Source organism: Citrobacter freundii complex sp. 2025EL-00176, assembly GCF_053309355.1.
In genome coordinates this window covers 57,173-114,843 of sequence record NZ_JBRYHT010000007.1, presented here as the reverse complement: position 1 = coordinate 114,843, position 57,671 = coordinate 57,173, and the positions used below count along the sequence as shown (strand labels likewise).

Annotated in this window: 51 protein-coding genes (2 of these 51 running past the window's edge); 17 read left to right on the top strand and 34 right to left on the bottom strand. The window is 54.7% G+C overall.

Annotated features, from left to right (window positions below):
- Positions 1 to 1,673: the 5' portion of a magnesium-translocating P-type ATPase gene (gene mgtA / locus ACVXHP_RS15070; protein WP_447571742.1), read on the bottom strand. It extends 1,036 nt beyond the left edge of the window; 1,673 of the gene's 2,709 nt are visible here — the first part of the coding sequence; its start codon is at positions 1,671 to 1,673; its stop codon lies off the left edge, out of view.
- A gap of 144 nt (positions 1,674 to 1,817) precedes the next feature.
- The gene (mgtL, locus tag ACVXHP_RS15065; RefSeq protein ID WP_137350111.1) at positions 1,818 to 1,871 is read right to left on the bottom strand and encodes a mgtA regulatory leader peptide MgtL; all 54 of its coding nucleotides are present in this window, start codon (positions 1,869 to 1,871) and stop codon (positions 1,818 to 1,820) included.
- A gap of 190 nt (positions 1,872 to 2,061) precedes the next feature.
- Between mgtL and treR the strand changes: the two genes are divergently transcribed.
- From treR to nrdG, 5 genes are all read left to right on the top strand, one after another.
- Entirely contained in the window at positions 2,062 to 3,009 is a 948-nt protein-coding gene (gene treR, locus ACVXHP_RS15060) for a trehalose operon repressor TreR (RefSeq protein ID WP_200008308.1), read from the top strand.
- Positions 3,010 to 3,119: 110 nt separating this feature from the next.
- Entirely contained in the window at positions 3,120 to 4,538 is a 1,419-nt protein-coding gene (gene treB, locus ACVXHP_RS15055) for a PTS trehalose transporter subunit IIBC (protein WP_447571741.1), read from the top strand.
- A gap of 49 nt (positions 4,539 to 4,587) precedes the next feature.
- Entirely contained in the window at positions 4,588 to 6,240 is a 1,653-nt protein-coding gene (treC, locus tag ACVXHP_RS15050) for an alpha,alpha-phosphotrehalase (protein WP_447571740.1), read from the top strand.
- A 409-nt stretch (positions 6,241 to 6,649) separates the two neighbouring features.
- Complete coding sequence (nrdD, locus tag ACVXHP_RS15045) at positions 6,650 to 8,788, top strand: anaerobic ribonucleoside-triphosphate reductase (RefSeq protein WP_304702452.1); 2,139 nt, start codon at positions 6,650 to 6,652, stop codon at positions 8,786 to 8,788.
- Positions 8,789 to 8,909: 121 nt separating this feature from the next.
- Positions 8,910 to 9,374 (top strand): anaerobic ribonucleoside-triphosphate reductase-activating protein, encoded by a 465-nt coding sequence (gene nrdG, locus ACVXHP_RS15040; RefSeq protein WP_447571739.1) that lies wholly within the window; start codon positions 8,910 to 8,912, stop codon positions 9,372 to 9,374.
- Between the two features lie 21 nt (positions 9,375 to 9,395).
- Here nrdG and ACVXHP_RS15035 read toward each other — a convergent pair whose 3' ends face one another.
- The 10 genes from ACVXHP_RS15035 to tssB form a co-directional block, all read right to left on the bottom strand.
- Positions 9,396 to 9,917: a toxin-antitoxin system YwqK family antitoxin gene (locus ACVXHP_RS15035; protein WP_447571738.1), complete on the bottom strand. Its 522-nt coding sequence runs from the start codon at positions 9,915 to 9,917 to the stop codon at positions 9,396 to 9,398.
- Positions 9,917 to 11,881 carry a type VI secretion system Vgr family protein gene (locus ACVXHP_RS15030; protein WP_447571737.1) on the bottom strand — a complete coding sequence of 655 codons (1,965 nt, stop codon included), beginning with the start codon at positions 11,879 to 11,881 and terminating at the stop codon, positions 9,917 to 9,919. Before ACVXHP_RS15030 ends, ACVXHP_RS15035 begins: the two co-directional genes overlap by 1 nt.
- Before the next feature lie 62 nt (positions 11,882 to 11,943).
- Positions 11,944 to 12,456: a hypothetical protein gene (locus ACVXHP_RS15025; RefSeq protein ID WP_447571736.1), complete on the bottom strand. Its 513-nt coding sequence runs from the start codon at positions 12,454 to 12,456 to the stop codon at positions 11,944 to 11,946.
- Between the two features lie 16 nt (positions 12,457 to 12,472).
- A complete protein-coding gene (gene tssH, locus ACVXHP_RS15020) occupies positions 12,473 to 14,995 on the bottom strand; it encodes a type VI secretion system ATPase TssH (RefSeq protein ID WP_447571735.1) in 2,523 nt (840 codons plus the stop codon).
- Positions 14,986 to 15,930 (bottom strand): type VI secretion system baseplate subunit TssG, encoded by a 945-nt coding sequence (locus tag ACVXHP_RS15015; RefSeq protein WP_447571734.1) that lies wholly within the window; start codon positions 15,928 to 15,930, stop codon positions 14,986 to 14,988. Before ACVXHP_RS15015 ends, tssH begins: the two co-directional genes overlap by 10 nt.
- Positions 15,894 to 17,615 (bottom strand): type VI secretion system baseplate subunit TssF, encoded by a 1,722-nt coding sequence (gene tssF / locus ACVXHP_RS15010; protein WP_447571733.1) that lies wholly within the window; start codon positions 17,613 to 17,615, stop codon positions 15,894 to 15,896. The genes ACVXHP_RS15015 and tssF overlap by 37 nt, the downstream gene beginning before the upstream one ends.
- A 19-nt stretch (positions 17,616 to 17,634) precedes the next feature.
- Positions 17,635 to 18,012 carry a type VI secretion system baseplate subunit TssE gene (gene tssE, locus ACVXHP_RS15005; RefSeq protein ID WP_304702459.1) on the bottom strand — a complete coding sequence of 126 codons (378 nt, stop codon included), beginning with the start codon at positions 18,010 to 18,012 and terminating at the stop codon, positions 17,635 to 17,637.
- 9 nt (positions 18,013 to 18,021) lie between these two features.
- Positions 18,022 to 18,504 carry an Hcp family type VI secretion system effector gene (locus ACVXHP_RS15000; protein WP_304702460.1) on the bottom strand — a complete coding sequence of 161 codons (483 nt, stop codon included), beginning with the start codon at positions 18,502 to 18,504 and terminating at the stop codon, positions 18,022 to 18,024.
- Positions 18,505 to 18,522: 18 nt separating this feature from the next.
- Positions 18,523 to 20,004, bottom strand: a complete 1,482-nt coding sequence (gene tssC / locus ACVXHP_RS14995; protein WP_069324762.1) for a type VI secretion system contractile sheath large subunit — start codon at positions 20,002 to 20,004, stop codon at positions 18,523 to 18,525.
- Between the two features lie 18 nt (positions 20,005 to 20,022).
- The gene (tssB, locus tag ACVXHP_RS14990; RefSeq protein ID WP_038636686.1) at positions 20,023 to 20,535 is read right to left on the bottom strand and encodes a type VI secretion system contractile sheath small subunit; all 513 of its coding nucleotides are present in this window, start codon (positions 20,533 to 20,535) and stop codon (positions 20,023 to 20,025) included.
- 463 nt (positions 20,536 to 20,998) lie between these two features.
- On the opposite strand from tssB, the gene ACVXHP_RS14985 reads away from it, so the two are divergent.
- Genes ACVXHP_RS14985 through ACVXHP_RS14960 form a run of 6 tightly spaced genes read left to right on the top strand, consistent with a single transcriptional unit; the run spans position 20,999 to position 28,297 of the window.
- A complete protein-coding gene (locus ACVXHP_RS14985) occupies positions 20,999 to 21,367 on the top strand; it encodes a T6SS protein Cts2N (protein ID WP_249359800.1) in 369 nt (122 codons plus the stop codon).
- Between the two features lie 14 nt (positions 21,368 to 21,381).
- Positions 21,382 to 22,719: a type VI secretion system baseplate subunit TssK gene (gene tssK / locus ACVXHP_RS14980; RefSeq protein ID WP_447571732.1), complete on the top strand. Its 1,338-nt coding sequence runs from the start codon at positions 21,382 to 21,384 to the stop codon at positions 22,717 to 22,719.
- A complete protein-coding gene (locus tag ACVXHP_RS14975; protein ID WP_304702462.1) occupies positions 22,700 to 23,449 on the top strand; it encodes a DotU family type IV/VI secretion system protein in 750 nt (249 codons plus the stop codon). The genes tssK and ACVXHP_RS14975 overlap by 20 nt, the downstream gene beginning before the upstream one ends.
- Positions 23,446 to 26,988 (top strand): type VI secretion system protein, encoded by a 3,543-nt coding sequence (locus ACVXHP_RS14970; protein WP_447571731.1) that lies wholly within the window; start codon positions 23,446 to 23,448, stop codon positions 26,986 to 26,988. The genes ACVXHP_RS14975 and ACVXHP_RS14970 overlap by 4 nt, the downstream gene beginning before the upstream one ends.
- Positions 26,985 to 27,908, top strand: coding sequence for a type VI secretion system protein TssA (locus ACVXHP_RS14965; protein ID WP_447571730.1), 924 nt, complete (start codon positions 26,985 to 26,987; stop codon positions 27,906 to 27,908). The genes ACVXHP_RS14970 and ACVXHP_RS14965 overlap by 4 nt, the downstream gene beginning before the upstream one ends.
- On the top strand, positions 27,905 to 28,297 hold the full coding sequence (locus ACVXHP_RS14960) for a DUF4280 domain-containing protein (protein ID WP_304702465.1): 393 nt from the start codon (positions 27,905 to 27,907) through the stop codon (positions 28,295 to 28,297). Before ACVXHP_RS14965 ends, ACVXHP_RS14960 begins: the two co-directional genes overlap by 4 nt.
- A 65-nt stretch (positions 28,298 to 28,362) precedes the next feature.
- Here ACVXHP_RS14960 and ACVXHP_RS14955 read toward each other — a convergent pair whose 3' ends face one another.
- From ACVXHP_RS14955 to pmbA, 11 genes are all read right to left on the bottom strand, one after another.
- The gene (locus ACVXHP_RS14955; protein ID WP_447571729.1) at positions 28,363 to 30,276 is read right to left on the bottom strand and encodes a BglG family transcription antiterminator; all 1,914 of its coding nucleotides are present in this window, start codon (positions 30,274 to 30,276) and stop codon (positions 28,363 to 28,365) included.
- A gap of 21 nt (positions 30,277 to 30,297) precedes the next feature.
- Positions 30,298 to 31,038, bottom strand: coding sequence for a 2-dehydro-3-deoxy-phosphogluconate aldolase (gene dagF / locus ACVXHP_RS14950; protein ID WP_316128871.1), 741 nt, complete (start codon positions 31,036 to 31,038; stop codon positions 30,298 to 30,300).
- Positions 31,035 to 32,153 (bottom strand): DgaE family pyridoxal phosphate-dependent ammonia lyase, encoded by a 1,119-nt coding sequence (locus ACVXHP_RS14945; protein ID WP_447571728.1) that lies wholly within the window; start codon positions 32,151 to 32,153, stop codon positions 31,035 to 31,037. Before ACVXHP_RS14945 ends, dagF begins: the two co-directional genes overlap by 4 nt.
- The gene (locus ACVXHP_RS14940; protein ID WP_447571727.1) at positions 32,137 to 33,270 is read right to left on the bottom strand and encodes an amidohydrolase/deacetylase family metallohydrolase; all 1,134 of its coding nucleotides are present in this window, start codon (positions 33,268 to 33,270) and stop codon (positions 32,137 to 32,139) included. The genes ACVXHP_RS14945 and ACVXHP_RS14940 overlap by 17 nt, the downstream gene beginning before the upstream one ends.
- Positions 33,271 to 33,328: 58 nt before the next feature.
- Positions 33,329 to 33,973: a DUF4310 family protein gene (locus tag ACVXHP_RS14935; RefSeq protein ID WP_038636652.1), complete on the bottom strand. Its 645-nt coding sequence runs from the start codon at positions 33,971 to 33,973 to the stop codon at positions 33,329 to 33,331.
- An 11-nt stretch (positions 33,974 to 33,984) separates the two neighbouring features.
- A complete protein-coding gene (locus tag ACVXHP_RS14930; protein WP_043018215.1) occupies positions 33,985 to 34,761 on the bottom strand; it encodes a DUF4311 domain-containing protein in 777 nt (258 codons plus the stop codon).
- A 22-nt stretch (positions 34,762 to 34,783) separates the two neighbouring features.
- Positions 34,784 to 35,083, bottom strand: coding sequence for a DUF4312 family protein (locus ACVXHP_RS14925; RefSeq protein WP_038636649.1), 300 nt, complete (start codon positions 35,081 to 35,083; stop codon positions 34,784 to 34,786).
- A 2-nt stretch (positions 35,084 to 35,085) separates the two neighbouring features.
- A complete protein-coding gene (locus tag ACVXHP_RS14920) occupies positions 35,086 to 35,448 on the bottom strand; it encodes an SFCGS family glycine-rich protein (protein ID WP_008786042.1) in 363 nt (120 codons plus the stop codon).
- Positions 35,449 to 35,458: 10 nt separating this feature from the next.
- The gene (locus tag ACVXHP_RS14915; RefSeq protein ID WP_016151467.1) at positions 35,459 to 35,767 is read right to left on the bottom strand and encodes a PRD domain-containing protein; all 309 of its coding nucleotides are present in this window, start codon (positions 35,765 to 35,767) and stop codon (positions 35,459 to 35,461) included.
- Between the two features lie 310 nt (positions 35,768 to 36,077).
- Positions 36,078 to 36,464, bottom strand: coding sequence for a cytochrome b562 (gene cybC, locus ACVXHP_RS14910; protein ID WP_316128876.1), 387 nt, complete (start codon positions 36,462 to 36,464; stop codon positions 36,078 to 36,080).
- A 46-nt stretch (positions 36,465 to 36,510) separates the two neighbouring features.
- Positions 36,511 to 37,863: a metalloprotease PmbA gene (gene pmbA / locus ACVXHP_RS14905; RefSeq protein WP_200008277.1), complete on the bottom strand. Its 1,353-nt coding sequence runs from the start codon at positions 37,861 to 37,863 to the stop codon at positions 36,511 to 36,513.
- 95 nt (positions 37,864 to 37,958) lie between these two features.
- On the opposite strand from pmbA, the gene yjgA reads away from it, so the two are divergent.
- Positions 37,959 to 38,510 carry a ribosome biogenesis factor YjgA gene (yjgA, locus tag ACVXHP_RS14900; RefSeq protein WP_200008275.1) on the top strand — a complete coding sequence of 184 codons (552 nt, stop codon included), beginning with the start codon at positions 37,959 to 37,961 and terminating at the stop codon, positions 38,508 to 38,510.
- 99 nt (positions 38,511 to 38,609) lie between these two features.
- Here the strand turns inward: yjgA and mpl are convergent, their stop codons facing one another.
- On the bottom strand, positions 38,610 to 39,986 hold the full coding sequence (gene mpl, locus ACVXHP_RS14895; RefSeq protein WP_304702471.1) for a UDP-N-acetylmuramate:L-alanyl-gamma-D-glutamyl-meso-diaminopimelate ligase: 1,377 nt from the start codon (positions 39,984 to 39,986) through the stop codon (positions 38,610 to 38,612).
- Positions 39,987 to 40,161: 175 nt separating this feature from the next.
- Between mpl and fbp the strand changes: the two genes are divergently transcribed.
- Positions 40,162 to 41,160, top strand: a complete 999-nt coding sequence (gene fbp / locus ACVXHP_RS14890) for a class 1 fructose-bisphosphatase (RefSeq protein ID WP_016155536.1) — start codon at positions 40,162 to 40,164, stop codon at positions 41,158 to 41,160.
- A gap of 111 nt (positions 41,161 to 41,271) precedes the next feature.
- Here fbp and ACVXHP_RS14885 read toward each other — a convergent pair whose 3' ends face one another.
- The 5 genes from ACVXHP_RS14885 to ytfQ form a co-directional block, all read right to left on the bottom strand.
- Positions 41,272 to 42,384 (bottom strand): methyl-accepting chemotaxis protein, encoded by a 1,113-nt coding sequence (locus ACVXHP_RS14885; protein WP_304702472.1) that lies wholly within the window; start codon positions 42,382 to 42,384, stop codon positions 41,272 to 41,274.
- 103 nt (positions 42,385 to 42,487) lie between these two features.
- Positions 42,488 to 43,489, bottom strand: coding sequence for a galactofuranose ABC transporter, permease protein YjfF (gene yjfF / locus ACVXHP_RS14880; RefSeq protein ID WP_304702473.1), 1,002 nt, complete (start codon positions 43,487 to 43,489; stop codon positions 42,488 to 42,490).
- Positions 43,476 to 44,498: a galactofuranose ABC transporter, ATP-binding protein YtfT gene (ytfT, locus tag ACVXHP_RS14875; protein WP_447571726.1), complete on the bottom strand. Its 1,023-nt coding sequence runs from the start codon at positions 44,496 to 44,498 to the stop codon at positions 43,476 to 43,478. Before ytfT ends, yjfF begins: the two co-directional genes overlap by 14 nt.
- A 13-nt stretch (positions 44,499 to 44,511) precedes the next feature.
- Positions 44,512 to 46,014, bottom strand: coding sequence for a galactofuranose ABC transporter, ATP-binding protein YtfR (gene ytfR, locus ACVXHP_RS14870; protein WP_048212855.1), 1,503 nt, complete (start codon positions 46,012 to 46,014; stop codon positions 44,512 to 44,514).
- A gap of 121 nt (positions 46,015 to 46,135) precedes the next feature.
- Positions 46,136 to 47,092: a galactofuranose ABC transporter substrate-binding protein YtfQ gene (gene ytfQ, locus ACVXHP_RS14865; protein ID WP_447571725.1), complete on the bottom strand. Its 957-nt coding sequence runs from the start codon at positions 47,090 to 47,092 to the stop codon at positions 46,136 to 46,138.
- A 309-nt stretch (positions 47,093 to 47,401) separates the two neighbouring features.
- Here ytfQ and ppa point away from each other — a divergent pair, with 309 nt between their 5' ends.
- Positions 47,402 to 47,929: an inorganic diphosphatase gene (ppa, locus tag ACVXHP_RS14860; RefSeq protein ID WP_003025726.1), complete on the top strand. Its 528-nt coding sequence runs from the start codon at positions 47,402 to 47,404 to the stop codon at positions 47,927 to 47,929.
- A 104-nt stretch (positions 47,930 to 48,033) separates the two neighbouring features.
- Here ppa and ACVXHP_RS14855 read toward each other — a convergent pair whose 3' ends face one another.
- Genes ACVXHP_RS14855 through tamA form a run of 3 tightly spaced genes read right to left on the bottom strand, consistent with a single transcriptional unit; the run spans position 48,034 to position 53,887 of the window.
- The gene (locus tag ACVXHP_RS14855; protein WP_003025723.1) at positions 48,034 to 48,378 is read right to left on the bottom strand and encodes a gamma-glutamylcyclotransferase family protein; all 345 of its coding nucleotides are present in this window, start codon (positions 48,376 to 48,378) and stop codon (positions 48,034 to 48,036) included.
- Positions 48,379 to 48,380: 2 nt separating this feature from the next.
- Complete coding sequence (gene tamB, locus ACVXHP_RS14850; protein ID WP_316128879.1) at positions 48,381 to 52,157, bottom strand: autotransporter assembly complex protein TamB; 3,777 nt, start codon at positions 52,155 to 52,157, stop codon at positions 48,381 to 48,383.
- Positions 52,154 to 53,887: an autotransporter assembly complex protein TamA gene (tamA, locus tag ACVXHP_RS14845; protein WP_042312760.1), complete on the bottom strand. Its 1,734-nt coding sequence runs from the start codon at positions 53,885 to 53,887 to the stop codon at positions 52,154 to 52,156. The genes tamB and tamA overlap by 4 nt, the downstream gene beginning before the upstream one ends.
- Positions 53,888 to 54,099: 212 nt before the next feature.
- Here tamA and msrA point away from each other — a divergent pair, with 212 nt between their 5' ends.
- Both msrA and ACVXHP_RS14835 read left to right on the top strand, forming a co-directional pair.
- Positions 54,100 to 54,738 (top strand): peptide-methionine (S)-S-oxide reductase MsrA, encoded by a 639-nt coding sequence (msrA, locus tag ACVXHP_RS14840; protein ID WP_200008222.1) that lies wholly within the window; start codon positions 54,100 to 54,102, stop codon positions 54,736 to 54,738.
- 273 nt (positions 54,739 to 55,011) lie between these two features.
- Positions 55,012 to 56,352: a hemolysin family protein gene (locus tag ACVXHP_RS14835; RefSeq protein WP_200008220.1), complete on the top strand. Its 1,341-nt coding sequence runs from the start codon at positions 55,012 to 55,014 to the stop codon at positions 56,350 to 56,352.
- A gap of 67 nt (positions 56,353 to 56,419) precedes the next feature.
- On the opposite strand, the gene ACVXHP_RS14830 is transcribed toward ACVXHP_RS14835, so the two are convergent.
- Complete coding sequence (locus ACVXHP_RS14830) at positions 56,420 to 56,626, bottom strand: DUF1107 domain-containing protein (protein WP_003025710.1); 207 nt, start codon at positions 56,624 to 56,626, stop codon at positions 56,420 to 56,422.
- A gap of 327 nt (positions 56,627 to 56,953) precedes the next feature.
- On the opposite strand from ACVXHP_RS14830, the gene ACVXHP_RS14825 reads away from it, so the two are divergent.
- Positions 56,954 to 57,511 carry a YtfJ family protein gene (locus tag ACVXHP_RS14825; RefSeq protein ID WP_048215073.1) on the top strand — a complete coding sequence of 186 codons (558 nt, stop codon included), beginning with the start codon at positions 56,954 to 56,956 and terminating at the stop codon, positions 57,509 to 57,511.
- Here ACVXHP_RS14825 and cysQ read toward each other — a convergent pair.
- Positions 57,501 to 57,671, bottom strand: partial view of a 3'(2'),5'-bisphosphate nucleotidase CysQ gene (cysQ, locus tag ACVXHP_RS14820; protein ID WP_137371450.1) — the 3' portion only. The gene runs 570 nt beyond the window's last position; the window shows 171 of its 741 coding nt (coding positions 571–741); its start codon lies beyond the right edge, outside the window; its stop codon occupies positions 57,501 to 57,503. The genes ACVXHP_RS14825 and cysQ overlap by 11 nt on opposite strands.

The following is a 57,671-nucleotide window of genomic DNA, read 5'->3' as shown; positions in this document are numbered from 1 at the left end:
GCCGGCGCGGTGGTCTCTTTCGGCGGATCGAGGAACGCGATATAGCCTTCGAGGATCAGATCCGATTCATCAATACGCTGGTAATCACCTTCACGCGCGGGCAGGTACTTGGTGGCCACCGCCACTACGCGCAGCCCCTGACGATTCAGCGTATCCGTGACGCGTTTCACCCGACGCAACATGCCCTCATCCAATGGGACAATCTCGCCGTTGTGGCGCACCTGGGTGCAGACGCTGAGGATCTCCTGCAGCGCGCCTTTGCACACCAGCTGATGCACATCAGTTTCTTCCGCAACCACCACCGACATGCGGCGACGTTCAAAATCAAACGGGATCTCATCGATTTTCTGCCAACGGGTAGAGAGCTGGCGGGCAGATTCCTCATCCACACCTTCCAGCACCGCCGTATCCAGCAGATTCTTCAGCCCGGTCTGGTAATGGCTGTTCAGCCATGCAGAATGCAGGACGTGCTCGCTGGGTTTACCAGAGATATCGGTATGATTCTCCAGCACAATTTTATCCTGAGTCAGGGTCCCGGTTTTATCGGTGCACAGGATATCCATCGCGCCAAAGTTCTGGATGGCATCAAGATGCTTGACGATGACCTTTTGTTTAGACAGCTTCACCGCCCCGCGCGCCAGCGTCGAGGTGACGATCATCGGCAGCATTTCCGGGGTCAGCCCCACCGCAACAGACAGCGCAAACAGCGCCGCTTCCCACCAGTCGCCTTTGGTGTAGCCGTTAATGATGAGCACAATGGGCGCCATCACCAGCATAAAACGGATCAACAACATGCTGACGCGGCTAATCCCTTTCTGGAAGGCATTCTGCTCGCTTTCCTGCTCGCTGACGCGGCCCGCCAACTGCCCGAACCAGGTAGTGGCTCCGGTCGAAATCACGATAGCCTGCGCCGTGCCGCTCACCACGTTGGTGCCCATAAAACACAGGGTATCGCACTCCAGCGGGTTGCTTTGCTGCGGGTCGCGGCTGGTTGCGACTTTCTCCACGGGCAGCGATTCACCGGTCAGAGAAGCCTGCGCCACAAACAGATCGCGCGCCTGGACGATACGTAAATCCGCCGGGATCATATCCCCTGCCGCCAGCTTGATAACATCACCGGGTACCAACTGGTCAATCGGCAGCTCAACCCAACCGTTCTCCCCTTTTTCGTTGATAACGCGCAGCACCGTGGCGGTGTTGCTGACCATCGCTTTCAGCGCGTCTGCCGCTTTGGTGGAACGCGCCTCCTGCACAAAATTCAGCAGCGTCGAGATGGCGACCATCAGCGCGATGACGCCAGCAGCGAACAGATCCTCAGTGGCATAGGAAATGGCGCCAAGAATGGTCAGCAGAATATTAAACGGATTGCGGTAGCAGACCCACAGATGCACCCACCACGGCGACGGCTTCTGCGCCGGTAACTGGTTTTCGCCATGGATTTCGCGGGCGTTCTCAACCTCTGCGGCGTTTAATCCTTCCGGGTGCGCGCCAAACGTTTTCCACAGCGCGGCTTCGTCCATCAGCGCCATTTTCAGGCAATGTTCGCTCAGTGAGGGCGGGATCGGCGTGCTGGCAACGGTTTGCGCATTGGGCAACGGATCGCGATGCACCAGACGATGCGGTAAATGGCGGTTAAGCCGGGCAAACAGCTGGCGAGTCATATTTTTGAACATAGGCAGTCCCCCTGCGCCAGTCTTAACGGGCGCAGTAAATCCTTCAGGCGTGGCAAAGCCTTGCCTGATGGCAATTTTCAAATCACAACAGGGACGTCAGAACGTCACTGTCTTACGCATCCGGTAAGACAGTGAAAGACAGGCTTACCGGAAAGTTTTGTTTCTCCGTCTCGGGAGAGGGGTGGGATCGGGATCCATATAGCCTCCGGTAAGTGAAAGATAAGCGCTGCGGATTATACGCAGAAAACCATAAGGTTTGTGGCAATTATGGCGGTATGATAAACCATGGAAACTAAACCAAACGTATACCAGACTTTGCCCATTGCGCTGTGCTTGAGTAAAGTTATTCTCTTTTGGCATAACTTCACACGCGACACGGGAAAACAGGATGCAAAATCGGCTGACCATTAAAGACATCGCCCGCTTAAGCGGCGTGGGGAAATCTACGGTTTCCCGCGTTCTCAACAACGAAAGCGGCGTCAGCGAACGTACCCGTGAACGCGTCGAAGCGGTGATGAATCAGCACGGTTTTTCCCCTTCCCGCTCCGCACGCGCCATGCGTGGGCAAAGCGACAAGGTAGTGGCGATTATCGTTACGCGCCTGGATTCGCTTTCAGAAAATCTCGCCGTGCAGACCATGCTGCCCGCTTTTTATGAGCAGGGTTACGATCCGATCATGATGGAAAGCCAGTTCTCGCCTGAACTGGTCGAAGAACATCTGGGCATGCTCAGGCGCCGCAATATTGACGGTGTGGTGCTGTTTGGTTTTACCGGCATTACCGAAACGATGCTTACCTCCTGGCAGGATTCTCTGGTACTGCTGGCCAGAGATGCCAAAGGCTTTGCCTCCGTCTGCTATGACGATGAGGGTGCGATTCATAACCTGATGCAGCGTTTATACGATCGCGACCACCGCCATATTAGCTTTCTTGGCGTTCCCCATAGCGACGTGACCACCGGTAAACGCCGTCATGAAGCCTACCTGGCATTCTGTAAGAAACACAAACTGCATCCTGTTGCCTCGCTGCCGGGTCTGGCCATGAAGCAGGGCTATGAGCAGGCCGCCAGTGTCATCACCCCGGAAACCACCGCCTTAGTCTGTGCGACGGATACCCTTGCCCTTGGGGTCAGCAAATATCTGCAGGAGCAGCGGATTGAAAATCTGCAATTGGCGAGCGTGGGCAACACACCGCTAATGAAATTCCTCCATCCGGAAATTATCACCGTTGATCCAGGCTACGCTGAAGCCGGACGACAGGCGGCCTCACAGCTTATCGAGCAGATCAACGGCCGTAGCGAACCGCGACAAATCGTTATTCCCTCCACCCTCTCCTGATCGCTTTCTGAGCGCTAATTTGTGATCTTCGCTGCGTTTCGGGAACGTTCCCATTTTTAAATATTCATCGAAGAGATACTCTGGCGGCAGGTCAACAACAGGGCTTAATAATGAGCAAAGTAAAACAAGCAGACATCGACCGGCTGATTGAGCTGGTAGGCGGGCGCGACAATATCGCTACGGTGAGTCACTGCATCACTCGCCTGCGTTTTGTACTGAATCAGCCTGCAAATGCCAGGCCGAAAGAGATCGAGCAGTTGCCGATGGTCAAAGGCTGCTTCACCAACGCCGGGCAGTTTCAGGTAGTGATTGGCACCGAGGTGGGCGATTACTACAAAGCGCTGCTGGCGACCACTGGCCAGGCCAGTGTCGACAAAGAGCAGGCGAAAAAAGCCGCGCGGCAGAATATGAAGTGGCATGAACAGCTTATTTCTCATTTTGCAGAGATCTTCTTCCCACTGCTGCCTGCGCTGATTAGCGGCGGCCTGATCTTAGGTTTTCGCAATGTGATCGGCGATCTGCCAATGAGCAACGGGCAGACGCTGGCGCAGATGCATCCGGCGCTGAAAACCCTCTACGACTTCCTGTGGCTAATTGGTGAAGCGATCTTCTTCTATCTGCCTGTCGGGATCTGCTGGTCAGCGGTGAAGAAAATGGGCGGGACGCCGATCCTCGGTATCGTGCTGGGCGTTACGCTGGTTTCGCCCCAACTGATGAATGCATATCTGCTTGGTCAGCAGATACCGGAAGTGTGGAACTTCGGCCTGTTCAGCATTGAGAAAGTAGGCTATCAGGCGCAGGTTATTCCGGCACTGCTGGCGGGTTTGTCGCTCGGGTTTATTGAAACGCGCCTGAAACGAATTATCCCGGATTACCTGTACCTGGTGATCGTCCCGGTGTGCTCACTGATCCTCGCAGTGTTTCTTGCGCACGCCTTTATCGGTCCGTTTGGCCGCATGATCGGCGACGGTGTGGCGTTCGCGGTCCGCCATCTGTTGACCGGTAGCTTTGCCCCGATTGGCGCGGCGCTGTTCGGCTTCCTGTACGCCCCACTGGTAATCACCGGCGTACATCAGACTACGTTGGCCATCGATATGCAGATGGTGCAGAGCATGGGTGGCACGCCGGTGTGGCCGCTGATTGCACTGTCGAATATCGCCCAGGGCTCAGCGGTAATAGGGATTATCATCGCCAGCCGCAAGCAAAATGAACGTGAAATCTCCGTTCCAGCCGCAATCTCCGCCTGGCTCGGGGTGACTGAACCGGCAATGTACGGCATCAACCTGAAATACCGCTTCCCCATGCTGTGCGCGATGATCGGCTCCGGTCTCGCCGGTCTGCTTTGTGGCCTGAACGGCGTGATGGCGAACGGGATTGGCGTCGGTGGTATACCTGGCATCCTCTCCATCCAACCCACTTACTGGCAGGTATTTGGCATGGCGATGGTCATCGCGATTGTTATCCCGATGGTACTGACCTCATTCGTCTACCAGCGTAAATACCGTCAGGGCACTTTACAGATTGTTTAACTTTTCTTCGGGGCGCAGTTGCGCCCCATCGTATCTCCAGGAAACAGCAATGAATATTCCACACTGGTGGCAAAACGGCGTTATCTATCAGGTGTACCCCAAGAGCTTTCAGGACACCACTGGCAGCGGCACGGGTGATTTGCGCGGCGTGACGCAGCGCCTCGACTATCTGCAAAAACTGGGCGTGGATGCCATCTGGTTGACACCCTTCTACATTTCACCGCAGGTTGATAACGGCTATGACGTCGCAGACTATACGTCTGTCGATCCGGCTTACGGTACGCTGGATGACTTTGACGAACTGGTGGCGCAGGCGAAAGCGCGCGGTATGCGAATTATTCTGGATATGGTGTTTAACCACACCTCAACCCAGCATGCCTGGTTTCGTGAGGCGCTGGATAAAGACAGTCCGTATCGTCAGTTTTATTTCTGGCGCGACGGCTCGCCCGAGGCCTGCCCAAATAACTGGCGCTCCAAGTTTGGCGGCAGCGCCTGGGACTGGCACGCTGAAAGCGAGCAGTATTACTTGCATCTCTTTGCCCCGGAGCAGGCCGATCTGAACTGGGAAAACCCGGCGGTACGCGCCGAGCTGAAAAAAGTCTGCGAGTTCTGGGCCGATCGCGGCGTGGACGGACTGCGCCTCGACGTCGTCAATCTTATCTCCAAAGATCAGGACTTCCCGAACGATCCCGACGGCGATGGCCGCCGTTTTTATACCGATGGTCCGCGCGCACATGAATTTTTACGCGAGATGAACCGCGACGTCTTCACGCCGCGCAACCTGATGACGGTCGGCGAAATGTCTTCCACCACGCTGGAAAACTGTCAGCAATACGCCGCGCTGGACGGCAGCGAACTGTCGATGACCTTTAACTTCCACCACCTGAAGGTGGATTATCCCAATGGTGAGAAATGGACGTTAGCCAAACCGGACTACGTGGCGCTCAAAACCCTGTTCCGCCACTGGCAGCAGGGGATGCACAATCAGGCATGGAATGCGCTGTTCTGGTGTAACCACGACCAGCCGCGCATCGTGTCGCGTTTTGGCGATGAAGGGAAATACCGTGTGCCAGCCGCCAAAATGCTGGCGATGGTGCTGCACGGTATGCAGGGCACGCCCTATATCTACCAGGGGGAAGAGATTGGCATGACCAATCCGCACTTCCGCCAGATTACCGATTACCGCGACGTAGAAAGCCTTAATATGTTCGCCGCACTGAACGGCCAGGGGCGCGACGCCGAAGAGCTGCTGGCGATCCTCGCCAGTAAATCCCGCGATAACAGCCGCACGCCGATGCAGTGGGATAGCAGCAAACATGCCGGATTTACCCAGGGCGAGCCGTGGATCGCGCTGGGCGACAACGCGACGGAAATTAACGTGGCGGCCGCGCTTGATGATGCCGATTCTGTGTTTTACACCTATCAGAAGCTGATCGCCTTGCGCAAAACGGAGCCGGTTATCACCTGGGGCGATTACCAGGATCTGTTACCAGGCAGCCCACACGTATGGTGTTATCAGCGCGAGTGGCAAGGACAGCGGCTGCTGGTCATTGCCAACCTGAGCGATACTTTCCAGAACTGGCAACCGACGCATATCGAAGGAAACTGGCAGGTGCTGATGCACAACTATGCTGAGGTCGCCAGCCAACCCGGTGACATGACGCTGCGTCCTTTTGAAGCCGTCTGGTGGGTGCAAAAATAGCTTGCAATCTCTTGTTAGCCCGGTGCGTATAGCGCTGCCGGGCTTTGTTGCCTACGTTCAGCTTACCTCCCTGTTTTTGCTGAATAATTAATCAGAATTTTCTAAGGGCAATTTACAATCGGCTGTAGCGCCCGTCATCTGTACGCTCCGATTTTTACTTTGCGCTACATCAAAAAAATCGTAAACATCCTTGATGCAAATCACTACATATAGAACTTAAAATGCACGCCGACCCAATATGTTGTATTAATCGACTACAATTGCTACAACTACAATGCACCGCTTCACGGTGGAATTGTGGATAACGTGGGTCAGGATTGCGGGAAGTCATTGGCAATAGAGATGAATAAAGCCATGGCCGCTTCCCCAACCTCTGTGGATAACCTGTTCTTATAAATATGGAGTGATCATGACACCGCATGTGATGAAACGAGATGGCTGTAAAGTGCCGTTTAAATCAGAGCGCATCAAAGAAGCCATTCTGCGTGCAGCTAAAGCAGCGGGAGTCGATGACGCAGATTACTGTGCCACCGTCGCAGAAGTCGTTAGTAGCCTGATGAATGAGCGCAGCCAGGTCGATATCAACGAGATCCAGACAGCGGTAGAAAACCAGCTGATGTCTGGCCCGTACAAACAACTCGCCCGTGCGTACATCGAATATCGCCACGACCGTGATATCCAGCGTGAAAAACGTGGCCGTCTGAACCAGGAAATTCGTGGTCTGGTTGAGCAAACCAATTCTGCTCTGCTGAACGAAAACGCCAACAAAGACAGCAAAGTGATCCCGACCCAGCGCGACCTGCTGGCCGGTATCGTCGCCAAACACTATGCGCGTCAGCACCTGCTGCCGCGTGATGTTGTCCAGGCGCACGAGCGTGGTGATATTCACTATCACGATCTCGACTACTCGCCGTTCTTCCCGATGTTTAACTGCATGCTGATCGACCTGAAAGGCATGCTGACGCAGGGCTTTAAGATGGGTAACGCGGAGATTGAACCGCCAAAATCCATCTCTACCGCGACCGCCGTAACCGCGCAGATTATCGCGCAGGTCGCCAGCCATATTTATGGCGGCACCACCATTAACCGTATTGATGAAGTTCTCGCGCCGTTCGTGACCGAGAGCTTTAATAAACATCGTAAAACCGCTGAAGAATGGCAGATCCCGGACGCCGACGGTTATGCGCATTCCCGTACCGAGAAAGAGTGCTACGACGCATTCCAGTCCCTCGAATATGAAGTGAACACCCTGCATACCGCCAACGGTCAGACGCCGTTCGTCACCTTTGGTTTTGGCCTGGGAACCAGCTGGGAATCGCGTTTGATCCAGCAGTCCATTCTGCGTAACCGCATTGCCGGCCTCGGCAAAAACCGCAAAACCGCGGTGTTCCCGAAACTGGTGTTCGCAATCCGTGACGGTTTGAACCACAAGTTTGGCGATCCGAACTATGATATCAAGCAGTTGGCGCTGGAGTGCGCGAGCAAGCGTATGTATCCGGACATCCTGAACTACGATCAGGTGGTCAAAGTCACCGGTTCGTTCAAAACGCCAATGGGCTGTCGCAGCTTCCTCGGCGTGTGGGAAAACGAGAACGGCGAACAGGTTCACGATGGCCGTAACAACCTCGGCGTGATCAGCCTCAACCTGCCGCGTATCGCGCTGGAAGCCCATGGCGATGAAGACACCTTCTGGAAACTGCTCGACGACCGTCTGGTGCTGGCGCGTAAAGCGCTAATGACCCGTATCGCGCGTCTGGAAGGCGTAAAAGCCCGCGTTGCGCCCATTCTGTATATGGAAGGTGCCTGCGGCGTGCGTCTGAAAGCGGACGATGACGTGTCTGAGATCTTTAAAAATGGTCGCGCCTCCATCTCTCTGGGCTACATCGGCATTCACGAGACCATCAATGCGCTGTTTGGCGACAAACATGTGTATGACAGCGAGCAGCTTCGCGCCAAAGGTATCGCCATTGTGGAACGTCTGCGTCAGGCGGTCGATCAATGGAAAGACGAGACGGGATACGGCTTTAGTCTGTACAGCACGCCGAGTGAAAACCTGTGCGACCGCTTCTGTCGTCTGGATACCGCCGAGTTTGGCGTGGTGCCGGGCGTAACCGACAAAGGTTACTACACCAACAGCTTCCACCTCGATGTAGAGAAAAAGGTTAATCCGTACGACAAGATCGATTTCGAAGCGCCATACCCGCCGCTGGCGAGCGGGGGTTTCATTTGCTACGGCGAATACCCGAACATTCAGCACAACCTGAAAGCGCTGGAAGACGTTTGGGATTACAGCTATCAGCACGTGCCGTATTACGGGACCAACACGCCAATCGATGAGTGCTACGAGTGCGGCTTTACCGGTGAGTTCGAGTGCACCAGCAAAGGCTTCACCTGCCCGAAATGTGGTAACCACGACGCCGCACGCGTGTCGGTCACCCGCCGCGTATGCGGTTATTTAGGCAGCCCGGACGCACGTCCGTTTAACGCCGGCAAGCAGGAAGAAGTGAAGCGCCGCGTTAAGCATTTAGGCAATGGGCAGATAGGTTAATATCCGTTTGCAAAGACCGTAGGCCTGATAAGACGCAATCGCGTCGCCATCAGGCATCACAATGTTGCCGGATGGCGGTGCAAGCACCTTATCCGGCCTACATGCTTTCTGGACACCCACTATGCGCTACCACCAATATTACCCCGTCGACATCGTCAACGGTCCCGGCACGCGCTGCACCCTGTTTGTGTCAGGGTGCGTACATGAATGCCCTGGCTGCTACAACAAAAGCACCTGGCGGCTCAATTCCGGCGAACCGTTTACCAAAGAGATGGAAGATAAGATCATTGCCGATCTGAACGACACACGGATTCACCGTCAGGGGATCTCGCTGTCGGGCGGCGATCCGCTGCATCCGCAAAACGTGCCGGATATTCTGCAACTGGTGCAGCGTATTCATGCAGAGTGTCCGGGAAAAGATATCTGGGTGTGGACCGGCTACAAGCTCGAGGAGCTCAACGCCGCGCAAATGCAGGTGGTCGATCTCATCAATGTGCTGGTTGATGGCAAATTTGTGCAGGACCTCAAAGACCCGGCGCTTATCTGGCGCGGTAGCAGCAACCAGGTCGTGCATCATTTGCGATAAAATCACTCAGGAGAGGCGTATTCACAGCCTCTCCGTCCATTTACTCATTCGCGATTGCGCTTTACCACGGGCATCAATGGCACGCCCATCCGGCAGCCAGCGCTCCGTTTTTCCTTTCAGTATCCCCTTTTCGTAACAGACACGCTGGGCAAGCGAGCCGTCCGGATAGAACTGTTCGCTGAGCTGGTGACGCAACCCCTGACACCACTGCTCACGCAGCTGTACCTGCCCGGAAGGATAAAAGCTGCGGCATTCGCCGTGCAGCAGGCCGTTAAGCCACTGCTCTTCTCGCAGTAGCTCACCGTTTTCCGAGAAGTAACGAGCAATACCGTCCAGTTTGCCCTCACGATATGCCTGCTGCATAGCAAGCTGACCGTTAGGATGCCAGCGCTCCATTACCCCATGCAGCGCCCCCTGCTGATATCGCAAAACTGCCAGCAGGCGTCCGTTCTCTTCAATTCGCGTCTCACCGTTTAGCTGGTCGTTCGCAAGATTTGCCCGTAGCAGGGTGTTATCCAGGTGATATTCCTGCGTATCGCTCATTAGTTAATCTTCACCAGGCCACCTTTAATAATCAGCATACCGCCACCATCCACGGTCTGAGTGGCGCTGGCTTTGCTGGTGAGCGTGGCTTTTGCTTCGTGGCTGATGGTGGCGGCTTTTTGCGTCAGCGAGGCTTTGGCTTCACTGGCGATATTGGTGGCATCCAGCTTCATGCTGGCCGATGCGCTGGCGTTAAGACCCGCCCCGCTCTTGATGTCCAGGGTTTTACCGCTCTCCAGAGTTAGCGTACCGCTAACTTTAATCGTCAGGTTGCCGTCGACGTTCAGCGTGTAGTTGCCCTTTACCTTATGCGTCTCGTTGCCGTCGATAGCGTGCTCCTGATCGCCCTTCACCGTCACGCTGCGCTTCTCTTTTACCTCCAGTGTGTCGCTGCCTTTTTCGATTTTCACCGCACGATTGCCTTTTTTCAGGGTGACGGTTTCATTGCCCTCTTCAACGGTGCGGGTGCGGTCGTTTTTGACGCTCTGAATCTCGTCATGGCTGATAGTCGTTTTACTGTCGTTGAGCACGGTGAGCTGAAAATCTTTCTGCGCCTGCATTGCCAGCAGTTCAGCGTCTTTTTTATCGTCGAAGCGCAGCTCGTTGAAGCCTTTTTCACTTTTGGTCTTAATGCCCGACTGGGTCTGGTTTGCCGGAAGCGCATAGGGCAGCGCATTCGCGCCGTTGTAGACGCAGCCGGTAATGAGCGGTTTATCCGGGTCGCCGTCGATAAAACTCACCACCACTTCCTGGCCGATGCGCGGGATAAACTGCGCGCCAAAGCCGTTGCCGCTCCAGGCGGTGGCGACCCGCAGCCAGCAAGAGCTGGTTTCGTCGTTTTTCCCCTCTTTGTCCCACGGGAACTGCACCTTCACCCGCCCAAGTTTGTCGGTCCAGATCTCCTCGCCGCTTTTGCCCACCACCGTCGCCGTTTGCGTATGCATAAAGGGCTGTGGCGTCACGACGAGTGGGCGATACGGCGTGGCCTTCGGGATGGCGGTAAAGCGATTGCGGTAGTGTTCACCGTCGTACTCGTGGCTAACGGCAGTGATCAGCCAGTCGATGTTCAGAGATTTGTCGTCGTGATCGGTCAGGGTGAACCAGTGCCCGGCCATCAGCGCCGGGCAGTCGCTCTCACCCGCCAGCTGTTTCGCCTGCGCCTTCAGGGCGTTAACCTTCCACGCCGCCAGCGCGTCGCCTTCGGCTTTAACGCTAAAGCGACCCGGATGCTGATACTGCATCCCGCCCTTCTTCTCACCCGTCTGCGAAAACAGCGCGGCTTTTGGCTGTTCGTAGTTATAGTCACTGCTCTGGAAGCCCTGGGCGGTGGCCTGCATACGCAGCTCTGCCGAGCGAATCATTCCGGTTTCCCGTGCGCCGCTCTGTGCGGCCTGATACTTGACCTTTTTATCGCCAGGTATCGGCGGGAAGGCGCTGTTATCATCCGCCAGCACCAGCGTATGCTTGCCTGCTGCGTGGGTGAAGAACCAGAAAATCCCCTCCTGCTCCAGCAGCCGCGAGACAAAATTAAAATCGCTTTCGTTGTATTGCAGGCAGTATTCACGCTTCGCCGGTTTGCTTTTCAGTTGAAATTTGTAGTCGCTAAACCCGGCGTCTTTAAACACCTTCTCGACGATCTCCTGCGCGCTGAGGTTCTGAAACACACGGTTGTTGCTGGCAAGTGTCAGCCACCACAGCCACGGGCGCAGCACAAACTGGTAGCGATCGGAATTGCTGGTCGCCGGGAGCTGGTGCGCCTCGGCAATCAGCCCGTCGTAGTCGGCGTTGTTGATGGCGGCGGTCAGATGCGTTGCTAGCGCGGTATCAAGGGTTAACGGCGCGGAGGTGGTTCCCGCAACGGTGGCGGTGCTCAGGCCGTTAAGCGCCGATTCGGTGTGCGCTGCGGTGGCGGTAAGACCGGTTAGGGTTGGAGCGGCGAGTTTTATGATGGTGGTATCGGGCATGGGAAATTCCTTTTTTAGTGCCTTTTTCATATAAAAAAAAGATAAATGTTTTTAATATAAAGTCATAATTTATTACTAATAGGTATGGTGAATCTTCTTGGGAATACCGTAGAAAACGGAGAGTCTTGCTTTCTTGTATTACATGACATGCACATAAACTGTAGGTTTTCCAAATCATTATACCAAGCGTTCTCTGAACTTATTGTATTTAACTGTCTAATTGAACTCGTTTCCCGCCCAAAAGTAGAGTGCGAAATTATTTTTTCTTGTATATAACCAATACCGCCCTGAACGACTCCAGTCATTGAATCTATTTTATTATGTGGAACGTTTAAAGAATAAAAAGACAATGCACATTCAGAAATAAATTTATGTCCATATGATGCAAATGGAAGTATATGGTCTAAATGCATACAGCACATGGGTAATTTTCTCCCGCAACCCGCACAAGTGCTGTAAATCTCCGAACCAGCACCAAAATCATTCGTTCCATCAGAAAATTTCAAACTTGTAGTTACTACTGATCTCGTTGTTGCCCAACTAAACCGTCCTTGCTCATCAACTAGTAATTTCATATTATTTATCCATATTTCATAATAATGATAAAAATTCACTCCCCATCACTTCCCCAACCACCAGGTTCTCAACATCCCTGGCCCCGACTCCCTTACACTTCTCCATCACCCTCTCGACTAATCCATCCTCCATATTTAATTTCTCCCCCGTCGCCACGAAATACCGCTGCGCTAATTTCTCTAATTTAGCCCGCACAATTCCCTTCAATATTTCTTCATCCAGCGCCCGATACGCCACCGTGGTCATCCGCGCTAAAAACGCCGGACGAAAATGCTTTAACAACTCCTCACGCAATGCCTCATTAAACCGCTCGCTGTTTAATTCATTTGCAGGCGTTTCCAGAATTAATTCCGCGCCGACGTTGCTGGTCGCCAGCATTACCGTATTTTTGAAATCAACGATCAGCCCGGTGCCGTCTTCCATTACGCCTTTGTCGAAGACGTTATAGAACGCCTCCAGCACGTCCGGGTGCGCCTTTTCGATTTCGTCGAGCAACACCACGGAATAAGGCCGACGGCGCACCGCTTCGGTTAACGCCCCGCCGCTGCCGTATCCGACGTAGCCCGGCGGCGCGCCTTTCAGTTGGCTGACGGTATGCGCCTCCTGATATTCAGACAGGTTAATGGTGATCAGATTGCGTTCGCCGCCGTACAAAGCGTCGGCCAGCGCATACGCGGTTTCGGTTTTACCCACGCCGGTTGGTCCCACCAGCAGAAACACGCCGACCGGCTTTTGCGGGTCGGTCAGGCCGCTGCGATAGGCGCGCAGGCGTTGGGCGATGGTCTCCAGCGCCATCTGCTGCCCCATCACCCGCTCGCTCATGCGTTCGACCAGCGTGCGCAGAGCGTGGGCTTCATCAGTCTGCATCTGGCCGATTGGGATCCCGGTCCAGCCGCTGATCACCGAAGCCACGGTAGCGGGATCGACGCAGTCCGGCACCAGCGGCACTTCTTCACGTAGCTGGGCAGCGGCGGTTTCCAGTTTGCCGATCAGCGCCGCGCACTCCACCAGCTCTTGCTCCAGTTCCTCGTCATCGTCCAGCCGCGCACTGAGATCCAGCATCCGCTGACGCGTAGCCAGTAGTTCGCCGACCCGCTGACGCTCATCCTGCCAGCGCCCTTCCACTTCCCGCGCCTGCTGGTGGAGTTTTTCCGCCTGCGCTTCCAGTTCGCAAAGCCGGTCGTGATGATCGACGCCCACCAGCAGTTCGCGGTTCAGGCGCTCGCTCTCTTCCTCAATGGCCGCCAGATGCTGACGGATCTCCTCAAGTTGGGGCGGCACATCATGCTGCGCCAGCGCCACTCTTGCACAGGCGGTATCAAGCACGCTGATGGCTTTGTCCGGCAGTTGGCGACCGGAGATATAGCGCTGCGAAAGGCGCACCGCCTCGCGGATGGCGGTATCCAGAATTTGCACGCCGTGGTGCGCCTCCAGCTTATCGGCCACCGCCCGCAGCATGATCACCGCGCTGTTCTCGTCCGGCTCTTCGATCTGGATACGCTGAAAACGCCGGTCCAGCGCTGGATCTTTCTCGAAATACTTTTTGTACTCCTGCCAGGTGGTGGCAGCGATGGTACGCAGTTCCCCACGCGCCAGCGCCGGTTTCAGCAGGTTGGCGGCATCATTACCCCCCTCGGCGCCGCCCGCGCCTATCAGCGTGTGAGCTTCGTCGATAAATAAAATGATCGGCTGCGGGGATTTTTTTACCGCCTCGATTACGCCGCGCAAACGCTGTTCAAACTCACCTTTCACGCCCGCTCCCGCCTGCAACAAGCCAAGATCGAGAGCCAGCAGAGCGACATCACGCAACGGCGGCGGCACGCTGGCTTCGGCGATGCGCAGCGCCAGCCCTTCGGCGACGGCGGTTTTGCCCACACCTGGCGCACCCACCAGAATCGGGTTGTTTTGCCTGCGACGCAGCAGGATGTCGATACACTGGCGGATCTCCGCGTCGCGCCCGATGATCGGATCGATCAGCCCTTCCCGCGCGTCACGAGTCAGATCGTGCGTATATTGATCCAGAACCCCACCTTCACGCTTCGGGGATTCGCCCTTGTCAGGGTCTGCGGCCTCCTCAACGGAGTTGCAGCACCAGTTGTGCCACTGGCTTTCCAGCTCCGCAGCCGGAAGCTGTAACAACAGTGGCATTCCCTGCGCTAACTGGGTACGCAGCCGTTCTCGAGTGAGCAAGGTCAGGAGCAATAAGGCCGAACGAACCAGTGGAATACGCTGGAATGTCGCCTGCAAAATCGCCCCTTCCAGTAGCTCTATCAGTTGTACGGAAAACACCGGCATCCGCGTACAGCCCGTTTTGAACTGCGCCTGAGCACGCTGGATCTCTTCACGTAACGTATCGGTGGAGATGGCCGCGTTGCTCAGGCAATACGCTAAATCACAGTGTTCATCATCCAGTAAAGCCAGCAGCATATGCTCCGGCTCGACGAACCAGTGTCCCTGCGCCCGACTACGTTCGGCGGCCTGTTCCAGCGCACGAAAACAAATTGGGTTCAGTCGTTTTACCAGCGCTTTCAAATCCATTTACTGTTCTCCTCAAGATGCTGTTGGCAATGGAACATCGCGGGCTTGCGCCCTGCCAGTTGCGCGGTATACCCCAGACGCGGCGGCGCAGCGCGGGTTAAGCGATGATCAAGCGTCAGCGTCCCGCGCATCATCAATTCCAGCGTTATTCCCGCGCCAAACCAGATTTCCGCTAACTTACTGAGCTGGAGAAACCCCTGACTGCCGGGTAAAAATTCGCGCCACTGCGTAGCGTTTTTAGCATGCAGATGCACCCGTAGCGCCGCATGCTGATTCCATATTCGCCGACCGGCGACGCTATTGCGTCCCAGCCGACACCCGGTCCGGCTTTGAGACGCCAGCGGCAAGGATTGCCAGCGCCCGATAAACTCCTCAATATCAACGGTGATACCGAGCGTTGCCGCCACCAGCGCCACAAATCCCGCCGTTGAACGCCGACGATTAGCCAGACCGCTGCTTTGCGACAGCAGACGCTGTAGCTGCGCAGACTGATGCTTTTTTACGGCATCCAGATCAAAACCACACAGCACTCGCATCAACGTAAACCCCGGCGCATCTTCTCGTCTGGCGTAAGGCGTTGCCAGCCGATACAGGCTCAGGCTACGGCAGTGATGTTGAATCAAGCGCTGTTGAAACAGATGAATAAAGTCCTGCGACGCGCTGTTTTTATCCTGCGCCGCCTGTTGCAACCATTCCAGCCAGCCATAGGGCAGCACCCCATCGGCCCCGCCCGGTCCCAGGCTGTGGACCTGAAGGGTACCGTCGCGCAGCGACACCTCCGCAGGCGCGAACGCCAGCCCCAGATCCCCTCGCAGCGCGGGCATTTCACCGCTCGCCCGTAAGATGCGGATACACTGCTCCAGCGAAAAGCGCCACGGCTCGCGCCGCAATTGGGCGATTACGCTATCAACGCGGTCTGTTCGGCTTCTGTCCATAGCGACAGTTCCTCTCCATCTTCCTGCAATACCGTACGAACAAAGCAGTTCGCAGTGGCATTGCGAGCCAGAAAACGGGCGATGATGCCGGCAAATAGCAGTCGACTATTGCCAGTAAATGATTGTGGTTCAAGGGTTAACGTCACCCGGATGCCGTTATGCCAACCGCGCCAGGCATCACCTCCCCGATGCTCACTTACCCGTTGGCAACGCATCTCGCGAATACCATTAATCTGTTGCCAGACGGCGGGTGACGCGGCGGAAGGGGCGTACAGCGCCAGCAGCTCTTTCAGCGACGCCAGCGCCATCTCGCCTTCCACCAGCGACAGGTGATTGAGCGCCAGCGAGGAAAGCAACTTCCAGCGCGTGTCCCGCTGTAATGCTGGCTCAGAAGGCGTGGTCGGCGTACCCAATAAATGTACTTGCGCAACCGGGCCCGGCACTTCGAAGGCCAATGGCGTTCCCGCTGCAAGTTGTGCGGCCTGCTCACCATTGCTGCACCAGAGCGTTGCCGTCAGACTGGTTTCTTCATCCGCCGCATACGGGTCAAAGCGGCTGTCCACCAGCGTTAGCCACAGCGCATTCCCCTGGTGGCGGTGACGCCGTGCATACCAGAACCAGCGGGCCTCGCTATGTCCCTGGGCTGAGTAGTACGCAGGAACGCGCCAGGCTTCCTCACGGTGACTCATCCACAGCGCCTGTACGCGGTAGATCTGCACATTTTTGTCATGATGATCGGCGACCAGCCGATGTTCGCTCTGGGTATGCTCGACAAATAGCGGCTCGGAGGTGCGGGTGAAAAGGTTTATTACTGGCACGCAGCCCAGGCGAATATCGCCAAGTTTGATATGCTGTGCTACCTGCGGAGCGTTGTCGAAAGGGATACACAGCGTGATACTGTCGCCCTCGTCTGTCGACGGCAGCGGTAAATCAAAATACATCAGCGTCTGCGGGCTGTTCATCCAGGCACTGAGCGCCAGCACGCTGGACTCCACGCCCGGCTCCGCGGGCAAAATCTTTTCGGCATTCAGCAGACCAATGGGATGCGGGCGCAGCGGCCCAATGACATGGGCGTACAACAAATCAAACAGCGTGGCGTTGATTTGTGGCGAACCGCTGAGATGAATGCGCAACTGTGTTACCGCCAGGGTCGAAAACTGATGCGGCGGCAGACAGCGTAACTGAATACGCAATGCGCCACGCGCCTGCGCCATTCCGCTCAACTGCCGGGCCTGTGCGGCATCACACCAGACAACATTTTCAATCTCGATAGGCCACAGCGTTTGCGCCAATGCCGTGCGCCACCAGATCGTTTCTCCACTTTCTGTTTGCGCGTATAACGGCGTTCCGGCTGGAAGCGTGTAGCCCTGACTCAGATCGCCCGCCAACGGATCGGGAGTAAAACAAGCGGTTGCGCAAGAAGGAAAAGGGCGTAGCAAATGGGGAGAGAGCTGCTCCAGTAACGAGTCGCATAGCTCACCAAAGCCGTCATCAAGACGCTGATGCAGCCTGGCGCTTTGCAACGCAAAACCTTCCAGAAGTCGTTCAACATGGGGATCTGGGCAATCGAATTCACTCAGCCGCAGTCGGGAAGCAACATGCGGATGCCGACGAGCGAATTCACCGCTGGCGGTTCGCAGCCATCGTAGCTCTTGCAGATAATCATCAAGTAATCGATCGTCCATTGATCTCCCCTGATACGGGTTATCGCCAACCGCCATTTTGGTACGCCAGCTCCAGCGTTAGCGGTTCGTCGTCGTTCCACAGCATCGCGTCAAGTTGCAGCGCCAGCGTCTGATGATGGGCATTTTTTACGCTCACGATCAGCGCCTGAATCCGAGGCTCATGGCGCAAAATAGCGGCGCGCAGTTGACGACAATACCAACGCAGCACCCGTTCATCGCCCGCGTTCAGCCCGTGCCATTCCGGGACGCCCCAGGCAAGAAGCACTGGCAATGTGTCAGCATCTTCTGCAGCACGGGAGTTGAACAGTCTTCTCAACTCCCGGCAAACCGACTCACGCGGCGTAATGTCCTCATCCATCAGTCTGTCGAGCAGCGCGACGGGTAGTGACATGGGCATTACCTCAGATTACGGTTTCTTATTCATCGCCATATCCCAGACGGAAGAGACGTTACCCTCTTTCTGACCTCCCAGTTTCTGAGCGGTAATTTCCCATTTAATTTTGGTGAAATTTAGCGACATCGTTTCGACCGGCTTACCGCCGGAACCGCCACTCACGCTCAAATGCGAGATAATCACGTTATCCAGGGTATAGACGATAAAGGGCAGCATTTTGCCGTCATCATTCCGGCATAACGTCAGCACGGCTTCTTTAATCATCTTCCCGCTGCAGCAGTACTCGTTAAGCTTCGGCGTGGAAAGGTCAACAAACTTGGTCAGCGACATTTCCCCCACGTGTGCCCGCCCGGAGGTGCGTTCGGTGTTACTGACGTCGTTGTTGACCTGCATCGCCACGTTGTGGCTGAAGGACATGATCTCTATCTGATCTTTAAATCCATCAACCTGACTTTCGCCTTTGATATCGTCGAGCTTTAAAAAAATCGCATCCATGGTTTATCTCCTTAATGATCAAGCGGCTGCCGGTGGCGGCAGTTCGGCGACCAGACGAATAGAGGTGGTTAACTCTTCTAACTGGAAGTGCGGACGCAGGAACACAACCGCGCGATAGACACCCGGTTTACCAGGCACAGCACTTACGTCCACCCGCGCTTCGCGCAGCGGATAACGCGCTTTGATCTCCTGCGGGGCGCTGTCGGTGAGCAGGACATAATCGGCAATCCAGTTGTTGAGGTAGCTTTCGATCTCGTCACGGCTCATAAAGCTGCCAATCTTGTCGCGCATAATAACCTTCAGGTAGTGCGCAAAGCGCGAGGCGGCCAGGATGTACGGTAGCATCGCTGAGATGCGCGCGTTGGCGTTGGCTTCCGGGGTGTTGTAGATTTTTGCCTGATTAGTCGTTTGTCCGCCAAAGAACGCGGCGGTGTTAGTATTCTTTTTATGGCACAGCGCGATGAACCCGAGATCGTTCAACTCTTTCTCACGGCGATCGGTGATGGCTATCTCCGTTGGGCAACGTAGACTGATATCGCCGGATGGCGTAGAGAAGGTGTGCGCCGGAAGATCTTCCACCAGTCCACCGCCTTCCGCACCACGAATCGCCGCGCACCAGCCATACAAGGCAAATGCCTCGGTAATACGGTTAGCCAGTACCCATGCGGCGTTGCCCCACAGGTATTTACTCGCGTCCATGCCGTTAACATCTTCAACGAAGTTAACCCCTTCTACCGGCACCGTATCCGGTCCGTACGGCAGACGCTGCAACACATGCGGTAACACCAGCGAAACATAGCGGGAATCATCGCTATCGCGGAAGGCTCGCCATTTAATCAATTCGGTGCTTTCGAAGATCTTCGCCAGATCGCGCGGGACGCCCAGCTCAGCGAACGATCCCATATCAAATAAGCGCGGACTGGCTGCCGCAATAAATGGCGCATGGGCCGCTGCCGCCACCTGAGAGATTTTCTCCAGCAACGCCACGTCCTGCGGATGTCGACCAAACTCAAAATCGCCCACTAACACGCTGTAAGGGTTGCCGCCGAAAGTCCCGTATTCATCTTCATACAGTTTTTTGAACAGCGTGCTCTGGTCAAACTCGACCGCTTTTTCCAGATCGTCCTGCAACTCCTTACGTGACACATTCAGCAGACGCAATTTCAGCCGGGTGCTGGTTTCGGTATTCATCACAAATTGATGCAGACCACGCCAGGAGGCTTCCAGTTTCTGCATCTCCGGGTGATGTAATACTTCATTCAACTGGTCGCTGATGAGCGCGTCAATCTGCGCGATGCGGTGGTTGATCATTGCTACGGTATCGCTTTCAATCACCATCCCTTCATCAAGAATCTGCGTAGCCAGTTCTTCAAGCATGTCACGCGCGTAAGTCTGCTGTAGCTCATCGCGCGCCATCCGCCCTTCCTGAATAATGCGGTCCAGCACGCTCAGTGTAACGGTTTGCCCACCGGTTTCAGCTTGTTCCTGAACATTGTCCATTGTTCTTCCCCTTTTTAGTTACGCGTTGTCAGTCGGTTTTTCTTCAGCGATGGGTCTTAACGCCTGAAGCTCAGCGTTGTCATTGACTACCTGCTGCAACAACGTATCCAAATCGTCGTTACCATCCAGTTTGGTCAGCAGGTCGCGTAAGCGTTGACGGGCAAGAAAAAGACGTTGGAGGGGCTTAACCTGATTAATAATATTGAGAGGAGAAAAGTCGTCGAATTCGTTGAAGTGGAGTTCTACGTTCAGTTTACTGCCATCATTAGCCAGACGATTTTCGACCTGTATCGCCAGACGAGGCGAGGCAGAGGAGAGTACATCGTCGAAATTATCACGATCGATTTCAACAAAACGGCGCTCACGTAATTTGGCCGGTGGAGATGCTGGATGCCCGGATAAATCCGCTAAAATACCAACAACCAAGGGAAGTTCTTTTTTCTCAATCGCGCCACCAGTTTCCACGTCATAGGTTATTTGCACGCGCGGCGGCCTAATACGGTTGAGTTTATGCTGAATGCTCTCTGCCATATTTAATCCTTTTTATTACAATAGTATCCCTGGTGCTATTTTTGCCGCACCATTATTCGAAAATAGATTTTTCTGAATAACTACATGCAATATAAAAAACACAACAAAAAATAAATATCAACTTAATTTTTCAGTTTTCATACCAGGACAGCCTCTTTGACAAAAATCAAAATCAACACAATAACCAATTAAAATCAATTATATAAACAAATAATAATCACCATAGCGATACTTGACACAAAACCAATTCACCAAGTGAATGAATCGCGTAAAACGTTTTTTCTTTTATAATCCGCGCTGAATAATGATTTAAATCAAAAAACAAACCTCAACCATTAATTACCGTTCTTATAACAATATAAAAGGATTTTATATGAAGAGCGGCATATGTCATTCGGCCATATTAATATTATTCAGTGCCTTATCGTTACTGAATAGCGGCTGTTCATTGTGGCAAAACCGTGTGGCATTTAATGATGTAATTATTGAAACAGTTCCGGATGCCAATGATAACGCACCGGTAGCAGTAGATATTGTCGCTATTACCGATAGCGCGCTGTTACCGACCGTCCAGTCACTCTCCGCGACACAGTGGTTTAATGCCAAATCACAATTATTACGCGATAACCCTGACGGATTTCGCGTCTGGTCTCTGGAACTGGTGCCAGGTTCACGTTTTGTTGCGCAAGAAAATCCCCTGCAAGGCGTTACGACAGAGGCAACGCTTCTGTTTGCGCGTTACCGCAGCGAAGGCGATCACCGTTTACGGCTGGATAAAGTCAGTTCACTGCATCTGCTACTGATGACGGATGAGGCAATTCTGGCGCCCTGAACAAGGAAGATACTATGAGCACGATTCCGGCAATGGTCTGCTGGTACGAAGGGATGGCGATGTTGCCGCAACATTTCCAGTTACAGGCACTGCGCAATGAAATGCTTCCCGCCATGCTGGCGCGGTGCGCCAATCCCGGATTCTGGGGAGTTAACCACCTACATATCGACGAAGCCGCACTGTGTGCCGGTATGCTGCGTATCCTGCGTCTTGAGGCAATCATGCCCGACGGCACGCCGGTTGAGTACGACATCAGCCGCGACTCGCCGCTGGCGTTCGACTGCCAACATCTGCTCCCTGCCGCGCCGGACAGTGAACATATTATCTGGCTGGCGCTGCCGCCGCTAAACCGCGCCGGACAGTGGCAGTTGATGAATGACCGATATAGCTCAATGAACAGCGCCCCAATGCCGGATCTGAGCAGCGGAGAATTTCCTGAAAGTATTTCGCTGTGGCAGCCCGCACCACGTCTGGTTTGTCAGCATGAACGCGCCGATTTAATCTGTCTGCCGCTACTTCAGATAGTGTATACCGAAGCAGGGTTTCGTCAGAGCGACTGGTTTCCGCCCACGCCCAGCGTCAGTGAAGAGAGCTATCTTTCCCGTAACACGCGACAACTCTGCTTACAGGCAAGAGAAAAAATTCTGTTTTTAAGCCGGGAAATGCAGTTGGCGCAACAGAGTCAACGCACTCATGACTGGCTGTGGCTAACGCTGTCGTTACAAAGTATTCAAGGGGCTTTACCGCTGCTGGAAAGCCTGATCAACGGTGGGCGTCCACACCCTGAGGATCTTTACCGCGCGCTGTGTTTATTTCTCGGCCAGACGGCAATTCTGACCCAGGATAAAACCTTGCCCTTGCTGCCGGTCTTCGATTATCAAAACATGCAGCCGGCATTCGCCTCTCTTTTCACCATGTTGAAAAATCAATTGGCGCATATTCATCGCCGCTATCAACGAATCAACTTCAGCAAACTGGATAACATGTTTTCGCTTCAGCTCCCCGCGAATATCCATGCCGGAGAACAGGTGGTGATTGGTTTGCTGATGCCTGCTGGCAGCACCTCCAGAGCAGAAAGCTGGTTACAAAAGAGCCTTATCGCCAGCCAACCGTTTTTGACCGCTTTGCGTCGTCAGCGAATGCATGGGATGACATTCACGCCACTGTCCGCCGAACAGCACAGCGACTGGGAAGTCGACAGCAGTATCGCCCTGTTCACGTTAACGCTTACTACCCAATGGTTTGAAAAAGAGACGCCGCTGGTCATTGCTCCACTGCATGAAACCGATGACATGCCGCAGCGGATCATGCTTTACCGTCAGGAGGATCGCCATGACGCCTACGAATCCTGATATGCCTGCCTGCCGTCTGTTTGATGACGTCTTCTCTCGCTGGCTGGCGCGGTTTGAACGCTGGAAAAGCACCACGCTGCCGCCTGATGAATTACACACTGAGGCTTTTGAGTTCGCCAGTCAGACGGTGGCAGAGTATAACCGACGTCTAATCCGTGAATTGGGTACCCCTTTTCAGCAGCAGATTGATGACGCGGTTTACGCCCTGGTAGCGCTGATTGATGAATCTGTACTCTATGGCGACTGGCCAGCCCTCTCACTCTGGCAGAGTTGTCCGCTGGAGTATCATTTGTGGCAGACCCATAGCGCTGGCGATCTGATCCCCCAGAAGATCACCGCGTTACTCAATGAGCGCAGCCCCGGACAGCGCGATTTAGCCGCGCTTTATTTACGTTGCCTGACGCTGGGGTTCGGCTCCCGGCGTGACGATTTTGCCCCACAGGCCCACCAGGAAACCTGTCGCCTGCTATGGCATTTTGCTTTCCAGCATGACGCCAGGTTCAGCGATATTGCCCAGCGAATGGAATCTGCAGCACTGGGAACGCCATTACAGCTTCCGGCGCACCGTCGCCTGCCTGACAACTCACGTCTGCACCTGATTGCCCTCATCATACTGCTCGCTCTGCTGCTGTTAAGCCAACGATTGTGGCTAAGTATTGAAGATGCTATCGGCGTGAATACGTTGCCTGATTTCCCGGTGACCCAGTCCTGCCAGGGAGATTCCAGGTGACGCAACACTGGCTAACTCTGCTGATCATTGTGCTGGTGCTGCTGGCGATTACCCTCTGGTGCGTATGGTGGCAGTGGGAATACCGCAACGATACGTTCATCCGTGCACAAAAAGAGATCCAGCGTGCCTGCGGCGGTCAGGATCCTTACGACAGTATGCGCATACTGATGCTGGGCGACGAAGAAGATAACCGTCTGCTTTGTCGCAGTTGGTCACTCACCGACGGCCAGGAGTATTGGTTCGGGCAATGGTGGTTTAACCCTCAGTGCAGTGTTTTGTGCCTGCCGCAAACGTTGCAAACTGCCGGGAAAAAGCGGCTTATTCGCCAGAATGACTGGCAAAAAATGCTCGCTGCATTGGTGAAAAGTCGTCCGCAGCGTCCACTGGACGCGCTGATTATCACCCTGTCGCTGGATGCGCTGCACGGCGATGAGGCCGCTCGCGCCAGCCTCCTGAACAACTGCCAACAGCTACAGCAAGTATGTGGACTGAGTTTACCAGTCTACCTGCTGATAAGCGGTGTTGAAGCACTGGAAGGGGCTTCGTCTTTGTTAGCAATGTTGCCGGAAGAGGCTCGTCGCAGCCCCATTGGCAGCGCCATCCCGGTCGCCAGAGAGGCCATCTGGAAGCCACAGTGGATAGACAGCGCGCTGGACAATACCCGAAGCTCGCTGCGCATGCTCATCACGGAACTCGGCGCACTGCGGGGAAATACGCCGGAAGATCTGTTTCGTCTGCCAGAAAACCTCCTGCCGCTAGCCGCCCCGCTGCATGATTATTTCGATTCCCTGTTTAACAGCAACGCCCGCGATGAACCCCCACTATTGCGTGGGATCTGGTTTGTCGCCCGCACGCTAACCCAAGACAAACCACGGATGCAGTTTTGTCAGACGCTATTGAGCGGCAAAATTGCCGCCGAGCGTGGTCTGGCGCTCCCGGTCCGCCGCCTGCTGCGCCTGAATCTGCGCCGCCATTTCATCACTCTCGCCTGTTATAGCTGCCTTTGTGTTATCTGGCTGGCGGCAATGATCTGGAGCTGGCAATACCAACATACCAACGCCGTTTTACTACACGATCGTCTGCAAGTGCTGGCCACACAAACGCTTCGCGCCAATAACGCAGGCGAACGATCCACTGCACTGTACTGGCGAGTGCTTAACGGTATTCCACAGTGGCAGTTTCGATCTGTTGTCTGGCCCGGTTCCTTGTTCAGCCATACCGACACAAAATTACGGGACACCTTTAATAACGCCACGTTAGCCAGCCTGTTATTACCTGCGACCAATAGCATCTGTCTGCAAAGTCAAAGTGAGAAGATGTCAGAGCAGGAGGAGCTACTGCCCGAGGAGCGTTACCGCCAGATTCAGCACCTGCTTAGCCAGGCAAAACAAATGGAGTCGCGTTATTTACCATTGCTGCAATTAATGCAGGTGAAACAACCCACTGTACAGACGCTGGCAAACGTCAGCGCCAGCATCTGGGGCGTGACCGTAGATACAGAATCGCTACCGTCGCAGGATCGTCTGAATGGGATGATTGCCACCCTCAACCTTTCACGCCTCAAGTTACCTGACGCCAGCGAATTAACGCAGCGAAACAGCGAGTATTTTTCTCGCGAAACGATGCGCTGGCTGGAGCAGAATTACGGCAACACCAGTCTGGATAACAACGAAGAGCAGCTCGAACAGTTACTGACACTATTCAGCAATGACTCACGGGTTACTCCGCTATTTGTGCGTTCCTTAATCCGTCAGGTCAGCCGTTTACAGGCGACGCTAACCACGATCAATAATCTTAGCCGCGATGCGACTCACTCACCTATTCGACTGCCGTTGGATGAGCTACTCACCCAGGCACGCACGCTCAGACTGATCGACAATGATGTGATTCAAGAGGTTTTACGTCACGAAGCCTTATTGCGCCAACGCTTTCTGGCACAGGTCGATGGTTCCCGTCTGCATTTCTCCTCACTAACCGAGCAGTCGCCGGAAGGAGAGTTCAGCGTGTCACCGGATGTTATCGCGCTGCAAAAAAGCCTGCGCGACCTGCTCAATCAACCGTTTTGGCAGCGGGGGGCGAGCCTGCAGACCGACACAACAGCAGGCTATCCTGGAAATCTACAACTCCAGCAGGCACTGGCGTTGTTTGGCGGATATGAGCGTTTTATACAACAACTTCCGGACAGTATCTGGCGCCCCAAACTCACTATGCTGGCCCGGCAAGCAGTTGAAAACGCCATGCGTCAGGCACTGTACGCGGGGGCAGCCGAGTCACCTGACCATAGCACTCTCAGCACGGCTAGCGCGGATCAACTCATTGACGCGTTCATCCAGCTTAATCGACCTCAGTTTGCCATCGCATTACGTCAGCAAGCCGCAGCCCAAGTGATTGCCCGAGTGCGCCAGGACGGCGGAGCGTTGCTGCCGGCGATCGCCCCTCCCGCCGTGAATTACGCCACGGCAGAGCAGGCGCAGGTCAGCGGGCAGAAGATTGCCGGTTGGGCCAACGCGCAAGCCGCGCAAATATCCGGCGCATTGACCCGCTATCAGCAGGATATTGACTGGCTCGACAAACAGCGTCCATGGCTTACCACCACGGAAAACCAGCTGATCGTCCGCTGGAGCAGTTCACTGGCCACAATGCAGCGGCTGCAACAACAGGATCCTGGCAGTCCGCCGATGCAGATGACCACGCTTGCCGCCGCGTTGCCCACGCTTTCCGCTCAGAATTGTCAGAGCGAGCTGGCGCAGTTCACCACTTCCGGCGGTAACGATTTTTACAGCCAATCGCTGAACGCGCTGGTAAACGCATCGCAGCAAACATGCCAGAAGCTACGCCAGCAGGCGAGCATTGGCGCGGTGGGGCAAATCTTCACACTGTACAACGTCTGGCTGGCGGGGCATTTCCCCTTTACCGCCGCGCCACAGGCACCGGATGCCGATGTCGACAGGGTTCGCGAACTCACGACTTTACTCGCGCAGCTCCCTCCAGAAACGCTCTCTGCACAGCCGCCATTGATTCAACAACTGGCGGCGGCGCAGCCATTACTTTCCGCGCTGGTCAGTCCCGAAGGGGTTACGTTACGCGTTATCTGGCGCACCTCTCGTAACCGCGAGGTCGGCGCTGACCAAATTGCCGACTGGCGGCTTGCTGGCAATCAACAAACGATAAGCTACCCCGGTGGCACAACGGATCTGCACTGGCGCAGCGGAGACAGCCTGAACTTTAGTCTACGCTGGGCAACTAACTCCGCCTGGCGACCAATGCCAGGTCTGTCACAGACAGGTGTAACGGTAAGCGGTGATACTGGTCGCTGGCGCTGGCAGGGGGCATGGTCACTGCTGAGGATGATCAAACAACAGCACGTCGGCGGCGCGCTGGCGCAACCGCTGCCATTACGCTTTTCGCTTCCCGTGGGAGATGGTCAGCAACAGTTACAAACCACCGTCTTTTGGCAGGTCGCATTGTTGGATGCACAGGGCAAAGCACCACTACCGTGGGTACCGCTTACCGAACAGGGATTATCACGAGGAAAATGATGGAACATATTCAGGTATTACTGACGCCTATTCAGGCGGATAAACCGTGCGGAGACGCGATCCGCTATTCACCGGAGTTCGACCGACTGGTCGCCGCTCGCCAGCAGGATGACGAAACGCTGCCCACGGGCGTCTGGCAAAGCACGCCGCGACGCGCTGACTGGGACGCCGTCGCACAGATCGCCACGTCGCTGACAAAAACGCTCAGCAAGGATCTGGTGATTATGAGCTGGCTGGGTGAGGCATGGATTCGGTCACGCGGCTTAACGTCTTTGCCCGATGCGCTGGCATTAGCCACGCTGGCGCTGGAGCGTTATCCGGAGGAACTGCACCCAAAAATCAAAGAGGGCGACTATGATTATCGCGCCGCCCCACTCTGTTGGATGGCGCAGCATTACGCCGTCCTGGTCGCCGAAGCTCCGCTGTTTATAGCGAATGGAGAGCATATCTCCTTATCGCAGTGGCAGCAGGGGAAGTTATCAGACCTTCCCCTGCCCGGGGCGGAAGAGTCGACCGTTACGGCGCTAACAGCAAGCCTTGAATGGCTTACGCGGCTTAATACCGTATGTCAGAGCTGGCCCGAAGCATCCGCACCGTCTTTCAATCCGCTGGAACAAAAAATTAAAACCTGCCTGCAAGCATTGGGGGCTAACTTGCCAGAACCTTCGCCGCCTGTCGTACAGGAAGCAGCACCAGCGCCAGGTAAACCCGCTGCATTTGCCCACCGCGGGGAAGCGTATCTAATGATTAAAGAGGTCGCGGATTACCTGGCGCGTACTGAACCACACAGCCCGGTGCCTTATCTGCTCTATCGCGCCTTTGCCTGGGGGAATACGCCGCTACCTGAATTGCTCAATGAACTGATTACCAGCGATGAGTCCGCTCGCCGACTGTGGAAACAATTGGGGGTACTACCATGAGTTGTCCTGCCGTATGTGCTGGCGCGATGCTGCAATGCTCGTTTGGCATTGCGCCTGCCCCACTGAACGTGTTGCCCACCAGCCGAACCATCGTCAACAACGTGCCGATGGCAAATATTATGGATAACAAACCGTTTGTAAACATTCTGCCGTTCGGGATGTGCAACAGCATCGCTAACCCGACCGTTGCAGCCGCAACCGCGGCGGCGCTCGGCGTGCTTACGCCAATGCCGTGTATCCCCGCCACACCGGCCCCCTGGGTGCCTGGCTCACCCACGGTATTAGTGGGAAATATGCCCGCTCTCACCGCCCAGTCAAAGTTGATCTGCATGTGGGCCGGCGTGATCCAGATTAGCTTCCCCGGCCAGTTAATGACCCTTGTGCCGTGATGTTATGCCCTAAAATTAAGGGAAACAATTGCAGGAGATTACGCTGCAAGATAATTGCAGCGTCTTTAAAAACGACTCACGCACTCCATGGCGACCGTTTTGAACTCAGTGAAATTCCGGCACGCGCAGAGCCGCGTCATGGCGCGTTCGCGCAGGAAAGTGACGAAAATATCGTAGATAGCCATCGCTTCTTCGTATTCGCTTTTGCTGATGGCGAGCAGGAAGATCACGTGCGCCGTTTCATCACCCCAGGCAATACCCTGTGGGGCGAGGATAGTGTAGACCACCGTTTTCTTTGCCAACAGACCGAGGGAGTGCGGCAGGGCGATGCCGTCACCCAGCATAGTGCTGACAATGGCCTCACGCTCGACCACCGAATCAAGAAACTCCGCATCGACAAAGCCTTCATCCTGCAACTGACGGCATAATGTATTGAACAACGTTTGTTGATCCATTGTGCCATCGATAACACGGAAATGGGTGGCATCGAAAAATTTGTTCAGCATCCAAGGACGGGTCCTGTCGACCAGCACCAGTTTGCCAATCTGCTCCAGCTGATAATCGGTAGGAAATGGCGCAATCATCACCACAGGCTTATCTTTTTCGCCGATCCGCGCGGTCGAGACCACGAAGTCTTCGCTGATGTTTTCCCGCTGTTCGTAGTCGCGCAGCGTCACGGTATCGACGATTTCTATCTGCGGATACTTACGCGCCAATACCGCTTCAATCATCCGCGCCATCGCATTTCCGGCATCGCATACCAGCAGAACTTTCGGCTGTCTTTGGTAACCGATGTTGTAACTACGCTCCAATCCAACGCCGATATGCAGGACGAGGAAACCAATCTCATTTTCACTGATGGCGTATGGCGTATATTTTCCCCATCCCGAGACGGCGGCCAGCGTCATATCCCATGCCATCGGATAGTGCTGTTTAATATTTTCCAGCAGCGGATTGGGGATCATTATCTGGTAACGCACCCGGGTGATCATCGTTTTAATATGCGTCAGCAGATCGGCATGTAACTGTTTGTCATTCAACAGGTTGTAGTTGTACTGGCTGTTGATAAAACGCAGGATGTAGTTGACCAGCGCTTCGCCATCATCCGCATTAATGGCACTGGGAGCGATCTCCTGAACCTGGCGGGCGGCAATATGCACCTGCAGCCAGTTCTCTTCAGAAATGGAGAGCGGTTTATCCGCCAACCGATGCAATACCGCCGCGATTTCCCGCGTGGCCAGGCACACAGATTGCTCGGCTTCTTCTGCGGCAAATTCCGGTAGTGGATACCCTTCGCTAATCCGCCGTACCGCCACCGCGCAGTACAAGCGCAAAAACAGCTCGCCCTCATCGGTCAGGCGAATATGAAAACGGGAAAAAATGTCCTGCAAAACGGGTTGCAGTTGCTCTGGGATCCCGGCGTTTAATGCTTCATCCGTCACCAATGGATGCTGCGGATCCTGCTGAGCCAGCATCCACAGCAGATCGGTCAAACAGGCGCGGATCGCCATCTCGCTGCCGAACAGCTTCATGCCGTGTCGCGGGCGCGTTTCCAGCGTCAGATGATAACGTTGCAGATGCTCGCGCACCTCTGCCATATCGTTTTGCAGCGTCGCGCGACTGATAAACCATTCATCAGCCAAATCTTCCAGCTTCAGCGAAAAAGCCGACGTCAGAAAGCGAACCACCAGCCAGTGAACCCGTTCCTGGCTGGTGCGTGGGATACGCAGCAACCTGTCGGGCTGCTGGGTCTGCAGGGCATGAAAACTTGCCGGATCGTCAATTTTGAGCTGATAACCATTACCCCGGCTGAGGACAAACTGCGCGCCATACTGGGTGAGCAGCGCGTTTAACGCGGTGATGTCCGCCCGTACAGTGCGCGTGGAAACCGACAACCGCTGCGCCAGCTCGTCCTGTGGAAGCGCTTCGTTTTGCAACATGCCAAAGAGCTGCGCTAAACGTTGGTTGGGAAATCGCACGTCAGTTTCCTCATCAGTCAATTAGCCTACGCAGGCCCGGGTCATCGCCATCAGCTGGCGTACATCGTCCGGACGGGTATTACCACTCACCTTATCAATAATCGAACTATAGATGTGAGGAATGATTTTGCTCACGCCGGCATCGAGGGCGATCTGCAGGATTTCAGTGAAATTATCCAGATCGATCCCGCCCGTTGGCTCCAGCCAGAAGTCATGACGCGCGCAGGCCTGAGCGACCGCGATGTACTCGTCACGGCATTGCAGGCCGCCCATCGGGAAGTATTTAATCGAGCTACCGCCCATGTCTTTGAGCAGCGCAATGGCGGTTTCTACCGGCACAATGCCGTCCGGTGCCTTGCTGCTTAGCGGACCGGTGGAGATCTTTACCAGGCCCGGCGTACCGGTTGGTGAAACCAGACCGTTGACCACCGTGTCCTGCTGGCCCAGCAGCGCACGACTGGTCGCCACGCCGGTAAAGACCTGATTAACATGCTGTGGCTGCACCTGACGGGAAATTTCACTGACCATCGCCGACTGGTTAGGATCGCCCGCCCCCAGCCCCACAGACAGCGCGTTATCAATAAGCGCCGCGTATTCACGCATGTCCGTTACCGCGCTTGCGACATCCGGGTAATTTTTTGATAGTACGCCAACCAGCACGTGGCCTTCCGCCGCCGCGTAAATCTCCTGGGCATTTTCTTTGGAGCCTGCCAGTACGTTCAGGCAGACGCGGTCGCGATAAAAGTTAGGGGTTAATTTCATGCTTTTTTCTCCTGCGAAATCACTTCACCAATTCGACGGGCCACAATCTCCAGTTGCGCGCGATCGACGCTGCGCACATCGGCTTCGATAATGCCTTCGTTGGCTTTGTAACCACGGAAGTAAATCGCGTACTCCCCTTGCTTCAGCGCGTCGACCAGTTCGCCTGTGGCGATCCCGGTTACCGCTTCGTCAAACTTAATTTCCGTGCGCGCGATGTCGCGCCCTGCGCTGTCCCACACCACGCGAGCGCTCACGCCGTGAAGCTGATTCAAGGTAGTAATAAACGGCGTCATTTTCTCGACCATTTCCGCACCGCTCTCTTTCTGCGCGTTGAGGTACAGTTCAATAGCGCAGGTCAGGCCGAGGATGCCCTCTTTGCCGACCTTCATTGCCCGGCCAATGCCCGCCGTTTGACGTTTTACCCACTCAACGTATTGGGCTTTACCGATCACCAGACCGCTGGTCGGCCCTTCAATCGCCTTCGCGCCGCTATAGATAACGAGATCTGCGCCGACACGGTAGTAGCACTGCAAATCTTCTTCCGCCGCCGCGTCCACAATCAGCGGTAGATTATGCGTGCGCGCCACCACCGCAACCTGCTCCACGCTGAGCATACTTTTCTGTACGCAGTGGTGAGATTTGATATACAGAATGGCCGCAGTGCGCGGTGTGATGGCCGCCGCCAGCTGCGCCGCGGAACATTCGTTGGCATAACCGGCTTCGACTACCTTGCCGCCGCCAAGCGCCACCATGGTGCCCACCGGCGCGCCAAAGTTGACGTTGTGGCCCCTGGGCAACACGATTTCGTTGTTGTCGATGGGCGTGACGTGCAGGTTCTCCAGCAGCCAGTCGCTGTCTTTAACCAGCACAGCCGCGACCGACTGGGCGATCCCGGCCGAGGCGCAGGAGACAACGGTTGCCCCTTCCACTTCCAGCAATTTCGCGATGTAGTCACCAGTTTTATTCACCAGGTCTTTCATCTCAAAATATTGGTTCATCCCGGCCATCGCGGCCTCAACCACTTCGGGGCGCGGCGTAGAGACGCCGAGCGCCGTCATGCGTCCTGAAGTGTTAATTACCTGTTTTAAATTGTATTTTTCAAAAATCGAAGGCATGTTCCGCGCTCCCTTGTTCGGTCATATAGCCCTTGCCCGCACGTATTGCGGCAAGCGGCGCCAGCAGTTGTTCAGCCTGCAGGCTGTCGTTTTCGGCATCTACCAGCACGGTTGGCTGGCGTTTCAGCGTAAAGAGGGTTAAATCGGCATCCAGGCCGACCTGCAGTCGCCCCTTCTGTTTCAGGCGCAGGCCATCGGCGGCATTAGCGGTAACACATTCAATGACCTGCGGAAGCGACATGCCAATGGCGAGAAATTTCGACATCACATTCGCCAGAGAATGAACCGGGCCGCTGATACGGTTGCGACAGTAGATATCGGAGCTGATGGTGTGCGGCAAAATGCCCAGGCCGATAGCACGTTTCGCCACCGCAAAGCTCAGGCTGGCGGTGCCGTGCCCAACGTCCAGACGCACGCCGCGTGAAATAGCCCGCGTCACTGATGCCCGCAGCTCGCCTTGCGGCGTCAGAATGCGGTTCGGCTTACCGTTGTAGCAGTGGGTAATAATGTCGCCAGCGGTGAGGCGTTCGGCGATCTCATCCAGATCCGGCGGGTTGTTGCCGATGTGCACCATCAGCGGCAAATCACCGTTCTGCGCCTGCATCGCTTTGGCGCGATCCAGCGGCGTGATGCCGTTAACACCTACCACGCTGCTGCTCATGCGTGCCTTCAGGCCGACGATAAAATCAGGGTGGCGTTTCATCGCCTGCCGGACCGCATCGGCGTCAATGTTGGCCATATTAGCCAGCTCGTTTTGGGCGATCAGCCCAACGCGTGAAATGTTCAGCAGCGCATAAACTTCGGTGGCCGCGTCACGGGTCAGCGTGTAAAAATCGTCAATATCATCAGCGCCAGTGCTCCCGGCATCTACCACTGTGGTCACGCCAGTGGCAATACCCACGCTGTCCGGTTCGTCATGGTAAATCGGCGATTTCGGGTAGCAGTGAACGTGAGAATCAATCCAACCCGCGCTGACGTAACACTCGCCGCGCAGGTCGATGGTTTTCAGCGCCGGACCCTCAACGTCACCCAACGCTGCGATTTTGCCATCCTGAAGGGCAATATTAGTCAGCGTGTCGTCGACCAGACGCGCATGGCGCAGGAGTAAATCAAACATCGCTCTCTCCTTTGCCGGATGGCGGCGCTACCGCCTTATCCGGCCTACAAATCAACAGTTAGCTAATGGCAATCGGGAAGATGGAACCGAGGATCATCGCGCCGAGAATCGCCCCGCCGGTGATCGGTTTTTGCCAGATATAAAACAGCAGCGCCCCCAGCAGCGAACCCACGCCAATCGGGATAGAGGCCGTCATCGCGCTAAGGATAATCAAGGGACCGAGGAAGCGACCAGAAGCGTTACCGGCCCCCATCATCACGTCCGCTCCGTAGGTTGAGTCGCTCTGGTTGATGGTGAACTTACGCGCCAGAATGATGATGTAGCCAATCGCCAGACCAATCACCAGGCCGGTGACCAACGAGGCAGCGAAGTTGGCGACCGGGAAAATAATGCCCGCGCCCAGCAACAGCGCCGGAACACCTAATCCGACCCCGGTCTGAATCGCCCCGCCGATATCCAGAATCCCCACCAGCGAACCTTCAATGATGCGGGCAAACAGGAAGCTGGCGCCAAATGCCGCTACCGCGCCGTAGGAACCGGTGTCCATTCCCGCTTTCAGCATCGCCACAAACGCCACTTCGTTGAATGCGCCAATACCGTACAGGTAGTACATATGCGTTCCGGCAAACACGCCGGATGAGAGCAGGCCAACGAAGATCGGGAACGACCAGTCGGCGAACCAAAAACCTTTATTCTGTTCCATGATGGCCTCCGTTATTTGCCGCTGAGCGAGTTGTGGATAAGTTCCAACCAGTTAGGCACTGTCAGATGGAAGGATTCGATCATCTTCATATCGAAGCCGCGGAAGAAGCCGCTCAGGACGAACAGCGCGACGATGGCTACCATCATCACTTTCGTCACGTGGTTCCAGCCGCTCTCTTCAACACCTTTGCCGATCAAAATGCCAAGAACCAGTCCCGGGACGGCGTTACCCATAATTAACTGCGCCGCGCCGCCAAAAACGGTGGCCCAGAAGCCAGATTTCTTACCGGCGTCGATCGCCGCCAGCCAGAAGATCACTGGCATCACGGTGTTGACCAGCAGGTTAGCCGCGGGAACCAGCACCTTAACGGCAGTAACCTGTAGCGCTTCCGGTACGGATGACGCGGTGAGGTTCAGAAAGGTCACGACAATCATGCCGATCACACCGCAGGCAATCGCCATGCGCTTAGGATCGTGCAGCGTTTCACCGACGTTGCGATTTTTAATCATCAGCGCGGCGGCCCCCCAGTTGGGGATGATGCGATGGTCGACGTCCTGCGTGAACGCACCTGCGGCAACGGAAGAAGCCCAGGCGTTAAAGAAAAAGCCCAGGCCGAACGAGAAGTGAGAAGCCGGATCCCCTTCGCAGGAATTCAGTTCTCCCAGAGTACGAAACGCGCCCATCCCTTGAGTGGTCGGCGCATGAAACATGCGTGCAGCCCCAGCGCCGACACCGACGCCAACCAGGCCGCCGATGATGAGCGATTTTATTAATATTATCAGGAACATAATTATGCCTTTTAATAAAGAATCAGCGTTGCGTAACGAAATCCACCTTGTCGAGATTGATGGCAGTCACGTTGACGGTCACGTCCAGCTCCACGCTGAAGGTGCGTCTTTCCCGGCGCAGGAAGAGGAACAAAAACGCCTCTTTGCGCACCGTTTCACGCGCTTGAACAACCTGCACATCCTGTGGCTCAATACGCAGTAAGATATGCGGGGACGCTTTCATCACCGCAGCCTGAACATGGTTCAGAGCATCGGCAAAGGCGCGCGCTTTAGCCTCCCCCTTGCCCGTGACTCTCACCGTGGTGGTGAATTGCTCTTTCATGCTTAAGCGCCGTATTTCTTTTGCCACGCCTGTACCAAGCGCTCACCGAGCTCTTCTTTGTCCATAAAACCGAACCCCAGCACGTTGCAACCTTCGTTGATGGCGGTTACCCCTTCGTCGACCGAGCGCATGCCATATTTCGCCTTATAGCCATATTTGGTTTGCGCGGTAATCGCCCCCGCCCCGCCGCTGCCGCAGAACGAGATGCCAAAGGTGGCATTTTCCGCTTTCATCACATCGCCCAGCTTCATATCAGCAGCAACGCCCGGCACCACGACCGCGCGGCCACCCGCTTTCTCAACGCCTGCCGCCACTTTCTGGCCTTTACCCAGACGATCGCCAATCACTACGGTAATTTGTTCCATCTTTTGCTCCTTAAAGGTTGTCTTTCGCGACTTCGAAGTGCACCGACAGCAGCCAGGCCTCTTCCTCAGGAAGATTGCCAAACTCAGCGACCACGTCGCGGGCAAGCGCCATTGATTCGGCAGATATTTCATCGAACAAGCTGGCATCGACTTCCGGTAAGGGTTCACCCGTTACCGAGCGGTGCGCCATGGCGCGAACATGCGACGTCAGCATCTGTTCCTGTACGGCGTTGGGAATAATGTGGCGTTCACGCAGCAAGGCATACACCTGCGCCAGCATGCGGTCGGCCAGTTCAACCGATTCCCCCATGTCATTCATTACAGCTCCGTTATTCACTCGTCTTACCCCACTAATGGCTCTGAGGGTAAATTAGCGGCGGGGGTTAAAAGTTTGTAGCGAGTTGTTTTCCACTTCGAAGTGGAAAGAGGCGCAGCGATAGTGATCTATGCCGCAGAAAAGGCGAGATTTGCGCTTTAGTGCCGAGAAACTGTGATGGGTATCGCAAGAGATGAGCAGGAAACAGCCGGTTCGACGAATGGTTTCCCTAACTCTAAAGTTGAAAAAATGTGACGGGGATAGCCTTTGGCGTCTTATCCGGCCTACGGTTATGCAGGCCGGATAGAGCAGATTAGCGGAACTTCTTGTGGTTTTCGTTGCGCGTTTTTTTCAGGTCTTCCGCAACGGCTTTCGCCTCTTTGACTTTTCCTTCGTTCGCCAGCTTCAGCGCGCCGTCGATCTGGCCGATCAGCGTGTCAAAGCCGTGGCGGAAGTCCTTCATCTCCGGGCTGTCCGGGGATTTGCTTTCCAGCTTCGGCGGCGTTCCTTTTTGCGCGTCCAGCGCGGCTGTACGCATTTTGGTTAACGCGTCTTTCAATTCAGTCGCATTATCCGTTTTTTCGACGATTTTCAGGTTGTCGTTGAGGATCCCCATGTCATCTTCAAGATCGGCTGCAAACGCAGAAGAACCAAGAACCAGCGTTGAAGCCGCGACGATCGCTAACAGGTGTTTACGCATTGCTCACTTCCTTTTTTATTATTAAAAATTAACGCCTTAACGAGTATCACTGCCCGGCGATTTTCATCTCCGGCAACAGGACCGAACCACACTGAATATTACTGCGGGTTTCAATATCGTTACCGACGGTCACAATATTGCGCCACATCTCTTTTAAGTTACCGGCGATGGTAATTTCGCTCACCGGATACTGAATTTCGCCGTTTTCGACCCAGAAGCCCGCCGCGCCGCGCGAATAATCGCCGGTAATGCCGCTTACGCCCTGTCCCATCAGCTCGGTAACTACCAGGCCCGTGCCCATCTCTTTAAGCATCTGCTCGAAGCTTAGACCTTGTCCGGGAATACGCCAGTTGTGGATCCCGCCCGCATGACCGGTGCTCTTCAGCCCCAGCTTACGGGCAGAGTAGTTGGTCAGCAGCCATTGGGTCAAAATGCCGTCTTTAATAATGTCACGGCGCTCTGTGCGTACGCCTTCGCTGTCAAATGGCGAGGAGGCCAGCCCTTTCAGCAGATGTGGATGCTCTTCAATGGTCAACCATTCAGGCAGAATTTGTTTGCCCAGCGAGTCCAGCAGGAAGGTGGATTTGCGATATACGGAGCCACCAGCAATCGCGCCGACCAGGTGTCCGAACAGTCCGGTCGCCACTTCATTGGCGAAAATGACCGGCGCTTTCATGGTGGAAAGCTTGCGCGGAGACAGGCGAGATAAGGTACGGCGCGCACAGTCTGCCCCCACCCATTCCGGCGTTTGTAAATCGCCCATCGCCCGGCCAATGGTGTAAGCGTAATCACGCTCCATATCGCCATTTTCTTCCGCGATCACGCAGCTGGAAAGGGAATGACGCGTGGAGCAGTAGCCCTGCAGCATGCCGTGGCTGTTGCCAAACACCTTGATGCCATAGTGGCTGTTAAAGCTGCCGCCTTCGGTATTGGTGATGCGTTTGTCTGCCTGCAACGCTGCCTGTTCAGCACGAGCAGCCAGTTCGATAGCTTCGTCAGGAGAAACTTCCGCGGGGTGGAACAGGTCCAAATCGGGCGCATCAAAGGCCAGCAGTTCTTTATCTGCCACGCCCGCGCACGGGTCCGGCGAGGTGTAACGAGCGATGTCCAGCGCGGCTTGCACGGTACGGGCAATCGCCTGCGGGCTTAAATCGGTGGAGGATGCGCTGCCCTTACGGTTCTGGTGATAAACCGTAATCCCCAGCGCGCCATCGCTATTGAATTCTACGTTCTCCACTTCACCATAACGGGTGCTGACGCTAATACCCGTGGTCTTGCTAACAGCGACTTCCGCGCCATCCGACTGACCTGACGCTAATTCCAGTGCCGTCGAGACCGCTTCTTCCAGAATCTTACGCTGCGCTTCAACTTGTGAGATTACTTTCATCGCAAATGCCATAATGTAGAGAGAGTTTCTCTGAAGTCTAACAGAGAACCGTTTTTCAGTGCGCATCTTAACTGGTAACATTAGCCTCTTTTTTTAAGGAGCCTGACATGACTAAGCAGCCCGAAGACTGGCTCGACGACGTTCCCGGTGATGACATCGAAGACGAAGACGATGAAATTATCTGGGTCAGTAAAAGTGAAATAAAACGTGACGCCGAGGAGTTAAAACGCCTGGGTGTGGAACTGGTAGAACTGGGGAAAAACGCGCTGGATAAAATCCCGCTCGACGCGGATTTACGTGCCGCCATTGAGCTGGCCCAGCGCATTAAGATGGAAGGTCGCCGCCGCCAGCTGCAGCTGATTGGCAAAATGTTGCGCCAGCGCGATGTTGATCCTATCCGTCAGGCGCTGGACAAGCTGAAAAACCGTCACAACCAACAGGTCGCTGTCTTCCATAAGCTGGAGCAACTGCGTGACCGTATGGTTGACGGTAGCGATGAAGCCATCGAAGAAGTGATGAACCTGTGGCCTGACGCCGATCGTCAGCAACTGCGTTCGCTGGTGCGTAACGCCAGGAAAGAAAAAGCGGGCAACAAGCCGCCGAAATCAGCGCGTCAGATTTTCCAGTACCTGCGTGAACTGGCGGAAAACGAGGCCTAACCACTTCGTCTGCCGAAAGTGCTGGATGGCGGTGCACACACCTTATCCGGCCTACAACGCATCGTAGGCCCGGTAAGCGTAGCGCCACCGGGCATTTTTTTACTCTTCTTCTGCCTGAGCTTTTTTCGCCAGGCCGTCCAGCAGTTTCTGATGAATACCGCCAAACCCACCGTTGCTCATCACCAGGATGTGATCGCCTGGCTGTGCGGTTTTCACCACCATATCTGCCAGCGCATCCACATCGCCGCTCCAGTGAGCTGGCTGAACGCAGGCCTCAGCGACTTCCGCCACTTGCCACGGAATATGCGGGGGTTGCAGCAGGAACACTTCATCCGCGCGTCCTAACGATGGTGCCAGATCGTCTTTGCACAGGCCCATTTTCATGGTGTTCGAACGAGGTTCCAGTACCGCGATAATGCGCGCGGTGCCGCCCACTTTACCGCGCAGTGCGGCAAGCGTTGCCAGAATCGCCGTCGGGTGGTGAGCAAAATCGTCATACACCGTTACGCCGTTCGCTTCGCCGCGCAGTTCAAGACGACGACGGGCGTTGATGAACGATCCTAGCGCATTCGCCGCGTCGGCAGGCGCTACGCCCACATGACGGGCAGCCGCAATCGCCATCAGACCGTTGTGCATGTTATGTTCGCCGACCAGGCCCCACGTCACCTCGCCCACTTTTTCACCGTCCAGCCACACTTCCCAAACGGATGCATCGGTGGTCAGCTTTTTCGCCTGCCAGTGACCCTGTTCGCCAACCAGCTCTTGTTCGCTCCAGCAGCCCATCGCCATCGTTTGTTTCAGATTGATGTCGTTTTCCGGGTAGATGATGCGTCCCTGGCCCGGCACGATACGTACCAGGTGATGGAACTGTTTCTGGATGGCTTTCAGATCGTCAAAGATGTCCGCGTGATCGAACTCAAGATTATTGAGGATCAGCGTACGTGGGCAGTAATGCACGAATTTAGAACGCTTATCGAAGAAGGCGCAGTCGTACTCATCCGCCTCAATCACGAAGAAGTCGCTTTCGCCCAGACGCGCAGAAACCTCAAAGTTGCCCGGTACGCCACCGATCACAAACCCTGGCTTGTAGCCACAGGCTTCGAGGATCCAGGTTGCCATTCCAGCAGTGGTGGTTTTGCCGTGCGTCCCCGCAACCGCCAGTACCCAGCGATCGCGCAGGACAAAGTCATGCAGCCATTGCGGGCCGGACATGTATGGAATGTTCTTCTCAAGCACCGCTTCCACGCAGGGATTACCACGGGTCATGGCGTTGCCGATGATCACCAGGTCCGGCTGCGGGTCGAGCTGGCTGGCATCGTAGCCCTGAATTAAATCAATGCCTTGTTTCTCAAGTAAGGTACTCATCGGCGGATACACATTGGCGTCCGAACCGGTTACTTCATGACCAAGCGAGCGCGCCAGCATCGCCAGACCGCCCATGAAAGTGCCACAAATTCCCAAAATATGAATGCGCATACGTCACTATCCTTTTTTAATCTGGGGGCCATTTTACGCACATGTCCGGCAAGTGAGAAACGCATTTCAGGATATTCCGTAGTTTGCTGGCGCGATTCACCTAAGCGCAACAATGGAAATATTTGTTAATATTGTTGCGGTCGCTTTACTCCACATAAATTGCAGGGAAAGTGTTATGAAAACGTTAGGTGAATTTATTGTCGAAAAGCAGCACGAGTTTTCTCATGCTACCGGTGAACTCACTGCTTTGTTGTCGGCAATAAAGCTGGGCGCCAAGATCATCCACCGCGATATCAACAAGGCCGGTCTGGTCGATATCCTGGGTGCCAGCGGTGCTGAGAACGTACAGGGAGAGGTTCAGCAGAAACTCGATCTGTTTGCGAACGAAAAACTGAAAGCTGCACTGAAGGCGCGCGACATTGTGGCGGGCATTGCCTCGGAAGAAGAAGATGAAATCGTCGTCTTCGAAGGCTGCGAACACGCAAAATATGTTGTGCTAATGGATCCGCTGGATGGCTCATCCAACATCGATGTTAACGTCTCTGTCGGTACAATTTTCTCTATTTACCGCCGCGTAACCCCAGTCGGCACACCGGTCACGGAAGAGGATTTCCTGCAGCCGGGCAACAAACAGGTTGCTGCGGGCTACGTTGTTTATGGTTCTTCCACCATGCTGGTATATACCACCGGCTGTGGCGTACACGCCTTTACCTACGATCCTTCTCTGGGCGTATTCTGCCTCAGCCAGGAACGTATGCGCTTCCCGGCGAAAGGCAGCACGTACTCCATTAACGAAGGCAACTACATCAAATTCCCGAATGGCGTGAAGAAGTACATTAAATTCTGCCAGGAAGAAGATAAGTCAACCCAGCGCCCGTACACCTCGCGCTATATTGGCTCTCTGGTTGCGGATTTCCATCGCAATCTGCTGAAGGGCGGGATTTACCTGTACCCAAGCACCGCCAGCCACCCGCAGGGGAAACTGCGTCTGCTGTACGAATGCAACCCGATGGCCTTCCTGGCTGAGCAGGCGGGCGGCAAAGCAAGCGATGGTAAAGAGCGTATTCTGGATATCACGCCAGAAAGTCTGCACCAGCGCCGCTCTTTCTTCGTGGGCAACGACCATATGGTTGAAGATGTAGAACGCTTTATCCGCGAGTTCCCGGACGCGTAAGCACCATTTCCCGGCCTACTGCACATTGTAGGCCGGATAAGCGAAGCGCCATCCAGCACAATGCGATGATATTGCCTGATGGCGGCTTCGCCTTATCAGGCCTCCGTTCGGTTACGCTGTCTGTAGCTTAAACGCCGCCATCGCCTCCAGCAGCGCATGTGACTGCTCTTCCAGCGAGCGGGTAGCCGCTGAAGACTGCTGCACCAGTGCCGCATTTTGCTGCGCCGTTTCATCCATCTGAATCACCGCGATATTCACCTGCTCTATGCCGCGACTCTGTTCCTGGGACGCACTGGCGATTTCCCGCATCAGCTTTGTCATACGCATCACTTCAGTGGCAATTTCATCCATGGTTTCACCCGCCTGCTGCGCCAGCTCGCTGCCTTCACCGACGTGGGTGTGCGAATCGCTGATTAACGCGCGGATCTCTTTTGCCGCTTCGGCGCTGCGGCTGGCCAGATTACGTACTTCACCTGCGACAACCGCAAAACCCCGTCCTTGCTCACCGGCCCGCGCCGCTTCAACGGAGGCATTGAGCGCCAGAATATTGGTCTGGAATGCGATGCCGTCAATCACGCTAAGGATGTCGGCAATACGACTGGAACTGCCGGCAATATCGCGCATTTTCTCGATCACATAGCACACCATCTCGCTGCCGCGATCGGCAGTATCCGATACCGATTTTGCCAACTGGTGCGCCTGTTCGGCATTGTCCGCATTCTGTTTCACGGTCGCCGTTAACTCTTCCATGCTGGCAGCGGTTTGTTCCAGCGAAGTAGCTGTCGATTCAGTGCGTTGCGCCAAATGCTGGTTCCCGGCCGTCAGTTCACGACTGCCAATATCAATTTGCGAGCTGGCGTCACGTACACGTTGCACCGAGTCGCCCAGCGCATGGCGCATTTCATCCATCGCCGCGTTGAGGCGGTTGAACTCGGCGCTGGCCGACAGCGCGGCAACCGGTGACAAATCGCCTGTCGCCAGACGTTCCAGCTGTTCAACAATGTTATCCAGCGGTTTGAGAAACTTATTTCGCAGCATAAACCAAATAACCGCCAGCAATGCGATGGCCGCCAGCATCGCTGCACTCATAATACCGTGGTAAATCAATGAAGTAATAACACGGGTAGAGGCGTATAGCCCCATCCCGCCGGTCAGTAACAGAAGAAACGCCAGTAGAGACAATAACACCAACAAACTTGATCGAATTGAAAGGGATTTTGGCATCGTTATATTTCCGGTTGTAGGGTTAAAACAGACCTGTACAGAACCTATCGACTACAACCGGAAAAAGTTTAGGTATTTAAATGTTTTGTGAAAAATCAGTATGTTACTTTGGTGTTGCCGCCGTGCTTATGCGGGTGACCGGCGAGCTTTGACGATTTTCCCAAAGCACCGTTAGACCGCGTTGTAAGGCAATAAAAATAAACAATAAAATGCCAATCGCGATCTTGGTCCACCAGGAACTTAATGTACCGTCAAAATTAATATAGGTCTGGATCAGCCCCTGAATAGCCACGCCAAACAAGGTGCCTAAAACCGTGCCCACTCCGCCGCTCAACAGCGTACCGCCAATCACAACGGAGGCAATCGCATCCAGCTCGACGCCGACGCCCGCCAGCGCATAGCCGGCCTGGGTGTAAATGGAAAAAACAATGCCAGCAAGCGTAGCCAGGCCGGTAGACAACATATAAATGCGGATGGTGGTGCTGCGGGTAGAGATCCCCATCAGGTTAGCCGAGGTAGCATTACCGCCAATCGCATATACCTGATTGCCAAATCGTGTACGGTGCGCCAGGAAGATGCCGATAACCACCACGCCTAGCATCAGCAACCCCATCGCACTCAGACGACCGCCGCCGGGAATTTTCCATGCCAGACTGGAGAGCGTGTCATAAACCGGATGGTTAATTGGGATCGACTCTTCGGAAACCAGATAACTGACGCCGCGCAAAAAGAACATTCCCGCCAGGGTAATGATAAACGCCGGGATCTTCAGCGCATCAATCAGTAATCCCATAAACGCGCCAAACGCGCAGCCCATTAGCAAAATCAGGGGGAACGCCACTAACGGAGAAATCCCCCAGTAGCCAATCGCCTTGGCCAGAAATACGCCGGTAAAGGCGATGACCGAGCCAACGGAAAGGTCGATCCCACCAGAGAGGATCACGAAGGTCATGCCGACGGCAATAATCCCTAAAAAAGCGTTATCGGTCAGGATATTGCAAATCACCCGGGTGGAAGCAAAAGCCGGAAATTGCGTCAGACAGTAGAGGTAGCCCAGCACAAACACGCCGAGGGTGATCATCAGCGGTAAATTACGTTTTATCATGACCACGCACTCCTTTTATCAGGCTGATAAAGCGTTGTGACTGCACAACCAGCACACACAACACCACGATGGCTTTGACCACCTGATTCAGTTCCGGCTGGAAGCCCGACAGTAAAATCCCGGTGTTCATCCCCTGGATAATTAACGCGCCTATCACCGACAGCAGCAGATTAAAACGCCCGCCCATCAGCGAGCCGCCGCCGATGACCACCGCCAGAATAGCGTCCAGCTCCAGCCATAATCCGGCGTTATTCGCATCCGCGCCGCGTATATCCGCCGTGACGATGATCCCGGCGATAGCGGCACACAGGCCGCTCAAGACATAGGTAAGCATCACAATAATGCGGGTGTTGACCCCGGCGTTTTTCGCCGCGCGAATGTTGATACCTACCGCTTCAATAAACATGCCCAGCGCCGTTTTACGCGTCAGCAGCCAGAACACCACCAGCGTCAGTAACGCAATAATCACCGGCGTGGGGAACAGTAACAGCGAACCGCTGCCAAACCAGGACAGCTCAGGCGAGTTGAAGGTGACGATCTGCCCGGAGGTGATCAACTGCGCGACGCCGCGCCCGGCGACCATCAGGATCAGCGTGGCGACGAACGGTTGGATCTTGAGGATTGCCACCAGAATTCCGTTCCACAATCCCGCCAGAATACCGGAGCCTAAAGCGGCAAGCAGCACCACCGGCAGGCTGTGCCCGGCCACCATCATCGCCGCGGTCGTGGCCCCGGCAATGGCCATCACTGCGCCAACGGAAAGATCAATGCCGCCAGTGGCAATCACCAGCGTCATACCAATCGCCAACAGCGCCACAGGCGCGGCGCGGTTGAGAATATCGATAGGGCTACCGAACAAACGTCCGTCCTGCAAAATCACCTGGTAAAAGTGCGGCGCAACCAGACTGTCCACCAGCAGCACCAGCAACAACGCCACAAGTTGTGGCATCCCTTTGGGCCAATGAAACCGTCGTTTAGGCGGATTGGATTGAGGGAGAGATTGAGGCATCACCATAGTCTCCTTAGGCCGCAATGGCGTTCATGATCGCCGGGACGGACAATTCAGCCAGTGGGATCTCGGCCACCTGTTTGCGATCGCGCATAATAATGACCCGATCGGCATAGCCCACCAGTTCTTCCAGTTCCGATGAGATAACCAGCAGGGCCAAACCATCGGCGCATAACGTTTCGATCAGGCGGATGATCTCGGCATGCGCGCCGACGTCGATCCCGCGCGTGGGCTCATCGAGGATCAGAAACTGCGGTTTGGTCAGTAACCAGCGCGACAGCAAGACTTTTTGCTGATTGCCACCGGAGAGAAATTCGATCGGTTGTTCAGCGTTAGGGGTGCGAATACCAAGCTGGCGAATAAAGCGCTCGGCAATCTCGTTTTGTTCTTTACGGGGAATGGGGCGCAACCAGCCGCGCTGCGCCTGCAACGCCAGAATGATGTTTTCACGCACCGAGGCGGCGGCAATAATGCCATCCGTTTTTCGATCCTCCGGGCAAAAACCGATCCCCAGGCACGAAGCCTGATGCGGCGATCGCAAGGTCTGCGGTTTACCTTTGATCAGTGCGCTGCCGCTGTCGGCGGGTTTAATGCCAAAAATCACTTCCGCGGTTTCCGTCCGCCCGGATCCCAGCAGCCCGGCAAGACCGACGATCTCACCAGGACGCACCTGCAGATCGAACGGGGCAATAGTGCCTTTCTTGCCAAAGCCGCTAAACGCCGCCACCGGTTTATCGCTCAGCAACGTGCGGCCCGCGCGCTGTAGCGCATGGGTATCCAGTTCGCGACCCAGCATCATTTTGACCAGTTCGATCTGTGGCAGTTCGCGAGTTTCACGACAGCCCACAAAGCCACCGTTACGCAGAACGGTGATGCGATCGCTGACCTGATAAACCTGATCGAGGAAATGGGTGACGAAAATCAGACTGACGCCGCGATCGCGCAGATGCCGCATCAGGCCGAACAGCATTTCAACTTCCTGGGTATCAAGGCTGGCGGTAGGCTCATCGAGGATCAGCACCTTCGCAGAGAGATCAATCGCCCGACAAATGGCGACGATCTGCTGCATTGCTACGGAAAAGCGGTTCAGCGGCTCACGCACATCGAGGGAAAAACCGTACGACGCCATCAGCTCCGTCGCGCGCTTTTCCATCTGTTTGCGCTGCAACAGGCCAAAGCGCCGCGGTTCGCGGCCAATAAACAAATTATCCGCTACCGACATATTGGGCAGCAGGTTCACTTCCTGGTACACGGTGCCAATCCCCAGTTGCTGGGCATGGGCGGTATTTTTGGGGGAGATAGGTTGGCCTTCGAGCCAGATCGTACCGCGATCGGCATGATAAACACCGGTCAGCGCTTTGATAAGCGTCGATTTCCCCGCCCCGTTTTCGCCGAGCAGCGCCATGATCTCGCCGCGTCGCAGGCTGAAATCCACGTTATCGAGCGCTTTGACGCCGGGAAAGAATTTGCTTAAGCCCTCTGTGCGGAGGATTTCCTGATGTTGGTCGGTGGTCATGGCATTCCTCCGGTACGAGGTCACGGCGTTTCGTAGGCCTGATAAGCGCAGCGCCATCAGGCAACAAATGCCGGATGGCGGCGTAACGCCTTATCCGGCCTACGGAAGACCGACAGCAAAACTAGTAGCCCATGTTTTTCTTCTTCTCTAACTCTTCTTTCGCGGTATCCGGCAGATAGAGGATCGATTTGGTAATGGTCAGCTTCTCAGGCATCGTGCCGTCTTTTTTGAATTTCTCCAGCGCGTCAAATGCCGGGCCTGCCATATTCGGCGTCAGCTCGACGCTGGCATTGGCTTCACCATCAATCATCGCTTTGTAGATATCCGGTACGCCGTCGATGGAACCCGTCAGAATGTCTTTACCTGGTTTCAGGCCCGCCTCTTTGATCGCCTGAATAGCGCCGATCACCATGTCATCGTTGTGGGCGTAAACCATGCAGATGTTCTTGCCGTTGTTTTCCGCTTTAATAAAGCTCTCCATCACTTCTTTCCCTTTACTGCGGGTGAAGTCGCCGGACTGAGAGCGGATAATTTTGATGTTTGGCGCGTTAGCGATGGCTTCAGCGAACCCTTTCTTACGATCGATCGCCACGCTGGCGCCAACGGTCCCTTGTATCTCAACGACGTTACACGGCTTGCCGTTCACTTCTTTAATCAGCCAGTCGCCGATCAATTTACCTTCCAGCACGTTATCGGCGGTGACGGTAGTCATATAGAGAGATTTGTCTTTTACATCGATGGAACGATCGAGCAAAAAGACCGGAATGTCGGCATCTTTGGCCTCTTTTAACACCGGCTCCCAACCTGTTGCCACGACCGGCGCAATAAAGATGGCATCGACGCCCTGGGCAACAAATGAGCGAACTGCTTTAATCTGGTTTTCCTGCTTTTGCTGGCCATCAGCGATTTTCAACGTAATTCCGCGCTTTTCGGCCTCGCTTTTCGCCACGTTGGTTTCTGCGGCGCGCCAGCCGGATTCAGAGCCAACCTGCGAAAATCCTACGGTTAATGGGGCTGCCATTGCCATAGACGACATGGCTGCCGAAACTGCTGTGACTATAAGTAAGCGCTTCCACATAAGTGCGTCCTCGTAGGGTGATTATTGTTGGTTAATAAACCGTCGCGAAAAAACTATAGACAATTGAGCATGTAACGGATTGCGTTACATCACACTTCAAAAAAGTAAATAAAACGTTAATCACAAGTTTGTAATCGCTTTCATATCACTATGAAAAATGCGACTGAAGATATGGATTTTTCTGTCACCAGGGAGGAGCAAAAAGAAGAAAATGGACGCAGAGAAAGCGAAAACAAGCGGAGACATTCCGCGCGAGTTGGCTATAATACCCGCCACTTGTTTGCCATAGCTTATTTAAAGGAAACAGACATGAGCTTACTCAACGTCCCTGCCGGTAAAGACCTGCCGGAAGATATCTACGTTGTTATCGAGATCCCTGCCAACGCAGATCCGATCAAATACGAAGTTGACAAAGAGAGCGGCGCCCTGTTCGTTGACCGCTTCATGTCCACCGCGATGTTCTATCCGTGCAACTACGGTTACATCAACCACACCCTGTCTCTGGATGGCGATCCGGTTGACGTTCTGGTCCCGACTCCGTACCCGCTGGAGCCAGGTTCAGTGATCCGCTGCCGTCCGGTTGGCGTTCTGAAAATGACCGACGAATCCGGTGAAGATGCGAAACTGGTTGCGGTACCGCACACTAAGCTGAGCAAAGAATACGATCACATCAAAGATGTGACCGACCTGCCGGAACTGCTGAAAGCGCAGATCACCCACTTCTTCGAGCATTACAAAGACCTCGAAGCTGGCAAATGGGTGAAAGTAGACGGTTGGGACAACGCTGAAGCTGCGAAAGCTGAAATCGTTGCTTCCTTCGAGCGCGCGAAGAAGTAATTCTTACTTATGATACTTAGCCCCGCATGTCGGGGCTTTTTTGTGCCCAAATGCGAGTGCAACGGGCACATAAAACAACGCCACCCGAAGGTGGCGTGTTTATATCAGTACTGGTCTCTGTCTAACCAGTTACCGCTTTCAATCAGCGTTAAGCCATCAACCGGACGTTGGTACACGTACATCCATGCACTTCCGTACGGCGTTTGAATTAGCTGGCGTGCGTATTCACCACCACGGGTACGCAGAGCATCAAGCTCTGCCAGCGTGGCGTTATCAATACGATAAACTTCCCCGTGTACTGTTCCATTTCCCGGAACGGCGCCTGGATAGTGGCCCAGGCTGTACAACTGGTAGTTGTCGATACTGAAATTTCCCAGCAACAGGGCATTGGTCATCCAGTGGCTGTTGCCTTGTTTGGTTCGTAAACTGCCGTAGACAAATATTCGCATTGCTAAAACTCGAACTGATAGAGCAAATCAAGTGCCTGATCTACGCCAGACACTGCTTCCAGATATAGCTTAGGCATCAGACGATAACGTAGCGTGAGTGTCGCTAAGGAGTCAAATATACCCACACCATATTTCACCTGCAGACCTGGCAGTACGTATCCGCTGACAACGACCTGAGATGAGTCACCCACCCCTTGCGTGTCGAGTGCCAGATTGCTTACGCCAAATGTCTCCCCGATTTTACCCACAACCTGACCACTTTGTGCAACCCCCAGGCCAATAAGCATTGAAGTCATCGCCGCGCTGTCACTCTGTTCACTATCCAGTCCTTGCCCACGAAGCAGGTAGGACAGCGCCATTTGCTGCGACATCGCCGGGTCGGAGAAGATCTCCGCTTTCGGTTCATCAGCCGTGCCCGTGACGCGAACGCCAGCGATCACGTCATCTTCTGTAGCATCCGGGTTACGAATCGCTTCAATATTGAGCAGCGGCTGATCCGGCGGACCGGAGAATAACAGCTCGCCCTTACGCACGATCAGATCCTGACCATAGGCATGGAAGCGACCGCTCGGGATATTAATCTGTCCGTTAAGCCCCAGCCCCTGTTTATCCTGCACCACCTTCAGATCGCCCGTCAGACGCGCTTTCAGACCAAAGGCATCAAGACGCACGTTATTACCAACGTGGATGTTCAGGTTGCTGTTGATCGGGATCCCGGCGGTCTGCGGTTTCTCAGGCTGGAGATCGTTATTAAGCATCACCATGTCGCTGGAAACCCCTACCGCGCTTTCCGGCAGATCGTGGACCACGATACGCGCCCACGGCACATCGACATTGCCATTCAGGGTAAACAGGCTCGGTGTCGCTTCAAATTCCACATCCGGCGAGACATCCAGACGCACCATCGGCGGCACGGTAATCCGCACCCGGCTGCCTTTCGCCGCGACGCGCGCCCGCCAGTTGTCGATCTGACTCCAGTCGGCGTCGCCGCTCAGGTTGATTTCCCCCTGCTGCGTACGCACCACACCCGCCAACGTTGAGCGTGTTCCGGTGAAGTTAACGGCTAACTGGCTTGGCTGCATGTCAAACGGCATAAAGTTACCGTCGATATCGAGTCCGCTCAGTTGCAGTTGTCCAAGCAGTTGTGGGCTTTGCACATCGCCACCCAGACGCAGGTTGGCGTTGATCGTCCCCGCGGCCTTTTCACCACGTGAGAAGATAGGGTTCACCATCGCCAGATTGAAGTTGCGGATATTGACGTTGCCGCCCAGGTTACGGCGCCCTTGTGGATCGGTTACCTGCACCTTTCCGTCAAACTGCCCGTTATTGGTCAGACGAATCAACCAGCCCAGCTCGGCACGGTTGTTGTGCAGATCGGCGGTCAGATTCAGCGTTTCAAATGCTACTGGCAGCGGCGCATCGTTCACGCTTTGCGTGACCTTCACGTTGCGTCCGGAAAGCGTCACCTGCCCCTGCGGCAGCCCCTCTTTGGTCGTGTCCCAACTGACATCGGCTTTACCGGTGAACACACCGCTGGCCTGAGTCGTATCCGGCATAAACGGTTTTAACATCGCCAGGTCGAAACGGTTGAGATTCACCACCGCGCGGCCTTCTGCACCGGCATCAATGGTTTGTGGTACGCACAGCTCCGCATTCGGGTTGTTCCAGCAGTGCGGCCCAATGCTGATTTTTTGCTCCTGATTGCGGTAATCCAACGCGATCGCACGATTAAGCGCCCACGGGCCAACCGGCGTCTGGAAACGGGTATTGCTTAACTCCCCTTTCCAGCGCTGTTCTTTGCGATCAAAGCTGCCTGCCAGGGAGAGCTGGCCTGAGACCGGCTCGCCCTGGATGCGCAGCTGTAGCTCATGCTGCTTCTCACTGCCTTTGGCATCGAGCGTCACCAGCCCGATATTCACATCAGGTTGTACAATCCGCTCTACGCGAACGTTGAGATTACCGGCGATTTGCTCGGCCGATTTCACGTCGCCTTCGACGCGAACCTGAGCAATGGAAAGCTCCTGCCAGCGCAGGCCGCGAGCGGTGATGTCCGCCAACAGCTGTGGCGCTTCAACCGTCCCGCGAACTTTTACCAACCCTTTTGCCGTACCGCCTAATCCCGGCAGCGCGTTATCCAGACTTGGGGCATCAATCGTCGCGTCGAGATTGAGGTCTTTGACCCCCAGCTCGCCTTTCACGTCCGCACTGTTGCGCCCCAGTTCCAGATGCAGGCCCGGGATCGTCCACTGCAGGTAGCTGTTCCCCTTCAGCGAGCCGTTTACATTGACCTTGTTCTGCTTCACGTTACCGGTTAGCTTCAGCTCAGGAATCTCCATCTGCCAGCTTCCGCCGTACAGACTGCCGCGCGTTTTAACCAGACCATTCAGCTTTGACGGCCAGTCCGGGATTGTTTTCGCGGTATTGATGCCGTCCAGCGTTAGCTCCCCGCGCCAGCTGATCGCCTGCTGCCAGTCCACCAGCGCTTTCAGTTCGGTTTTCCCTTCCAGCGCCGCAATGCTCAGTTTGTCGAGATTGATCTGCTGTTCGTTGCCTTTGGCATCCAGGGTAATGGTAGCAGGAGGAATATCCTGCCCTTTCACCGCGGTACGCATCGACAACGTATAGTCGGTCATTTTGCCGGTCAGCTTGAGCTTGATGTCATCGGCCTGGAACTGCTTGTCGCCAGTAAACGGCCAGTAAACCTGCTTACTCACCACTTCCAGGTTGAGCGGTAATCCGGCTTCTGCCAGACGCGTTTGCGCACGCAGGTCCATATCAACCGGGCCAGACAGATTAACGCCGACTTCCAACTGGTCACGCAGCGCGCCACCGACCTTCAACTTAACCTTTTCACCTTTTAATGGATCGACGTTCAGCGTGCTGTTGAGGGTAATATCTACCGGCCATGCGTCGGTGAGCTGAGCCGTACCGCTAGCGTTGACCGTGCCCTGATTAGAGTCGATATCCAGCGCGTCGAGCTTCATGTTGCCATCAATACTGCTCACTTTGAGCAGCATGTTATGCACCGTTAAATCCGTATCCCCGGTCACGCGCAGTTGCTCGCCGCGAAACTCTTCAATATTGAGGTTGAGCGGCAGATGGACATCGGTCATTTCCGGTAGCACCGGCTTTGAGAACAGATCTTTTAGCGTTTCACCGAGCGGTTTTTCATCCGGCTGCGGATTTTGAATCTTCGGTTCAACGACCTCTTCCTGCGCCACTTCCGCCACTTTAGGCAGGGCAATCAGCAGGCCCTGTAATGACGTTGGCTTCAGGGTCAGCGTTTTTTCCTGCCAGTTCAGGCCGGAGGTAAAATCGAGCACTGAAACCGTGGTGTCGTCAATTTTGATATTGATGTTATTCAGCGCCACACGCGAAAGCGTGATCGGATAAGGTGTGGAAAGATTAAGCGGGCCGCTATCCTCTTCCTCAACCGGTGCTGAAGGCGGCATCTTTTTGCTGTCGATCGCCACGTTGATATTTTTCAGCGACAGATCGTTGACGCACAGGCTGCTATCCCAAAGACACTCCAGCCCGACGGCCAGATGCACTTCACCAGCATTCACCGCCACGCCAGGCTGGTCATAACGAATATTTTTGAGCGATAAATCCCGCCAGCCGCCGGTGACCTGACCAATTTCCAGCCCCGGAACCCAGCGATTAGCTGCCTTGAAGATCAGGTGCAGGCCCGAGGTGGTGCCGACAAGGAACGCCACCGTGCCTAACAACAGCAGGATAAAAATCAGCACGCCGAGGCTTATCTTCTTCCATAAACTCATAATTCAGGCCCCAGACCGATGTAAAACTGTAAACCATGTTCATCTTTGTCGCCGACAGGGACGGCAAAATCGAGCTTGATCGGCCCCACCGGCGATTGCCAGCGAACGCCGACCCCGGCCCCGGTTTTGAAATCGCTTTTGCGGATATCGCTGACCGCTTCGCCGCTATCGACAAACATCGCGCCCCACCATTTCCCGGTCACGTTGTACTGGTATTCCAGCGAGCCGGTTGCCAGCTTCGAGGCCCCTTTCAGCTTACCGTCGCTACCTTCGGGCGAAATAGATTTGTATTTGTAGCCGCGAATACTGCGATCGCCCCCGGCGAAGAAACGCAGATCCGGCGGCACTTTGTCGAAGTCCCCGGTTTCAATCCAGCCGAGGTTACCGCGCATCACAAAGCGATGCCTGTCGTACAGCGTGCGGATCCAGACGTTTTGCGCCTGGAAGACGGAGAAATCGACGTCTGAGCCCCAGGCCGTATTGGAGTAATCAATGGAATAACGCTGAGAATCGCCCCAGACGGGCATCAGACCACCGCGCGAACGCGTCCGGCTAATCATCACGCCCGGATAGAGCAACATGGTGGTATTGGTGACGTTACCCTGAGTAAAGTGGTCGAGGCTCCAGCGCAGGTTAATCGCGCGCTGCCAGCCGCTGGAGAGATCCCAGTAGCGGGAAACCGCAAGCGTCGTGGAGTCCTGCTCGGTGTCGTTTAAATCGGTACGCTTAAAGCCCCCCTGCACCAGGTAATACTGCTCCAGCGGGTTCTTTAACAGTGGCATTTTATAACTAAAATCAAGCACCTGCTCTGGCGCAGAGATACTGGCGCTGGTGGTCAGGCTGTGGCCATAGGAGTTCATCCATGGCTTTTTCCACGAGGTCTTCACCCGTGGCCCGACGTCAGTTGAATAACCAACCCCGGTTTCGATGGTGTTTTCGGTGCGCGGCGAGACCACGCCTTTTAGCGGCAGCACTTTGGTTTTGCGGGCTTTATCAAATTCCGGCGCGACAACCACAGAATTAAACCATCCAGTCGCCGACAGACGACGGTTCAGTTCCCCCAGATCTTTCGACTCGTACTCTTCACCTTCTTTAAACGGCACCAGATTTTGCAGGTACTCATCGCGAATTTGCGAGCCTTCAAAGGTGACATGCCCAAAGCGATAGCGTTCGCCGCTGTTGTAATCGATATCCCAGAACGCCTGACGGCGCTCAAGCGCTATTCCAAGCTGGCTTTTATTAAATTCACTGTCGAAATAGCCTTTGCGCAGCGCCACGCTGGTGAGGGATTTTTTGAAGTTGTCATAGTCTCCCTGATTCAGCACGGTGCCGATTGCCGGGCGCGTTTTCAGCAGATCCAGATAGTCTTTATCCGTACGCGCGCCACCGCGCAGAATCACTTCGGTGCCGCCAATCAGCACCGGCTCGCCGGGGGTGACTTTGGCAATCAGCACCTGGCGTCCTTTTGCCGGTGGCGGGCGCAGCTCAAAATCAATGGTCGGCTCAAAGTAGCCCAGCGCTTTTAGCCCTTCGCGGATGGCATCATCAACGCGCGCACGAAAGCGTCGGTCTGGAGTGACTTCATCACTTTGAATCGTGGACAGCTGCGCACGGACGTTTTTCTCCAGCGGTCCTGATAATCCTTCGACCTGTAAGCGAACATTCGCGGCGGCGGCGGAGCCACTTAAGCACAGTAATCCCACCCAACATAACTGACGGATATGTGGCACATTTTCTCCTGAATATCCTTTTTTCCCACCCCTGGAAAAAAATACTATGCCGTTCCTCGGCTTAACAAAAAATCAACAATAAGAGTTGAAAAACAGACGACAACCCAAATATTTCTTATGTTTAACTCTAGACGTATTCATGCCGTTTATTGTGGGCAAAGACGCGTCTCGTTACAACCTTAACCCAAATGACTGATTTCGGGAGAACGGCCATGAGTTTATTTGATAGAAAGCATCTCGTTACTCAAGCAGATGCCCTACCTGGACGCAACACCCCGATGCCAGTGGCAACGCTGCATGCGGTTAACCAACATTCGATGACCAACGTGCCCGACGGTATGGAAATAGCCCTTTTCGCCATGGGATGTTTCTGGGGCGTCGAGCGTTTATTCTGGTCATTACCCGGCGTGTACAGCACCGCAGCCGGATACACCGGCGGCTATACCCCTAACCCGACCTATCGGGAAGTCTGTTCTGGCAATACCGGGCATGCCGAAGCGGTACGCGTCGTCTATGACCCGCATGTTATCAGCTACGAGCAACTGCTGCAGGTGTTCTGGGAAAATCACGACCCGGCGCAAGGTATGCGTCAGGGGAACGACCAGGGTACGCAGTATCGTTCCGCTATTTATCCCTTAACGCCAGAGCAAAGCGCCGCGGCACAGGCCAGCCTTGAACGTTTTCAGGCGGCGATGACCGCCGCTGGCGACGAGCGCACCATTACAACGGAAATCAGTACGGCAACACCGTTCTATTATGCCGAAGACGATCACCAACAATATCTGCACAAAAATCCTTACGGCTACTGCGGAATTGGCGGGATTGGCGTGTGTTTGCCACCACAAGGATAAATTTCCCCCTCTGGCGACTTTACAGTACCTTACGCTATACTAGCTTCTGAATTTACCGGCTCACTTCCACGAGCCGGTTTTCAATGAATATTCCATTGGATTTATACTCTAAGGATTTCGAGTTGCAGGCAGGCGGCAAACTCGTGAATCCCCAGGAGCATAGAGAACTATGTGACTGGGGTGAATGAGTGCAGCTAACGCACCTGCAGCTTGAAAGACGACGAGTATCAACTTCTCCCTTCCGAGGATCTGACCCTAACGGTCGGATAAGATATGTTAAACAGTATTTTAGTCATTCTCTGCCTGATCGCCGTGAGTGCGTTTTTCTCGATATCCGAGATCTCGCTTGCCGCATCACGCAAAATCAAACTTAAACTGCTTGCCGATGACGGCAATGTGAACGCAATGCGTGTTTTGAAGATGCAGGAAAACCCCGGCATGTTTTTTACCGTGGTGCAGATTGGCCTTAACGCGGTCGCCATTCTCGGCGGTATCGTTGGTGATGCGGCCTTTTCCCCGGCGTTTTACAGCCTGTTCTCAAAGTACTTCTCTCCAGAGCTGTCCGAACAGTTAAGTTTTATTCTGTCCTTCTCACTGGTTACTGGCCTGTTCATCCTGTTCGCGGATTTAACCCCGAAACGCATCGGTATGATTGCGCCAGAAGCTGTGGCTTTGCGTATCATCAACCCGATGCGCTTCTGTCTGCTGGTCTTCCGCCCGCTGGTTTGGTTCTTTAACGGTCTGGCAAATAACATTTTCCGCCTGTTTAAAATTCCGATGGTGCGTAAAGATGACATCACGTCAGACGACATTTACGCCGTGGTCGAAGCCGGTGCTCTGGCGGGTGTTCTGCGCAAGCAGGAACATGAGCTGATTGAAAATGTGTTCGAACTGGAATCCCGCACCGTACCGTCTTCAATGACCTCGCGCGAGAACATTATCTGGTTCGATCTTCACGAAGATGAGCAGAGCCTGAAGAACAAAGTGGCGGAACATCCGCACTCCAAATTTCTGGTGTGTAACGAAGATATCGACCACATCATTGGCTATGTCGATTCAAAGGATCTCCTCAACCGCGTGCTGGCCAACCAGAGTATGGCGCTGAACAGCGGCGTGCAGATCCGCAACACGCTGATTGTCCCGGATACGCTGACGCTCTCTGAAGCGCTGGAAAGCTTCAAAACCGCAGGCGAAGATTTTGCCGTTATCATGAACGAGTATGCATTGGTGGTGGGGATTATCACGCTCAACGATGTGATGACGACGCTGATGGGCGATTTAGTCGGTCAGGGCCTGGAAGAACAGATCGTGGCGCGTGATGAAAACTCATGGTTAGTCGACGGCGGTACGCCGATTGATGACGTCATGCGCGTCCTGGATATCGACGAGTTCCCGCAGTCCGGCAACTATGAGACCATCGGCGGCTTTATGATGTTCATGTTGCGTAAAATCCCGAAACGCACCGACTCGGTGAAGTATTCAGGCTACAAATTTGAAGTGGTGGATATCGATAACTACAAGATCGATCAGTTGCTGGTGACGCGTCTGGACAGTAAACCTACCGTTCTGGTACCGAAACTGCCGGATGCGAAGGAAGAGGCAAAGGCGTCATAGCGCCTTGCAGAAACATCAACGGCTCCTGTCCTGGAGCCGTTTTTTTAACTACCGCATAGCACTTTGATCAAGCCATCTCAGTTTGCAGACGCAAGACCTGACGGTTAACTTCGGACATCACGGAAAAATGCAGTTTGTCCTTCACTTTTGGGATAAGAATCTTACCCTTATCAAATTCAAAAGCGCCTACATCCTTGATATATAACCGTCCACGAAACAGGATCTTCACGTACTTCGCCACCTGCAGCGGGTTGTATCGTTGGAAAATTTTCATTGTTGTCTCCTGCTGAGCATTACGCCTTTGCGGTACCACAATCGGTCCGACAATCCTCAGGCGCAAATTTTAATGCCCTATGACTATAGACTATCTCGTTGATGTTTCCAGCGTGTATAAGTTTATTTACCTTCCAGTTACAATTATTCAGAATTATCTTTTCAACGCTTCGCTGTCTTCAGTATAAGCCTTCGATTTTCGCAGGATTTGTGCGCCCGTCCGCAAACTGGCATCGCGCTTGCGGGAAAAAGCATCAATCGCACATATGATTAAATTCCAGGCCCAAGTGGTCGGATCACCTGCAAAATAAAGAAACAAGGAAAACCTATGACCTTACGAAAACTGCTGGCGCTGTCGTGCCTGCTGCTGCCGATGATTGCCTCCGCCCATAAGTTTGAGACTGACCAGCGTGTACCGCCGGTGGGGATCGCCGATCGCGGCGAACTGATTCTCGATAACGATAAGTTTAGCTACAAAAGTTGGAATAGCGCGCAACTGCCCGGCAAAGTACGCATTGTGCAACACATTGCCGGACGCACCTCCGCCAAAGAGAAGAACGCCACGCTAATCGAAGCCATCAAAGCGGCGAACCTGCCGCACGACAAATACCAGACCACCACTATCGTCAACACGGATGACGCCATTCCCGGCTCCGGTATGTTTGTGCGCAGCAGTCTGGAGAGCAACAAGAAGCTCTACCCATGGTCACAATTTATTGTCGACAGCAACGGCATTGCGCGTAAAGCCTGGCAACTGGATGAAGAAAGCTCCGCTATTGCGGTACTCGATAAGGACGGACGCGTACAGTGGGCAAAAGATGGCGCATTAACGCAGGAAGAGGTGCAGCAGGTGATTGCCCTGCTGCATAAATTGCTCAGTAAATAGAGACGCGGAAGCCGGGGTTGAGGAACGATTCACGTGGGGTGTAGTCCAGAGGTTTCCCCTGCCAGTCGTGAACGTGCGCTCCGGCTGCGGCGGCAACGGCGTGGCCGGCGGCGGTGTCCCAGACGTTAGTTGGCCCAAAACGCGGATACAGCTGCGCGTG

Excerpts from the sequence above, each read along its gene's own strand:
- treR (WP_200008308.1), top strand. The coding sequence starts at position 2,062 with ATGCAAAATCGGCTGACCATTAAAGACATCGCCCGCTTAAGCGGCGTG.
- treB (WP_447571741.1), top strand. The coding sequence starts at position 3,120 with ATGAGCAAAGTAAAACAAGCAGACATCGACCGGCTGATTGAGCTGGTA.
- treC (WP_447571740.1), top strand. The coding sequence starts at position 4,588 with ATGAATATTCCACACTGGTGGCAAAACGGCGTTATCTATCAGGTGTAC.
- nrdD (WP_304702452.1), top strand. The coding sequence starts at position 6,650 with ATGACACCGCATGTGATGAAACGAGATGGCTGTAAAGTGCCGTTTAAA.
- nrdG (WP_447571739.1), top strand. The coding sequence starts at position 8,910 with ATGCGCTACCACCAATATTACCCCGTCGACATCGTCAACGGTCCCGGC.
- ACVXHP_RS15035 (WP_447571738.1), bottom strand. The coding sequence starts at position 9,917 with ATGAGCGATACGCAGGAATATCACCTGGATAACACCCTGCTACGGGCA.
- ACVXHP_RS15030 (WP_447571737.1), bottom strand. The coding sequence starts at position 11,881 with ATGCCCGATACCACCATCATAAAACTCGCCGCTCCAACCCTAACCGGT.
- ACVXHP_RS15025 (WP_447571736.1), bottom strand. The coding sequence starts at position 12,456 with ATGAAATTACTAGTTGATGAGCAAGGACGGTTTAGTTGGGCAACAACG.
- tssH (WP_447571735.1), bottom strand. The coding sequence starts at position 14,995 with ATGGATTTGAAAGCGCTGGTAAAACGACTGAACCCAATTTGTTTTCGT.
- ACVXHP_RS15015 (WP_447571734.1), bottom strand. The coding sequence starts at position 15,930 with ATGGACAGAAGCCGAACAGACCGCGTTGATAGCGTAATCGCCCAATTG.
- tssF (WP_447571733.1), bottom strand. The coding sequence starts at position 17,615 with ATGGACGATCGATTACTTGATGATTATCTGCAAGAGCTACGATGGCTG.
- tssE (WP_304702459.1), bottom strand. The coding sequence starts at position 18,012 with ATGCCCATGTCACTACCCGTCGCGCTGCTCGACAGACTGATGGATGAG.
- ACVXHP_RS15000 (WP_304702460.1), bottom strand. The coding sequence starts at position 18,504 with ATGGATGCGATTTTTTTAAAGCTCGACGATATCAAAGGCGAAAGTCAG.
- tssC (WP_069324762.1), bottom strand. The coding sequence starts at position 20,004 with ATGGACAATGTTCAGGAACAAGCTGAAACCGGTGGGCAAACCGTTACA.
- tssB (WP_038636686.1), bottom strand. The coding sequence starts at position 20,535 with ATGGCAGAGAGCATTCAGCATAAACTCAACCGTATTAGGCCGCCGCGC.
- tssK (WP_447571732.1), top strand. The coding sequence starts at position 21,382 with ATGAGCACGATTCCGGCAATGGTCTGCTGGTACGAAGGGATGGCGATG.
- ACVXHP_RS14975 (WP_304702462.1), top strand. The coding sequence starts at position 22,700 with ATGACGCCTACGAATCCTGATATGCCTGCCTGCCGTCTGTTTGATGAC.
- ACVXHP_RS14965 (WP_447571730.1), top strand. The coding sequence starts at position 26,985 with ATGATGGAACATATTCAGGTATTACTGACGCCTATTCAGGCGGATAAA.
- ACVXHP_RS14960 (WP_304702465.1), top strand. The coding sequence starts at position 27,905 with ATGAGTTGTCCTGCCGTATGTGCTGGCGCGATGCTGCAATGCTCGTTT.
- dagF (WP_316128871.1), bottom strand. The coding sequence starts at position 31,038 with ATGAAATTAACCCCTAACTTTTATCGCGACCGCGTCTGCCTGAACGTA.
- ACVXHP_RS14945 (WP_447571728.1), bottom strand. The coding sequence starts at position 32,153 with ATGCCTTCGATTTTTGAAAAATACAATTTAAAACAGGTAATTAACACT.
- ACVXHP_RS14940 (WP_447571727.1), bottom strand. The coding sequence starts at position 33,270 with ATGTTTGATTTACTCCTGCGCCATGCGCGTCTGGTCGACGACACGCTG.
- ACVXHP_RS14935 (WP_038636652.1), bottom strand. The coding sequence starts at position 33,973 with ATGGAACAGAATAAAGGTTTTTGGTTCGCCGACTGGTCGTTCCCGATC.
- ACVXHP_RS14930 (WP_043018215.1), bottom strand. The coding sequence starts at position 34,761 with ATGTTCCTGATAATATTAATAAAATCGCTCATCATCGGCGGCCTGGTT.
- ACVXHP_RS14925 (WP_038636649.1), bottom strand. The coding sequence starts at position 35,083 with ATGAAAGAGCAATTCACCACCACGGTGAGAGTCACGGGCAAGGGGGAG.
- ACVXHP_RS14920 (WP_008786042.1), bottom strand. The coding sequence starts at position 35,448 with ATGGAACAAATTACCGTAGTGATTGGCGATCGTCTGGGTAAAGGCCAG.
- ACVXHP_RS14915 (WP_016151467.1), bottom strand. The coding sequence starts at position 35,767 with ATGAATGACATGGGGGAATCGGTTGAACTGGCCGACCGCATGCTGGCG.
- cybC (WP_316128876.1), bottom strand. The coding sequence starts at position 36,464 with ATGCGTAAACACCTGTTAGCGATCGTCGCGGCTTCAACGCTGGTTCTT.
- pmbA (WP_200008277.1), bottom strand. The coding sequence starts at position 37,863 with ATGGCATTTGCGATGAAAGTAATCTCACAAGTTGAAGCGCAGCGTAAG.
- yjgA (WP_200008275.1), top strand. The coding sequence starts at position 37,959 with ATGACTAAGCAGCCCGAAGACTGGCTCGACGACGTTCCCGGTGATGAC.
- mpl (WP_304702471.1), bottom strand. The coding sequence starts at position 39,986 with ATGCGCATTCATATTTTGGGAATTTGTGGCACTTTCATGGGCGGTCTG.
- fbp (WP_016155536.1), top strand. The coding sequence starts at position 40,162 with ATGAAAACGTTAGGTGAATTTATTGTCGAAAAGCAGCACGAGTTTTCT.
- ACVXHP_RS14885 (WP_304702472.1), bottom strand. The coding sequence starts at position 42,384 with ATGCCAAAATCCCTTTCAATTCGATCAAGTTTGTTGGTGTTATTGTCT.
- yjfF (WP_304702473.1), bottom strand. The coding sequence starts at position 43,489 with ATGATAAAACGTAATTTACCGCTGATGATCACCCTCGGCGTGTTTGTG.
- ytfT (WP_447571726.1), bottom strand. The coding sequence starts at position 44,498 with ATGCCTCAATCTCTCCCTCAATCCAATCCGCCTAAACGACGGTTTCAT.
- ytfR (WP_048212855.1), bottom strand. The coding sequence starts at position 46,014 with ATGACCACCGACCAACATCAGGAAATCCTCCGCACAGAGGGCTTAAGC.
- ytfQ (WP_447571725.1), bottom strand. The coding sequence starts at position 47,092 with ATGTGGAAGCGCTTACTTATAGTCACAGCAGTTTCGGCAGCCATGTCG.
- ppa (WP_003025726.1), top strand. The coding sequence starts at position 47,402 with ATGAGCTTACTCAACGTCCCTGCCGGTAAAGACCTGCCGGAAGATATC.
- ACVXHP_RS14855 (WP_003025723.1), bottom strand. The coding sequence starts at position 48,378 with ATGCGAATATTTGTCTACGGCAGTTTACGAACCAAACAAGGCAACAGC.
- tamB (WP_316128879.1), bottom strand. The coding sequence starts at position 52,157 with ATGAGTTTATGGAAGAAGATAAGCCTCGGCGTGCTGATTTTTATCCTG.
- msrA (WP_200008222.1), top strand. The coding sequence starts at position 54,100 with ATGAGTTTATTTGATAGAAAGCATCTCGTTACTCAAGCAGATGCCCTA.
- ACVXHP_RS14835 (WP_200008220.1), top strand. The coding sequence starts at position 55,012 with ATGTTAAACAGTATTTTAGTCATTCTCTGCCTGATCGCCGTGAGTGCG.
- ACVXHP_RS14830 (WP_003025710.1), bottom strand. The coding sequence starts at position 56,626 with ATGAAAATTTTCCAACGATACAACCCGCTGCAGGTGGCGAAGTACGTG.
- ACVXHP_RS14825 (WP_048215073.1), top strand. The coding sequence starts at position 56,954 with ATGACCTTACGAAAACTGCTGGCGCTGTCGTGCCTGCTGCTGCCGATG.